This is a genomic window from Providencia sp. PROV202 (genome assembly GCF_028479565.1).
GTDB classification, from domain to species: domain Bacteria; phylum Pseudomonadota; class Gammaproteobacteria; order Enterobacterales; family Enterobacteriaceae; genus Providencia; species Providencia zhijiangensis.
Genome location: NZ_JAMPNV010000005.1, coordinates 115,344 through 173,014 on the forward strand (window position 1 = coordinate 115,344; position 57,671 = coordinate 173,014).

The following is a 57,671-nucleotide window of genomic DNA, read 5'->3' on the forward strand; positions in this document are numbered from 1 at the left end:
TTGGCTCCAACTATTTGTATTATAGCCAATACTGTTGAATTCATAAAAAAGGCTGAGCTCAGTCTAAAACCAAGCTCAGCCTTCAACGTCAAATATATCAATTAACCGATATATTCTAAGCCATTCATATACGGACGTAATACTGCTGGCACTTCAATACGGCCATCCGCTTGCTGGTAGTTTTCTAACACAGCAACCAGAGTACGGCCAACAGCTAAACCAGAACCATTCAATGTATGAACCAGTTGGGTTTTCTTGTCGCTCTTACCACGGAAACGCGCTTGCATACGGCGAGCTTGGAAGTCCCACATGTTTGAGCAAGAAGAAATCTCACGGTATGTATTTTGCGCCGGCAGCCAAACTTCTAAATCGTAAGTCTTACGTGAACCGAAGCCGATATCCCCAGTGCACAGCAGAACTTTACGGTATGGCAGTTCCAGTAATTGCAGAACTTTTTCCGCGTGACCCGTTAACTCTTCCAGTGCCGCCATTGATTTTTCTGGATGCACGATTTGCACTAATTCAACTTTATCAAATTGGTGCATACGGATAAGACCACGAGTATCACGACCATAAGAACCCGCTTCTGAACGGAAACATGGTGTATGAGCCGTCATTTTCAGAGGAAGTGAATCTTCATCTAAAATTTCATCACGCACTAAGTTAGTTACTGGCACTTCTGCAGTTGGGATCAATGCATACGTGCTACTATCTGCTTCTTCTTCCAACGGTTTAGTGTGAAATAAATCTTCACCAAATTTTGGCAGCTGACCAGTACCATACAGCGTGTCATGGTTAACTAAATAAGGAACATACAGCTCTTGATAGCCATGCTGTTCAGTGTGTAAATCCAGCATAAATTGCGCTAATGCACGGTGCATACGCGCAATTTGACCTTTCATCACAACAAAACGAGCACCTGTCAATTTCACTGCCGCTGGAAAATCTAAACCACCAGCCAGTTCACCTAAGCTCACATGATCTTTAACTTCAAAATCATATTGGCGAGGTGTTCCCCAACGAGAGACTTCTAAGTTTTCAGAGTCATCTTTACCGTCAGGCACTTCATCATCAGGTATATTCGGGATACTTAATGCAATATCACGGATTTCTTGTTGCAGTTTGTCTAACTCTGCTTTAGCAGCATCCAATTTTTCGCCTAATTGGTTCACTTCCAGACGTAATGGCTCAATGTCTTCACCACGCGCTTTTGCTGCACCAATTGTTTTCGATCGCGAGTTACGGTCTGCTTGCAGGGTTTCAGTTTCAACTTGTAAAACTTTGCGGCGTTCTTCTAATTCACGCAGCTTTTCCACATCAAGGGTAAAACCCCTGCGAGCCAGTTTTGTAGCAACCGCGTCTAGCTCCGTACGCAGTAAATTTGGATCGAGCATGCTAGTCCTGTGATTTTGTTAGTCAATTGTGAAAGCGAATATAACGCGCTCCGGCGTTATATTTAGATTATTTTATTGCATTATAACCTTACCGCATTGACCCGATTAGCGATAGCGTTTTGTTGTGCTAATTTGATCTTGTTGGGCTAACCAGTCGAGTTTTTCAGCAATTTTGCCTTCTAACCCGCGCGCGGTGGGATAATAATATTGTGTCGCTTTCATCGGCTCAGGGAAATAGTTTTCACCTGCCGCGTAAGCATTAGGTTCGTCGTGAGCATAACGATACTCTTTACCGACGCCTAACTCTTTCATTAATTTGGTAGGGGCATTTCTTAAGTGTTCAGGCACATCATAATCTGGCTGCATTTGAGCATCTTTGATAGCCGCTTTATAGGCGGTATACACGGCATTACTTTTCGGTGCACACGCAAGGTAAACAATGGCTTGAGCAATCGCTCGCTCCCCTTCAGCTGGCCCTACACGAGTAAAGCAATCCCACGCTGAAATCGCCACTTGCATGGCTCGAGGATCGGCATTTCCGACATCTTCAGAGGCAATCGCTAGTAAACGACGAGCTACATACAAAGGATCTCCACCCGCAGTAATAATTCGCGCATACCAATAAAGCGCAGCATCAGGGGCTGAACCACGAACTGATTTATGCAGCGCAGAAATCAAATCATAGTAACGGTCGCCTTTATTGTCGAAACGCGCCGCACGCTCGCCACTCACTTCTTTGAGTAACTCTGCGGTTAGCACTCGCTGACCTTGGCTATTCGCCTCAGCCATATCCGACATCATTTCCAGCAGATTCAGTGAGCGCCTTGCATCCCCATTAACCAAGTCGGCAATCATTTTTCGGGTACTATCTGGAAGAACAATATTTTGTCCACCTAAACCCCGAGTGTTATCGCCCAATGCCTGTAATAGCACCTCTTCAATTTCACTACTTTCTAAAGATTTTAATAGATAGACTCTTGCACGAGAAAGCAGTGCCGAGTTGAGTTCGAATGAAGGATTTTCAGTAGTCGCACCAATAAAAGTGATGGTACCGTCTTCAATATGAGGTAAAAAAGCGTCTTGCTGGCTTTTATTAAAGCGGTGAACTTCATCCACAAACAAAATGGTTCTTCGCCCCGCACTGCGATTTTGGCGCGCTTTTTCGATGGATTCGCGGATCTCTTTGATCCCCGAAGTTACCGCCGAAATACGCTCGATATCCGCTTGTGCGTAGTGACCAATAATTTCAGCCAAGGTCGTTTTCCCCGTTCCCGGAGGTCCCCACAAGATCATTGAATGTAAATGACCCGCCTTAATCGCACGTGGTAATGGTTTACCTTCGGCAAGTAAATGCGTTTGACCGATATATTGTTCAAGGGTTTCCGGCCGCATACGCGCAGCCAGAGGTTGGAATTCATTTTGTGAAAAATCGAGAGATAAGTTACCCACGAGACCCTCTTTACCCCCTAGATATTAGTGAGCGCGAGAACGCTGGTCATCCAATGTGACCCCTTTTGGTACCGTAAATTTGAATTTACTTGGGTCAACTGGGCCATTTTTTTGCTGCTTTAATTGATACGCACTGGTTTGTCCGTCTTGTTCAACCGCAGCAAATTTCTCAATCGTCCCTTGTGGGTTAACCGTAATAGAGAAACTTTTTAATGTACCGTTAGATTGTTTTGGTTTCAGATCAAACGTATTGCCTTGTTGGACAATAGAATACTGCTTCCAATCCTTCGGATTATTGCGCGTTAATAACAGGAATGGCGTATCTTGGGTAGCATCGGCTAAATTTGTCACCGTCACTTGCTCAACAAAAGGGTTATAAAACCACAGATTTTTACCGTCTGATACCAGAACACTTTCATCCGGCGAAGTCATATTCCAGTTAAATAAGTTAGGGCGTTCAATCCACAAGTCACCAACACCCTCTTGGATGAGATCACCTTCTGGGCTAGTCACTTTCTGAGAGAAGCTCGCTTGGAAGCTATTCACTTTACTCAGACGATCTTGAAGGTCTTGACTCGCATCTGCCAATACTTGACCTACGTTTAAACTCAGGGCTAATGCACCTAACAACATCATTTTTTTCATCGAGAAAAGACCTTAAAATTAATACCACAAGGGGCGTATGTCTTTATACACCCCTTGAATTAAACCAGCAATTAGCACATGAAATATTAATATCCCATTGATGGTGGCGCTAATACTTCTCGGTTACCGTTATGCCCAGGTTCACTGACAATTCCTTGGTCTTCCATTTGCTCAACAATCCGAGCTGCACGGTTGTAACCGATACGGAATTGACGTTGTACACCGGAGATAGATACCCTTTGTTTTTCAACAACAAATTCGACAGCTTGGTCAAATAACGGGTCAAGATCTTCATCACCATTATCTGAACTTCCGCCACCTTCACTATCATCACTACACGTTGTGATGCTATCAATATATTGCGGTTTTCCACGCGCTTTCCAATCATTCACAACTGCGTGAACTTCTTGGTCACGGACAAATGCACCATGAACACGAACAGGAATAGATGAGTTTGGTGGCAGATACAGCATATCCCCCATACCCAATAGTGATTCCGCACCACCTTGGTCAAGAATAGTACGTGAGTCAATTTTACTCGATACCGTAAAGGCGATACGCGTTGGAATATTGGCTTTAATTAACCCGGTAATGATATCAACAGATGGACGCTGGGTCGCTAAAACGAGGTGAATACCCGCTGCACGCGCTTTTTGTGCTAAACGAGCAATCAACTCTTCCACTTTCTTCCCTGCGGTCATCATTAAGTCCGCAAATTCGTCCACCATCACCACGATATAAGGTTCTTTTTTCAGCATTGGATGTTCCATATCCATACTGTCACCCGGCTTCCAGAATGGGTCTGGGATTGGGCGATTCATATCCGCTGCCGCTTTAATTTTGTCGTTGTAACCCGCGAGATTACGTACACCTAAAGCTGACATCAGTTTATAACGGCGTTCCATTTCATTGACACACCAACGCAGCGCATTCGCCGCGTCTTTCATGTCGGTAACAACTTCAGTTAACAGATGCGGGATCCCTTCATAGATAGAAAGTTCCAGCATTTTCGGGTCAATCATAATAAAGCGAACATCTTCAGGTTTCGCTTTATATAAGATACTGAGGATCATCGCGTTAACCCCAACCGATTTACCGGATCCCGTTGTACCCGCCACTAGTAAGTGCGGCATTTTTGCCAAGTCGGCAACAACCGGGTCACCTTCAATATCTTTCCCTAACACTATCGTCAATGGCGATGGATTTTTTCTAAAATCATCACAATCTAAAACTTCACTCAAGTAAACGGTTTGACGTTTTTCGTTAGGTAATTCTAGACCAACATACGGTTTACCTGGGATCACCTCAACAACACGAACCGCCGTAGTCGACAATGAACGCGCAAGATCTCGGGACAACGTAGAAATTCGAGCCGCTTTCACTCCCGGCGCAAGATCCAACTCAAAACGCGTTATAACAGGACCAGGAGAGAAGCCAACGACTTCAGCTTTAACACGATAATCATTCAAACGCGCTTCAATTAGCCTTGCGGTTTGCTCTAATTTGAACATATCCACTGGCTCTTCTTGTTCCGGTGGGCTCGCCAGCAGGTCAAGAGATGGCATTGGCGTCGTTGGTTTCGGTAACGGTTGGTCGTTACGCACTAAGAATGGGTGGAATAAGCTATCCTGCTGTGGCTGCTGTGGCTGCTGTGGCTGCTGTGGCTGCTGTGGCTGCTGTGGCTGCTGTGCTGCAGTTTGAGGCTGCCCCGCCGGATGAGCAACAAATTCATTTCCATTATGCACAGGCGCTATCGGCTGTTCTTGGGTTATCGAATGAGCTTGCACTGGTGGTTCGGTAAATGACGGCATAAACAGCGGCGCTGCTGGCTCATCATCAACTAAATCATCCACCGGCGAGAAACGCTCAAATGCCGATAATGGCGTACTTAAATCAATTTTAGGTTCAAAATCATCCGCATCATTATCCAGCTCATGCTCATCATCGGCATGGGCAGTAAAGCGATGGATATCAGAAGGTGAAGTTGACTCTGTTGGCACTATTTGTTTTGTAGGTTCAAAAGCTGGCGTAAATGCCGGAGCAGAAGCCCAACGATGTTCAATTTCTGGCTGAGTAAACGTACTCGCAGGCATATAATCCTGCGGAGTTTCTGGCTCTGGTGCAGGAACAGAATCAACCGCAGGCTGGTTAACCTGAAATGCAGTATCAAACTCCTGCATATCGACTTCAGGCTCACCGTAGCGTTGACGTTGCTGCTCTAAGAATTGAACGCGCAGTAATCTTTCTTGCTCTAGTTCATCGTCAGTTTTTACTTCATTTTCAGGCTCTTCGGCCGCAGACCATTGCTGATAAACCTGCTCACGCTGAGAGGCTTCCTCTTGACGACGTTGAAGCTCCGCATCGCGCTGAGACGGAATACGAATGCCATACAGTTCACGGCGAGTCGGCAAGCGAACCGGATTTGGACGAGGTAATTCTGGCTCCAGATTCTTTTTCACTTGCGCGTGGCGTTCCATCGCTGCAATCGAAATACCCGCAGCGGCTAGCGCGGCAGGGTTGGCGACACGGCTAGTTACCGATGATTCACTCACGTCAGGGCTTCCCATATCAATGGTGGGCTCTACAGGCGCAAAATGTGATGATGTAAATGTTGGAGCTGCCGGTTTGGACTCAAAAACAGGTTCTGGAACAAAAGCGGGCTCAGGTGTAAATGTCGGTTCTTGAGGTATAACAGGTGCAGGAGAAAATGCCTGCGTTGGTGCCACTTGAGGCTGATAATCATCAGGCACTTCAAAATGGTAAGTTTGCTGCTCTTTAGTCGCTGAAGGCTCTTCTGTCGCGGAAAATGTCGGTAAAACTGTATTTTCCGTTGGTTGAGCAGTAAAAGTAGGCTGCTCTGCCAAAGAAGCGCTTGGCTGGACTGGCTCAATAACAGGTTGCGCTTCAGAAGCTAACAGAGGATCAGCCATAACCTGTGGTTCAACCGCAGGCTGTACATCCTCAGAAATGAGCTCAGAGACTGTTGGCGCGGAAAACAGTACATCATCCGCATCAAATTGTTGGTTTTCATCATTTGCTTGATGCTCAGCAATTTGAGCACGCTGTAGCGCCTCTTCGGTCTCTTCAACATCATAATCGTAGTCATCAAGTTCATCACCACGGGCGCGGTTTGTTAGCAAGGTGATAGGAAGCAATATCCCTGCCCCTATTTTTTCTGCAATAGTCAGCCAAGACCAACCCGTGAAGAGGGTAAAACTGATTGCCCAGAGGAATAACAGCGCCAAGGTTGCACCCAATGAATTAAACCACGGCATAATTGCAGTACTGAATACACTGCCAATGACCCCGCCAGAAGCGAAGTTAGGTAAATCATCAAAGTTGAGTGCGGCCAAACCACAAGATGAAAGGATCAGTGCTAACCCGCCAATGAGGCGTAAAGAGAGTGAGAAAAAGTCAATATAGCGGCGCTGGCTTTCATAGTGATAAATTGCCCAACACCCGAGTAACAACAATGGCGGGATCGCAAACGCGAGAATACCAAATGCAGAAAACAGGATATCCGCACTCCATGAGCCAATACTTCCCCCTAAGTTTTTAACGGGAGCGTCCCAGTTAGTTTGTGACCAACTTGGATCGGAAGGATTAAAGCTCCATAGCGCGACCATAAGAAAAATCGCACAGAGGCAGATTGCCAACAAAATCACCTCTAATAGCCGTCTGCCGCTACTGAGCTTTTTAAATTTGATGTACTTATCTTCGGTATATTCTTGGCTCATTATTGTTTCTTTACTGACTGATGTTCTTGCTTAATACGTGATTATCCTATGATTATTCTAACACTAATCCTCTAAACGCGCCTGCTTTAAGGGGATTAAGACAAATTATCACACCATAGAGACCATAAGACTCAGTATTTCATCTTACGAATAGGGTTTCAAACTCTATTTAAGGTCAAAATTCTTAATTGTTTATAGCTTTAAAATCAATAAATTGAAATGAAAATTTCTGACTAATTTTGAGTCTATCGCAGACAGCGACGAGAGAATGTTCGAAAAAGAACCATTGGGAAAACTGAAGAGAAAAATTATAGCGCTTAAAAACGGAACAACGCTGAGTAAACCCAGCGTTGAAACAGCAGTGCGACAACAATGCAGATTGCTGTGCAGGAATGATGAACACAAAGTGCAATTAGCGAGTTTTAATCACTAAACGGTTGCTTTGTTTCACTTCTTCCATAACTACGTAGGTACGAGTGTCGTTTACACCAGGAAGGCGTAATAACGTTTCACCTAGCAGTTTACGATATGCGGACATATCTGGCACACGCGTTTTCAACAGATAGTCAAAGTCACCGGAAACGAGATGACATTCTTGAATTTCTTCAAGTTTTTGAACTGCCGTGTTGAATTGTTCGAATACATCTGGTGCTCCACGGTTTAAGGTAATCTCAACGAAAACCAGTAGCGATGCATCTAAATAGTGTGGATTTAACAGTGCGGTATAGCCAGAAATGAAACCCTGTCTTTCAAGACGACGAACACGCTCTAAACATGGCGTTGGAGATAAACCAACACGCTTAGATAGCTCAACGTTAGAGATACGCCCGTCTTTTTGCAATTCGTTCAGTATATTCCTGTCAATACGGTCAAGGTCTTTGCCAGGACGCTTTTTATTGTCAATCATCTCTTATCTCTCTTTCTTTAATTGTTATTTTCTACATCTTATAAAACGGTACCATCTATTCGTCAGTCTTCCTAAGCGGACTAGCGGGCGTGGAACCTATTCTATTCGTAATAACTGAAGTTCTCGTAAACCGAAACATATTTACCTTTGGAGCGGCTTACAATCGTCGCGACATTGCCAGAATGTGTGACGTAAAGTTAATTTTCCAGTAAGAACAAAAATGCGCCATTTCCATTGACCTGCTAGATAATTAACTCTTAGATAGATGTTTTCGCAAATGCGCAGCCGATTGTCAAAGTAAATGAATAAAAATCAGTACAAGATTTCGGTTTTTTTTTCAGTAAAACGTTTCGCAGACGCAATTCAAGATAATTCCTAAAATTACCGTTTCGTGATTAAAGCACTTTCCCTCTCATTTTTTAACTCTTAATTGGTATTGCCTATCAGAAAAATTTGTCCCCTCCACATCAATGAATGGTTAAATCACTTTTGTTACCCCCCTATTTCTCCTACAATCGTTCTTATGCTTTTTTGAGACTAAAAAGAGGAATTCATGAGCACAACCACACATCGCAAGTTAATCATTTTAGGTTCAGGCCCTGCAGGTTATACCGCAGCCGTTTACGCAGCTCGCGCAAATTTACACCCTGCACTGATTACTGGGGTGGAAAAAGGCGGTCAATTAACCACAACCACGGAAGTTGAAAACTGGCCGGGTGATCCTGAAGGCTTAACAGGCCCGGGACTCATGGAGCGCATGCATGCCCATGCAGAAAAATTCGAAACCGAAATCATCAACGACCACATTACAAAAGTGGATTTCCAACAGCGCCCTTTCCGTCTCTTTGGTGATGATACAGAATACACTTGTGACGCATTGATCATTGCGACAGGCGCGTCTGCTCGTTACATCGGTCTACCATCAGAAGAAGCCTTTAAAGGTCGCGGAGTTTCTGCTTGTGCAACGTGTGATGGTTTCTTCTATCGTAACCAAAAAGTTGCGGTTGTCGGTGGCGGTAATACTGCCGTTGAAGAAGCGCTGTATCTTTCTAATATCGCGTCTGAAGTACATTTAATTCACCGTCGCGATAGCTTCAGAGCGGAAAAAATTCTGGTTAATCGCCTGATGGATAAAGTTGAAAATGGGAACATTGTTCTGCATACCGACAACACATTAGACGAAGTTCTGGGCGATGATATGGGCGTTACAGGCGTTCGTTTACGTTGCACCAAAACCGATAAAACGGAAGATGTTGCTGTCATGGGCGCCTTTATCGCTATCGGTCATAGCCCTAACACCGCAATTTTTGACGGTCAGTTAGCTTTAAATAATGGCTATATTAAAGTGCAATCCGGCACCAACGGTAACGCCACTCAAACATCTGTTGAAGGGATCTTTGCGGCTGGCGATGTAATGGATCACATCTACCGCCAAGCAATTACCTCAGCCGGCACTGGCTGCATGGCGGCATTAGATGCCGAGCGTTACCTTGACGGGTTAGCAGACAAGAAATAGTTTTTTAATCTAACAATCGCTAATCTGAAATTCCTTGAAGCCTCATTTTTACGTTGTCGTTCATTAAGTTCGCAGCGAAATAGAAGGGGGCTTTTTATTTATTCCTGTTTCAAAAATAAAGCGCTATTCCCTCCTGAATTAGGAGCAAGTTTATTTTGCTCTTTTTATCCCATGCCTATACTCAATTTAATTATCTTGTTCATTCAAATAAGGAAGTGACATGGAGCCTCAAACGCAAAAAGAGCCCATTAATAAGCTGGCATATTTTATTGTTATCTTGCTATCGGTAATTCAAGGAATTGTCATCACCGCCACTCTTGATTATTCCATAGAAATTCCATTAAGCCCTACATGGGCTTATTTACCCATGATGTTGGCTATTTTTGTTCCCTCGGTTATCAGCTTTCTTATTACCAATGCCAAGCAAGCCGTGTTTTATCTCAATATTATCCTAACGATTGTGCTTGTTTTTTGGATCAATACTTGGCAAAGCCTTGATATTGGTACTTCTGATAACAATGACGCATTCCTCTCGATTACAACGCTTACTGTCCTGATTTTTTTTATATTACCTTGGATGCAAAACCGTCAGGCTACAGGAACTTGGAAAGCGAATTACAGCTGCTTAGTTGGGCACTATTTCCGCAACACCTTATTTGGTCTTTTCGCCTGTGCCATTGGGGGCTTATTAGCCCTGATAGTCAAACAAGCCAGCTTTTTATTCGGTATTGTCAATCTTTCAACACTCAGCCAATTTCTTGGTCACTACATTGTCCTTTGGGTGACCTTTTTAGTTGGTTTTAATACCAGCTTGCTCTTTTTGCGTTCTAAATTGGTGATGCAACTGAACAACATCGCCAAATATTTCTCGCAATTTTTCCTACCTTTACTCAGTTTAATCGCCGTAATTTTCTTAGCCGGATTGACGGTTTCCATATTAACTGGTGTGCATTACACAGCTTCAGAGCTAGGTTCTGGCACCATGCTCTGCTTTGTGATTTTAAATATTATCTTTATTAATGCCCTTTATGGTGATGGCACAACCCAATTCCAATTTAAATCGATTATCAATGGCTTTGTACTGATCAGCATCGTCTTATTAAATGCATTTTCTGCACTTTCTCTGTACGGTATTTTCGTTCGTGTTAGCCAATATAGCTGGAGTGTAAGTAGGCTATATGCATTTACTATTGCACTATTCTTAGCCCTGATTATTTTAGCTTACAGTATCGCAATCATTATAAAACGACACCGCTGGGCATTCGCCCTCGGTGGGATAAATAAGATCGCCATTCTTGGCTTAATCGCCACTATCTTAATCATTAATAGTCCTATTGGTGACTTCCAGCGTATCGCGGTCAACAGCATTATGGCGGCCGTTGAGAAAGGCAAAATTAAAATTAACTACGATTTGTCTTATGACTTAGAGAAGTTAGGTGTGCGGGGAAAAGAGGCGTTAGCAAAATTGGAGCAAGATCCTGATACGAAAGCACAGCTCAAAGTTGGCGCTTACTCTGATGTCCCTAAACCGCTTAAAGAGGTTCTTATCATCGTCAAAGGCAGTCAACCATTGCCACAAAACTGGTTTGATCTGGAAGACGGTATCCGCGACGCATGGAATTGCACCAATTATTACAGCAATTATGAATGCCTTGGATTTATGACTGATGCAAATAACGATGGAACTGACGACGTGGTGATGTGCTACTCCATACCCGAGTCCCTTGATTATGAATGTACTATTTGGCAGTCCGTGGATAACACATGGAAATTAGTCGATACGCAAAGAGAGGTATTCGACGATATGCCATCCAAAAAAACAGCATGGGATAAGCTACTTAACAACCAGTTTATATTGAAACCAAAAACCTGGTTGCAAATTGTTCCTGAATAACACACGAAATTCCCCAAAAATTATTTAAACCTAAAATGCAGGTGGCTTAACAATTATAAATTAAGCCACCTTATTTTTTCTTTGTAATAACGGTAACATCCTCTCTTCGCTCAAATTTAATTATATTACGCTTAATATAATTTACCTTTGCAAAACATATTGATAACAAAAATTGTTCTATTCAAATAACTGGCTTTTATTATGTAACATATCGAATGGAAGCTGTTATGATAGGCAAAAATTCGGTTAGATTTGATGACAAAGTCAACAATCTTAACCGCACTCAATAACATGAAAACTACACCTGCTAACTAAATCATTATGGATAAATCAAGACAGACTGAATTGGTGCGTTGGTTAAAGCAACACAGCGCTCCTGCTAAGCGTTGGCTCCGAATTTCTATGCTATTAGGCATAGTCAGCGGTTTATTAATTATTGCGCAGGCTTGGTTCCTCGCCGTGATCCTACAAGCGCTCATGATGGAGAGTATTCCACGCGAGCAACTCCTCACCGACTTTGCATTATTAATTAGTGTCTTTATTTTACGCGGTGTTGTTCATTATCTTCGTGAACGCGCTGGCTACCGTTGTGGACAAGTTGTCAGACAGCAAGTCCGCGGCATGGTGTTAGATAAACTGCAAGAATTAGGCCCTGTTTGGGTCAAAGGTAAGCCAGCAGGAAGCTGGGCGACGATTATTCTTGAGCAGATTGAAGATATGCAAGATTACTATTCTCGCTATCTTCCGCAAATGTATTTAGCCACCATCATCCCAATCATGATCTTGATTGCCATCTTCCCTTTTAACTGGGCAGCTGCGCTGATCTTATTTGCAACCGCACCGTTAATTCCGATTTTCATGGCACTGGTTGGGCTGGGTGCTGCCGATGCTAACCGCCGTAACTTCCTTGCTTTAAGCCGTTTGAGTGGCAGTTTCCTCGACCGTTTACGTGGATTAGACACCCTACGCCTGTTCTTCCGTGGCAAAGCAGAAGTCACCCAAATTCGTGAATCCACTGAAGACTTCCGTTCGCGCACCATGGAAGTGCTGCGTATGGCATTTCTATCTTCCGGTGTCTTAGAATTTTTCGCGTCAATTTCCATTGCAGTGGTCGCTGTTTATTTCGGATTCTCTTATCTTGGAGAGTTAAGTTTCGGTAGCTATGGTCTGCCTGTCACACTATTTGCAGGTTTCCTTGCACTGATTTTATCCCCTGAATTTTTCCAACCTCTGCGCGACCTAGGCACTTACTATCACGCAAAAGCCCAAGCTGTGGGCGCTGCTGAATCGCTGGTAACCTTACTCGAAAGCCAAGGTGATGAACAATTACCACAAGGCGACAAGGTGATTGATGAGCAACCTATTCGCATTGAAGCCAAACAGCTGGAAGTTCTCTCCCATGATGGCACTATCCTCGCGGGTCCTCTCGATTTCACCATTGAGCCGCAGCAACGCATTGCCTTAGTTGGCCAAAGTGGGGCGGGTAAAAGCTCCCTATTAAACTTATTACTTGGCTTCCTGCCTTACCAAGGTTCCATCACGATTAATGGCAATGAGCTCAATCAATTATGCCCAGAACAATGGCGTGCTTTAGTGGGCTGGGTTGGGCAAAACCCACATTTGCCTGAGCAAACATTGCAAGAAAATATTTGCCTAGGTAAACCTGATGCTACCGAAGCAGAAATTCAATCAGCAATTGAAAAAGCCTATGTGGCGGAATTTCTGCCAAACTTACCGGATGGGTTAAATACTCGCTTAGGCGATTTCGCTGCACGTCTTTCTGTTGGGCAAGCCCAACGTGTCGCTGTCGCTCGCGTACTCTTAAAACCTTCTCGCTTATTGCTATTAGATGAGCCAGCTGCCAGCTTAGATGCACACAGCGAACAGCGGGTAATGGAAACACTGAATCAACTATCTGAGCAACAAACCACGTTGTTAGTCACCCATTTACTTGAAGAAACCATGGATTACGACCAAATTTGGGTGATGTCTAACGGGAAAATTATCCAGCGTGGTGACTACCAACAACTGAGCCAGTCTGAAGGTGCCTTTGCCCAATTACTCGCTCATCGCCAAGAGGAGCTTTGAAAATGAAAGTGTTACTCCCCTTCTTAGCCCTCTATCGCCGTCATTGGTTTTTGATTTCCTTAGGGATCATTCTGGCGATTGTCACGCTGCTTTCCAGTATTGGCCTTCTCACGTTATCGGGATGGTTCTTAGCCGGTGCTGCTATCGTTGGTGCGCCGGGGATCTTTTTCTTTAACTATATGCTCCCAGCGGCTGGAGTTCGTGGTGCGGCTATTTTCCGTACTGCGGGACGTTATGCCGAGCGTTTAGTCAGCCATGATGCAACATTTAAAGTCTTAGCCCATCTGCGAGTTTTCGCCTTCAGTAAGGTTTTACCGCTATCTCCCGGTGGGATCAGCCGTTTCCGCCAAGGGGATCTATTAAACCGATTGGTGGCGGATGTCGAAACCCTAGACCACCTTTACTTGCGCGTTCTCTCCCCGATTGTCAGTGCTTTCTTTGTCACGTTTGTCCTGATTATTGGTTTAAGCTTCCTTGACCCTCGCCTAGCATGGACATTAGGCGGCGTTATGCTGTTCCTACTGTTTACGATGCCATTTGTATTTTATCGTGCTGGTAAACCGATTGGACGCGAACTGACTGAACTGCGCGGAAATTACCGCATCGTATTAACTTCAGCATTACAAGGCCAAGCCGAATTAGCCTTATTTGGTGCGACTCAACGTTTTCGTCAACACTTATCAAGCATCGAAAATTCATGGCAAGGTCGCCAGCAGCAGCAAGCTGCACTGACAGGTTTATCTCAAGCCATTATTTTGTGTGCATCAGGGCTTACCGCAACCTTGCTTTTATGGATGGCCGCTGAACATGTTGGCGGAAATACACAACCCGGTGCGCTGATTGCCTTATTTGTTTTCTGTGCATTAGCCTCATTTGAAGCGTTAGGGCCTGTTGCCGTCGCATTCCAACACATGGGGCAAGTGATTGCATCGGCTACCCGCGTCTCTCAGTTAATGCATGCGAAACCGGAAGTGAACTTTGTCAATCAAGGTAATGAACTAAAATCGCTAGAAAATTTAATCATTGATAACGTGACGTTCACTTATCCAGAACAGCCTTTCGCCGTACTAAAAAATGTCACTTTGTCGATCAAACGAGGCGAGCACATCGCGTTATTAGGAAAAACAGGCTGCGGTAAATCAACGCTGCTGCAATTGCTCACCCGCGCTTGGGATGTGGACAGTGGCGTGATATCGATTAATGGCCAGCCAATTCAAGCTTACAGCGAAGAAGCGCTACGTGGCGTGATGTCCGTGGTTCCTCAGCGTGTTCATGTCTTCAGTGATACCCTACGCAATAACTTATTATTAGCCAACGAGCAAGCCACTGACGAGCAACTGTGCGATGTACTGACTCAAGTTGGCTTAGATAATTTGTTGGATAATCAGCTAAAATTAAACGCATGGATGGGTGAAGGCGGTCGTCAATTATCAGGAGGAGAGCAGCGCCGCTTAGGTATCGCTCGCGCCCTTCTGCACAATACGCCGCTGGTATTAATGGATGAGCCAACAGAAGGGTTAGATGCCCACACTGAACAGCAAATTCTCAGCCTGCTCAAGCAAAAATGTGCCGATAAGACCCTGCTGGTAATCACCCATCGTATGCAAGGTTTAGAGCAAATGGATACCATTTGTGTGATGGATAATGGCGAAATTATCGAACAAGGCTCACACTCGCAATTATTAGCTGAGCAAGGTCGTTATTATCAGTTCCGTCAACGTCATTTGGTTCAGCAAACTCGCTGAGGTGCACCATGTACCAATTAGACGATGATTCATACCTGTTCCCGCCCGTGTCTGAAGCGATGCGGGAACCTAATGGGTTACTGGCGATCGGCGGTGATTTATCATCTCGCCGCTTACAAGCCGCATACTATGATGGCATTTTTCCTTGGTTTAACCCTGGTGAAGTGCCTTTATGGTGGTCACCCGATCCGCGAGCCGTCTTGAGAGTGGGCGACTTGCATATCAGCCGTTCCATGATCAAAACATTAAAAAAATCTCCTTATCGCATTACCATAAATCATGCGTTCAAAGAGGTGATAGCGGCTTGTGCAGTTCGTGCAGAAGGAACGTGGATCCTTCCTTCCGTACAGGCTGGTTACCTAGCGCTTCATCAAGAAGGGCTCGCCCACTCGATTGAGGCGTGGCATGGTGATCAGCTGGTGGGCGGTTTGTATGGCGTGAACATGGGACACCTGTTTTGTGGGGAGTCTATGTTCAGTAGAATGAATGATGCGTCCAAATGTGCTTTTATTACATTCTATTTTCATTTTTTGCGCTATAATGGGCAACTTTTTGATTGTCAGGTACTTAACCACCACACCGCTTCACTTGGCGCGACGGAGATCTCCCGCAGGGATTTTCTACATATTCTTTATCGGTGGCGTGACCTGCGGATTGACCCAGCATGCTGGTTACCACAGTCAATTGATTTACCTCAATCATTTGAAAAATCACCACTTTTTAAGCGATAGAAAGTGGCAATACAGTAATTTTATCCCCAACTATTTTAAAGAAAGATCGCTTTAAAATGCGACACTTCTTTACTTAGTGTGGGTTTTTGGGCATTATCTTGCCCGTAAAAAATCACGGTTATTAGACTTAGAGGATTAGATGGCCAAAGAAGATAATATTGAAATGCAGGGAACGGTTTTGGATACCCTGCCAAATACAATGTTCCGCGTTGAACTGGAAAACGGTCACGTTGTGACTGCGCACATCTCTGGTAAAATGCGTAAAAACTACATCCGCATTCTGACAGGCGACAAGGTAACTGTAGAGTTAACTCCTTACGACCTGAGCAAAGGCCGCATCATTTTCCGTAGCCGCTGATTTTCGATTTTCAGGCAAGGCCTGACAAGACCACAGGTGCCTAAGACACCTGTGGTACTAGCTATTGTCAGATTACAGCATCCTCTGGAGAGGCCTTGTGTACGCTACTGAAGCTGTATGTCAGTGTGTGACTCTTTTCATCAAGCCCGATACTCACCGAGCCGCCATTCGTTAACGAACCAAATAACAGTTCATTTGCCAATGGTTTCTTCAGGTTATCCTGAATGACACGCGCCATAGGTCGGGCCCCCATTGCTTTGTCATACCCTTTCTCACACAACCAACGACGAGCCGCTTGGCTTACCTCAATCGAAACACCCTTCTCATCCAACTGTGCTTGCAACTCAACAATGAATTTATCCACCACTTGCGTGATGATATCCATCGACAGCGCATTAAACCAAATAATGCCATCAAGACGGTTACGGAATTCCGGTGAAAATGTCTTTTTAATTTCAGACATCGCATCCGTACTATTATCTTGCTCTGCAAAACCAATCGAGCGGCGCTGAGTTTCTTGCACCCCTGCGTTGGTGGTCATTACCACAATCACATTACGGAAATCCGCTTTACGACCGTTATTGTCCGTCAGCGTACCGTGATCCATCACTTGCAGAAGAATGTTAAACACATCCGGGTGCGCTTTTTCGATTTCGTCCAATAACACGACGGAATGCGGATGCTTAATGACGGCATCGGTCAGCAATCCACCTTGGTCAAAACCCACATACCCCGGAGGCGCACCAATCAGTCGGCTAACCGTATGGCGTTCCATATATTCAGACATATCAAAGCGCAGCAGTTTCACATCCAACGCTTTTGCCAGCTGCACGGTGACTTCCGTTTTACCCACGCCAGTTGGCCCTGCAAACAAGAAGGAGCCGACAGGCTTGTGATCTAACCCTAAGCCTGCGCGATTCATTTTAATCGCCTCAGACAGCGCCTCAATCGCTTTATCTTGTCCAAAGACTAACATCTTCAGGCGTGAGTCTAAGGTTCTCAAACGATCTTTATCGCTCGAGGAAACGGTTTTTTCTGGAATGCGCGCAATACGCGCCACCACGGTTTCGATTTCAGGTACACCGATGGTTTTCTTACGTTTGCTTGGCGCCACTAAACGCGTTCTTGCTCCCGCTTCATCGATAACATCAATGGCTTTATCTGGCAGATGGCGATCGGTAATGTATTTCACCGATAAATCCACCGCAGCCTGAATGGCTTTCGCGGTGTAGCGAACATCATGGTGAGACTCATATTTCGGTTTCAACCCATTAATGATACGCACAGTTTCTTCAGGAGTAGGTTCCACAATATCAATTTTTTGGAAACGTCGAGCCAGCGCTCTATCCTTCTCAAAGATATTGCTAAATTCTTGATAGGTCGTAGAGCCAATCACACGGATACGCCCACTTGATAACAGCGGCTTAATCAAGTTTGCAGCGTCTACCTGTCCACCCGATGCCGCACCAGCACCAATAATTGTGTGAATCTCATCGATAAACAGAATGCTTTTCGGATCTTTTTCCAACATTTTCAGCAGCGCTTTAAAACGTTTTTCAAAATCACCGCGATATTTAGTGCCTGCCAACAATGAGCCGATATCCAGTGAGTAGATTGTGCAATCTTTCATCACTTCAGGCACATCATTTTGCTCAATACGCCACGCTAAGCCCTCAGCGATCGCCGTTTTACCTACGCCGGATTCCCCAACCAATAATGGATTATTCTTGCGGCGACGGCACAACACTTGAATGGTACGCTCTAATTCAGCCTGACGTCCCACCAGCGGGTCGATATTCCCTTTCTTAGCCTGTTGGTTCAGATTGGTAGTGAAGTTGTCCATATGGTCTTCTGAGACCGGCTGCTCTTCACTTGGTGGTGTATTGTTTGCGGCATCATCCTCCGATGAAGAAGAATCTTCACCTTTAATGGTACCGTGGGAAATATAATTAACCACATCGAGGCGGCTAACATCATGCTTACGTAATAAATAAGCCGCTTGGGATTCTTGTTCGCTAAAAATCGCCACTAGCACATTCGCGCCAGTCACTTCGCTGCGTCCTGATGATTGAACATGAAAAACAGCACGTTGCAGTACGCGCTGGAAACTCAAAGTCGGTTGAGTGTCTCGCGTATCATTCTCAGGCAATAGAGGCGTGGTTTGGGCAATAAAATGTTCGAGTTCTTGTCTCAAGGCAACTAAGTCGACCTTACAAGCCTCTAAAGCTTCACGCGCAGAGATATTGCTCAATAATGCCAGCAATAGGTGCTCCACAGTCATAAATTCATGGCGATTGTCTTTCGCTCTGGTAAAAGCAACATTTAGACTAAGCTCCAATTCTTGATTGAGCATAAGCACCTCCCAAAATTGATATTAAGACTCTTCAGACTTTCTCTATAGTACACAATAAAGGATATTCATGTTCCCTTGCAAAAGCATTGACTTGGGCGGCTTTCGTTTCTGCAACTTCAGCAGTATAAACACCGCAAATACCTTTACCTTGAAAATGCACATCTAACATTATCTGTGTAGCGCGTTCTTCATCAAAAGAAAAGTATTTTTGTAACACCTCAACAACAAAATCCATCGGCGTATAATCATCATTATTTAACAGTACTTTATACATCGATGGTGGTTGCAGCGTCTTTTCAACTTCATCTTTAAAAATTGTGTCAGTTTTAAATGTGCCCAGAAAATCACTCATTACTTTCGTGCTCAGTCGTATTACTCAGTGTGGAAATTCAATTTAAGCATAGCCTTTATTATCAATGATATCTATTCACTAAATAGCAATTCAATAAAGCTAAGCCATTAAAAATATTTTGTCTTCATTTTGGTACTGAATTCTCAATTTATCCCAGTGTACCATGGGCTGATGACTAACTTATAGCACCTAAATTTTGTGACGCACATCAAATAATTTAAAAATTCACGAAAAACGCTCATCGGATTATTTTCAGTTTATTCAAAAAGCCAAAATCCGACTCTTGACCAAATATCCCTCTTCAATACAGTATAAAATGCGCGCGATTAACTTCGTATTTATACCTAGTTTGCATGTGTATTTTATGCATGTATATAAACAGTCAGTAGCAAACTTGAAGGACGGAAATATGAATACAGGTACGGTTAAGTGGTTCAATAATGCCAAAGGTTTTGGTTTTATTTGCCCAGAAGATGGCGGAGATGATGTATTTGCACATTATTCCACAATCCAAATGGATGGTTACCGGACTCTCAAAGCGGGTCAAAAGGTCAACTACACGCTTATGATTGATGGACCTAAAGGCGCTCATGCTACCGCCATTATTCCAATTATCGAAAGTAGTGAAGCAAAAGCAGAATAAGTTAGGGTAATAGAGCACAGTTAATTATTTTTAAGGGGTAAATAATTAACTGTGGCTATTTCAAATTAGCGATATTTTAGGTTAATAACGCTCTAAATTAAGACAGTCTGCAACAAATATTATTACTCATCCGTTGCCTGCAAATGATGCATATCACCATACAATTCAGTTAATAGCTGATATTGCTCTTCATCATAGAACGCGCATTGGCCTTCACCGAAAGCTTTTGCGACTTCAATCATGAATTTCACAGTCGCAGCAATGTCCACTTCATGACTAGCTCCCGTTGAGCAACCTGGCACAACAGTTTCAGTGCAAATTGCGACACCAACAACTGGAACCGTTGTTGAAACCGCTGGCTGCATAATGCTATTGAGGTGATGAAGCCCATTGCCATAAGGCGTGATATCTTGGATAGATAGCGGGAACGTCACCGCATTTTGTCCGCTACTCCACTCCATTAAACGCAATAGATCCTCAGAAACAGGTAGGATATATCCCGATTTTACCGTTGGTGATAGCGCATAACCTTTATGGTTAATTAAGCGATTTCCTTTGGTGGTATCTACCGATAAAATGGCATCCGCTTCTGGGATCCCTTCATGAAGATTCATCGTAGCGTCTTCAAGGGGTGAATCCATAAAATCGACTGGCGTATGCGGACGAGTTGGCGCATTTGGGCAGATATGCGTTGTAATGATCACATCCCCTTGTAATGCGTCCCCTCTTTGCTGCATTTGAGCCAACTTTAATCCCGTTGTGATGGCTGCAATTGCGCCATCCGCATCAGAAACAACCCCAATGCGCGAAGGTCTTGCACCCAAACCACCTAAACGCCCGATGATCCCTAGCGTTGGTGCATTCTTACCTTGGGACTTGCCTTGTAAGCCTGGAATGGTGATTCTGACGAAATCACTTTGGCCTTTTTGATCGACTACAGTTGTTGAAATGGCTTGGACTGCGGGGAAATCCTGGAACAACTGAACAACATCATGCCCACTAACATTCGCACAATCGAGCAGCTCATAAACGCACAAAGTTTGCTTTAGAGTCATTGTACTTCCTTTAATTCTAATTATTTTTTTTAGAGTTTTAGAGTAAACGGGCACCAAAGGAGCACCCGCTTACTCTGAATACCCCTTAACTAAAGACAAAGGGTATATTTCCTGATGAAGGCGTATTCACGCACTTTGAATGGTATTTAATTATTATTTACTACAACTACTCATTACTGAACTTTTACTGCTGATACTGCTTTATATCACAAGGTTTTTTGACTACTTGGTACTACGCTCTAACCAGTAAGGATCCCCAACCATACATCCTAGGTAAGAAGCCTTACGGTAAAGATCTTGGGACAGCTGCACGATAATCTCATCGGTCATTTGCGACTCTGGGAGACTCAAACACAACGCATATAATGTATTTTGTGAAGGGTCATATACTGTACTGGATACAGAAGCGACACCGGCAACTGACTCGTTGACTGAAAACTCCCAACCTCGTTCATTGATCACACTAATACGCTCATTTAAACTGGCTCGAGACTCTTCAGGCTCTAAATTAATTAAGTTTATGCGCTCACTTATTGGTAATCGTGCTAATAATGCGCGCCCCGTTGATGTACCGCCAATAGGTAAACGCGTTCCAGGCTGCGTAATCACTTGCAGCATACTGTTACCAATTCGGGCATGAACAACACGAACTTTGTCTTCATCTAACGCAGAGACATAACTGGTAAACCCAGTATCTTTCGTCAAACTGTCTAACGCTTCTAACGCCATATCAATTAAATGGTTCATGCCACGAGCTCGGTGGGCAATCTCCATAATCAACAAACCTGGACGATAAATCGGCGCGTTATTTTTCTTTTCGAGCAACCCAAGTTCTGCCATCTGCTTTAATAGACGTGAAGCAGAGCTTTTCGGCATCGATAATTCATTGACCAACGTGGTTACCGTTAACTCATTACCTGAGCGTAAAAATAAGCGATACACGTCGACAACACTTGTTAAAATACTCATACCTGAGTTTCCTGCACCAGCAAGCCATAATCCAGAGGCTTTCTATCCCTTAAATAAGGCACATTTAAACGCGTATGCGCCTGAAGACGAAAATCAATCTCACCAACTAACAACTGTTCTTGTTCGCAAGATGCCTCACTCAAAACTTGCCCACGCGGGCCCATAATTTTACTGCCACCAAATAGGTGTAAATCTTCTTCATGCCCCCAGCGATTCACCGCTAGAAGATGCGTGCCATTCTCTAAAGCACGACACGCTGTATTGATATTCCACATATCTCGGTCTTGAATACACCAAGCAGAAGGTGCAATTAGCAATTCTGCACCTTGTAGAGTGAGGATCCGCGCCACTTCAGGGAAGCCCATGTCGTAGCAAATCATCACACCAATTTTGCCGATTGGCGTATCAAACACGGGGAAAGTATCCCCGCTTTTGAACCACTGCTTTTCAATACCAAACGCATGTACTTTACGAAATACGCCGCTGATATTCTCACAACCCGGATTCCAAACGCCTACAGAGTTATATACTTCACCAAGACGTTCACCGCGCTCAGCAAATCCCGCCACAATTGTGATATCTAGACGGGAAGCTAATTGGCTAAATAGGCAGTATGTTTCACTGCCATCAAAATCACTAAGATCCCATAACTGAGTGGAGAGTAGATCACCCCGATAACCCGTTGTCGACAGCTCTGGGAAACAGATTAACTTAGCGCCTTGAGATGCCGCCTGCTCGCACAGTTGCGCCATACGCTGCAAGTTACCTATTTTATTCCCTAGTTCAGAATCAAACTGAGCCAGAGCGACTTTCACTTGGTTATCGGTCATCTATCTGTCCTCAATCTAAATGAGAAACTTGGCGGAAGTGAGTGCCTTTCTCGCCTCGGAATGCCGCTAATAAGCGCATACCTACCCAATAAGCCACTGCACCAACCAGTAAAGAGTTCAACGCTGGAACGCCAATATCTGCACCAAAAGGCCCCAGAGCAGAGGTGCCCCAACCGACGACAACCGCACAACACCATGCAACTAAAGTCACAGGGTTATACGCTTCACAGCGAGTTGGTAAAATGCCTTGTTCTCGGCTGATATCCAGCTCTTTTCTGTCACGTTTTAACAAGTAATAATCGACAACCATAATACCCGCGACAGGCGGAATCGAAATACCAAGATAAATTAAGAAACTAATAAAGTTATCTAAGATGCCTAACATGGAAGCCACGGTACCAAAAATACCAATAATCCAGGTTAAATAGCGGCGGTCAAAACGCTTATTAAAAATAGCGTTCAACAGTGTGGAGAAGCCGAGTGATGAAGAGTAGAGATTGATATCATTCATTTTAATTGTTGAGAAGATAACAATCGATGCACCTAGCAACCCAGTTAACGCCATCATCAAATCAAAAACTTGGCTTGTGCGTAATGCTAAAGCCATTAATACCGCAATCATATTGACGAAAAGTTCGCCACAGAATGTACCAATCAATGTCATCCAGAATACATCTTTCGGTTTATGCATAAAGCGACTGATGTCTGGAGTTGTTACAGCAGAGATGATAAAACCACCCGCAACCATCGTAATTGCAGCTGGCATTGTCATTAAAGGCCCGGCAGGTTCAGTGGCATTAATTAATAAACTAATGTCCTGTCCCGATAATAAATTATAAGTTGCCCAACCTAGTGCGAATAAAAATAGCGGTGTTGAAATATTCGCGGTAATAGATAAAAAGCGATATCCATATACCGTAATAATTGTCACCGCAATACCTGTAATAAGCGACCAGGTCCCTGGTGTTAGCACGTTAGTCGCTTTATACATACCATCCGCGAAGAAACCATTTTGGACACCGAACCAACCCATTAAGGAGATAGCAATGGCTCCTCCAATTAATGCGGATCCTAGTTTTCCAAAACCAGACCACCGAGACAGTAGACTGATTGACATTCCTTCACGGCAAGCTGCCGCTCCGAGACCCCAACTGACGACCTGTAAAATTACAGAACCGAGCATTGTGGCCCAAAACGCCTGCCAAAACGTTAATCCATAACCAAGCGCTGCACCTAGCATCACTTGCGAAACGCAAGCGAGTGAACCGATACGGAGGATCAACACTTCATAAAACGGTCGACGAGCACTTTGCGGTACCCGCGCCAGAGAATAATCTTCACCTGCTTTATTTGCCATTTTTTATGCCTGCTGTGTATGAGTCTTTACTTGTGATTTTTGGCTTTTCGCTAAAGTTCCATTTAATGGAACCAGGTTTCATTTATTCTACGAGACGAATAATATCCACGATCGGTACCAAATCGCAAGTAGAATTTACCTTTTTGATAGCTTTTTTATTATCGGTTATTTAAATAGGAGGAGAAATAGGAGGGAGTAAAAACAAAATAAGCTGTAAATTAATAGGTTAAAAATTCCGCATTTGATTAGAGAAACTTCATAAAATGAGTTATCAGCTATAGATAATTCTGATTTCGACACGCCAATATGGAGTAAATTATCTTTTCATTGCAGTTAATCGCACAAAATATTCGACCTAAACAGCCATTCACCGATTATTTTATTTAATAAATTGCGTATTTGGTGAGAAAAAAGTTGTAGAGATCCCCTCTACAACTTTTCAAATAATCACGAATTGATAAATTACTCTCTTGCTAATGCATCAATTGGGTTTAATCTCGCCGCATTTCTTGCTGGTAGGAAACCAAAAATAATCCCAATCGCCGTTGAACACGCAAATGCGCTGACGAGTGCAATAGGATCAAAGGCAAATGTCCAACCCGGCAGCGCCATTTGAGCAATCAAACTGACGCCATAAGATAAGCCAATTCCCATTAAGCCACCAATAAGGCACACTAACACCGCTTCAATAAGAAATTGCTGCATCACATCCATCGTTCGGGCGCCAACCGCCATACGAATACCAATTTCACGCGTTCTTTCCGTGACAGACACCAACATAATATTCATCACACCAATCCCCCCAACCACAAGCGAAATGACAGCAACTAAAGTCAAAAAGAGCTGCATAGTTTGGGTGGTTTTTTCCGCTGTTTTGACCAACGTATCAATGTTATAGGTAAAAATATCCTTCTTACCGTGACGCAATGTCAGCAAGCGGGTCAGTTGCTGCTCAGCGACTTTCGCATCAATACCATCCTTCACTCTCACCACAATACTGTCATAGTAAGAACGGTTAATCAGCTTACTGTTAATGGTTGTATCGGGTAAAAACACTTCTAGGCTTTTGCTGGAACCAAAAATGAACTTTTGCTCCCCTAAGACACCAATTACTGTCGCGGGCATATTTCCGATAAGCAATATCTCACCCACGACATTCTGTTTGTTCGGAAAAAAGCGTCGTTTCGTATTACCGTCAATCACCACCACAGGCGCACGCCGATCAAGCATATCCTGAGTAAATCCCATCCCTTCAGCGAATTTATTACCATAAACTTGGAAATAACCTACCCCCACTCCTGCGACTCGAGCCACCGCATCTAAATTACCTTTACGTAATCGAGCAGAGGTATCAATGGACCCCGTCACAGACTGAACATAAGGCTGCTGAGCAATGGCAGAAATATCAGAGGCTTTCAACGCTTGTCGATTTTCTGGGTCATCACTGCCAAAATCTTTTCCGGGATACACAGAAATTGTATTGGTACCAATCGATTTAATATCATTCAATACCATCCCTTTGGCCGCATCACCAATCACCATGATGGATACCACTGAGGCAATCCCAATCACAATTCCCAGCATGGTCAGCAAGGTGCGCATTTTATTCACCACCATCGCGCGCCACGCCATTAATAAGGCTTCACTGAATCGACTAATCCATTGCCCTAATGGATTTTTCTTCATCGCAACTTTTGCCGGAAACTCCACTTTCTTCGTTGCTAACACACCAGAATCATTGATGATTTCGCCATCTTTGATTTCAACGATCCGCTCTGCTTGTTGCGCGACTTTCGGGTCATGGGTAACGATGATAACCGTATGCCCTTGGACACAAAGATCTTTTAAAATCTTCATGACCTCTTCCCCCGAATGGCTATCCAGCGCCCCCGTCGGCTCATCCGCCAAAATAACCTGTCCACCATTCATCAGAGCGCGAGCAATACTGACTCTTTGTTGCTGTCCACCCGACAATTGGCTTGGACGATAATTGACTCGCTCACCTAAGCCTAAACGCTGAAGTAATTGTTCCGCTCGTTCTTTGCGCTGAGACTTGCCTGCTCCCGCATAAATAGCGGGGATTTCGACATTTTGCTCAGCACTCAAATGGCTCAGTAAATGGTAACGCTGGAAGATAAAACCAAAATGTTCACGTCGTAATTGTGCCAACTGGTCATTATCTAAGGTCGCAATATTTTGCCCTGCAACGAAATATTCTCCTGATGAGGGTTTATCCAAGCATCCCAAAATATTCATCAGCGTCGATTTTCCCGACCCCGACGCCCCAATAATCGCCACCATTTCACCGGCATTTATTTTCAGCGAAACATCTTTGAGTACCGTGATCTCCTGTTCACCCGCAGGATAGCGCCGCGTAATGTTATGCAGCTCAAGTAAAGTCGTCATCATTACGATTCCGTCTCGCTGCTGCGACCGATGATGACCTTATCCCCTTCCTTTAACCCGCTAATCACTTCCACAGAGACATCATTGCGGCTGCCAATTTCAACGTTTCTCTTTTGCGGGATTCCGTCATTCAAGACTTCCACTTCATAAACTTGTGGAGTGACTTCGTTTCCTAACGCCAATAATGGAAGGAGCAGCACATTTTTATGGGACTCAAGCTCAATCACCACTTGCGCGGTCATTTGGAGTTTTAAAAGATGTTGAGGGTTTGGTACTTCAAAACGTGCATAATAGAAAATTGCATCGTTAATTTTTTCAGGGGTCGGGAGGATATCTTTCAGTTTTCCCGCGAATTTTTTATCTGGGGCACCTAACACGGTAAAAGACGCACTTTGTCCCGGTTCAAGGTAGATAACATCTGCTTCGGAAACTTCCGCTTTAACCAACATCGTATCCAAATCAGCCAGCGTCAAAATCGTTGGTGCTTCTTGAGCGGCAATCACCGTTTGCCCTTGTAACGTCTTAATAAACGTCACAATACCATCCATCGGTGCAGTAATTTGGGTGTATTTCAGATTCGTTTTTGCGGTATCTAAAGAGGCGCGATTACGTTTAATCTGAGACTGATACGTAGCCACTTTCGCTTTATTCACTTCTACATCGGTTCTGGCTTTATCCAGCTCTTGCTGAGCCACTGCTTGCACTTTTGATAGGCTTAAATGACGTTGATAAGTCACTTGCGCAAGCTTTAATTCAGCCTGAGCCAATGCCAAGTTGGATTCTAATTCATGGATAGTTTCTTGAGATTCAGTGACTTCGTTTTGCGCTTTTTGCGGATCAATAACGGCGAGCAGATCGCCTTTTTTAACGGTATCACCTTCTTTGACATACAGTGTTTGCAGTTGCCCGCTAACCTGCGCCCCCACATCCACTTTACGTACAGCATCTAATTTACCCGTCGCCATAACCCGCTTATCGAGGTCACCACGAGTCACATCAACTGTTTGGTAGCTCTCTGGCTGCTGGTTACCAAGAAAAAACCATGCGGTCACCAGCGCCGCGAGTAGGACAAATATGCCATAAATCCATTTTTTTCTTGATACTGCCTTCATTAACTCTATTCCTATTTTCAATCAGAGGGCCGCCCCTCTCTTGAAAATAAGATAGCTGAATAATTATCACTCTTCACTAAACAGATTCAAGATTAACTGCAATTTATATCAATACGCCTTACCGCGCGCCAACCATGCGACTCTTGAGAACATATTTCTCAGAGCCAATGGTACTGCTTCAGGGCCTAATTCAGCGGCACGGTTTACGGTCGCCAGTGCTAAGTCTGGTTTTGACGTCCGTGCAATCGCTTTTAAAATCACACGGCGAGTGGATACTCGGGCATTTTCAGGAATTTCTGCAATTTCATGGTACAAACCTTGAAACCCTTCACGATACAGAAAATGTTCCATATCCGGTGCTGGTAACATGGTTAACCGGTCTCTATCTGGCGAATTAATTTTATTGGCATAATGCGTCGCCGTTGCGGCATATTTTCGCCCTGCTTCATCCCCATCAGTTAATACATGCCATTCAATGCCCATTTTATTGGCAAATTTTAATAACGGTTTTAAGCCACTTTGTGCAAAGGCAATTACCTTAATTCCTTCTGTTTCGAAGAAATAATTACACTGCCTCGCAAATTCACTCATTAGCCAAATTTCCGTTTCTCCCTCAACCAGTAGCCAACAACGGGCAAATAATGCGGAAGGTCGATTAAAACGAATATGGAAAGAGATTTTACGTAACTCTTCAGCACTTAAATCCTGCGGGTTCAAACGATACGCAGATACTTTATTCGTATCACGAACAAGGCGGCATAAGCTATCAATTGGCGCTTGGGAAAGTAAATCGCCAGAATTGGTTGTGGTGATCCGCTGCAAGGAGAACAAGCTAAACAGCCCCCACGCAATAGACAACATAATAGGATGTAGCCGTGTTTCAGGGTCTTCCACAATAATAATTGGGCGAGCATGTTTATCCAGCTCAATATTCCCTTTAGATTGCAGTAATGACGAAAACATCCCTAGGATAATCAGGCGAATATTTCGTTGATTCGGCTTTGCAATTAATCGGTTAATATTATCCAATGCCTGCCAACCTCGCTTACGAGGTTCTATGCTAATCATTGAATTATCCGTTTTCACCATATGACCACTTTTCCCTGAAAAATAGTGGCTCAGCAATTGCTGCATCGCGTCCACCCCATCTTCAAGGTCATTATCACTTAAGCGTTCAGGATTATTCACCAGCGCCATCGTCAATTCTTTAATCTGATGATTAAAGTTTTCACGGAAATTGTTGCTTCCGCTGACTATCGTCTCGGGGTTTATATTATTTAAGAAACGCGCATCTCGTAAGCGGATTACGGGATATAAACGGACAATTTCTTTAATATACTTACCCACATTATCGAGGGATAACTTATTTCCCCCTGAATTTAAGAAGCATTTATCTACCGCAACACTGTTATCGTCTTTTAGCTCCGCACTCACTCGGAATAAAATATGTTTTAAGTCATCTCCATTATCGACCCAAACAGAAGCAAGATTTTGGAAACGATAAGAATGATGGCGACCCGGGCGACTCTCACAGAACTTTAAGACTATCTGCAAAGTACGAAAACGTGTTTCATCATCCCCTGTTGGATGGTGAAAATCATTAGCAGTGAATTGGTATTCCCGATGTTCGGGAGAGAGCAAAATATCTAAGGCATCGAGTAAACTGGATTTACCCCATGAGTTTTCCCCGATCAGAACGGTATTATTATTGAGTTCTAAAGAAAGTCGGTTGATCCCTCTAAATCCGTATATTTCCACACGTTCCAGATACATATCTCTCTCCTTGCTATCAAAAACTGAGTTTGATTGTAACATCCTGACCGCTCAAGGATCCGTGAAACAACCTGAACTATCGCAAATAAAAGCTTACTCATTAAGCCGATTAATTACTATATGAGTCAACATAGTACAAAAAAAACACGTTACGATACATGTTCCTGCATTGAGCTTATTTATTTGGTGATATAGGATGTTTATGCTTTATTTTCCAGCATTTTTCTCCTATTTTTAGTTAATCAGCCATTGAAAAATATTTATCACCTGCGTGATAATTAGCATCACAGGCTAAATTTATTCATGTTTCGATAGCAATGTTCATGAATGTTTAAATATAATCTGTTGTTTATATTGAAATAAGTTTATATTGGCATAAGTTTATATTGGCATAAATTAGTGTAGTTAATGCAGTAAAACAAAATGAAATAAAAGGGCACTAACATGTATTCAGGCTTGCTGATTATTCTTTTACCTCTGTTTTTGGGTTACTTGATACCTATAAAAAATAAAAATGTTCTTCATCGAGTTCATCAGTCTTTAAATTCGATGGTGTACGTTATTTTATTTTTAATGGGTATTACCCTTGCTTTGCTTGAAAACCTCAGCGCACATTTAGTCTCCATCTTAATTTATGCCCTGACCTTCTTCGCCTGCATTTTTGGCCTCAATGCGCTTTCTTTAATTCTTCTGGATAAGCTTGATCCGTGGAAAGTACCACAGCACAAGCAAGAAAAGCCCCCTTCACGTATCAAAATGGTATTTGAATCCTTGCAGCTGTGTGGTGTGTTACTCATTGGCTTTTTAGTGGGATTAACCGGATTCAAATTCTTACATTATGCAGATAAAGGCAGCCAAGTGGCGCTAATGTTGCTGCTGTTACTGGTTGGGGTACAACTGCGTAATAGTGGAATGCATATTCGACAGATTTTAATTAACCGCCGAGGAACCACTATTGCCTTAGTCATGGGGGTTAGCGCCCTTATCGGTGGTGCCGCCGCTGCCTTTTTCCTTGGCCTTCCTATCAAAATGGGGTTAGCTATCGCCTCTGGATTCGGTTGGTATTCACTTACTGGTATCTTAATTACCGATGCCTATGGCCCCGTGATGGGCAGCGCTGCATTTTTTAATGACCTATTGCGCGAATTGACTGCCATCATGTTGATACCGTTGATTATTAATCGCTATCGTTCTACTGCATTGGGCATTTGTGGCTCTACGTCTATGGACTTTACTTTGCCGGTATTGCAGCGCAGTGGTGGCGTGTCGATTGTCCCCGCCGCTATCGTTCATGGCTTCGTTTTAAGTCTAATTACGCCAATCCTTATGGCCTTCTTTACATAAGTAGAATTTCAGTCACAATAGCCGTTAATTTAGGTATCACAGGAAATTAACATGACGGGTAAACAACGAGTTTTAGTACTAGGTGCCAGTGGCTATATTGGGCAAAATTTAATTCCTAAATTATTGGAAGAAGGTCATGAAGTCACTGCTGCCGCCCGACGTGTAGACTGGATGCTATCCCAAGGTTGGTCAGATACTCGCTGTATCTATGTGGATTTACACCAGCCTGAAACCCTGAAAAATATCATGGATGAGGTGGATATTGTTTACTTCCTTGTTCATAGCATGGCGGATCAAGCCAATCTTATTGAACGTGAACGTGAAGCGGCGCGCAATGTACAAAATGCGCTGCAAGGCTCCAACGTCAAGCAAGTGATTTACCTCAGCGCACTGCAACATGGGCATACTTATTCCCCGCATTTAATTGCCAGACGCTTAACAGGAGAAATTCTGCGCGAAAGTGGTATTCCTGTGACTGAGATCCGCGCATCCATTATCGTTGGTTCAGGCTCTGCGGCCTTCGAAATCATGCGGGATATGGTGTATAACCTCGCCATTTTGACTCCGCCTCGTTGGGTTCGCTCAAAGTCATCCCCAATTGCCCTTGAAAATATCCTGTATTACCTCACGCAATTAGCCCAACTCCCCGTTACGAAGAGCCAAGTATTAGATGCGGGCGGCCCTGAATATATAAGCTACCAAGAGCTCTTCAAGCGCTTTATTAAAGTCTCTGGAAAGCGCCGTTTGTTAATTCCAATTCCGATCCCTGTCAGTATGATCTCCGTGCACTTTATTAGTTTGATAACTTCTGTGCCGCCCACGATTGCCAAAGAGTTGATCCAAGGCTTACAACACGACCTGCCTGCGGACGATAAACTCATTCGCGAACTTATCCCGCAAACACTGATTTCATTTGATGACGCGGTCAGAACCACATTATCGGAAGAAGCCAGCGCCATTGATAACTCAGATTGGGGTTACGATCCGGAGGTAAGAAAACGCTGGAGACCGGGTTACGGCTATTACCCTAAACAAGCAGGCTTTACTTATAGTACCACTGCAACCACAGAATCGCTCTGGCATACCGTCCAGCAAATTGGTGGAAAAGAAGGTTATTTTTACGCCAATATTCTTTGGAAAACACGCGCCATTATGGACGATATGATGTTGAATAAAGTCAAATATGGCAGACCTGATCGTGACACCTTACAGGTTGGTGATGAAGTTGATGGCTGGCGAGTCATTAATATGGAGCCAAATAAGCAACTTAGCTTGCTTTTTGGTATGAAAGCACCCGGTTTAGGTCGATTGACTTTCACTATTCATGATAGTGGAAATCTACGCTCAATTGATGTTCGTGCATGGTGGCACCCAGCGGGTTTCAGCGGATTACTCTATTGGTTTGCGATGATGCCAGCTCATCTGTTCATCTTTAAAGGCATGGCTAAGCGTATTAGTGAATTGGCGATTCAACGGGACAAAAAGCTTGTGACTGCGCCGATAGCGGAAGATAGCTCCAATAAGCCAGAATAAATTTAGCGTAAAAAACCAAATTTTTATGCATAAAACATTGCATAAATATGCTTACAGGATTAATATCGCAGGTAGTTAATTTAGATATTATTGGTAAGCATGAGCATTCAATTAAAAAACATAAACTGTTTCTACGGTAACCATCAGGCACTCTTTGATATCAACTTAGAGTGCTCTGCTGGTGAAACCATGGTATTACTCGGGCCAAGCGGCGCAGGTAAAAGTTCCTTACTGCGCGTACTAAACCTGCTAGAAATGCCACGTTCAGGTCAACTCAACGTTGCCAACCATACTTTTGATTTTGCCAAAGCACCAGATGCGAAAGCTATTCGCGATCTGCGCCAAAACGTAGGCATGGTTTTTCAGCAATATAATCTTTGGCCTCACTTAAGTGTGATGGATAACCTGATTGAAGCGCCATGCCGCGTTTTGAAGCTATCCAAGCAGCAAGCTCAAGAAAAAGCCGCTAAACTGTTAGAGCGTTTACGTTTATCTCAGTTTGCTGACCGCTATCCCTTGCATTTATCCGGCGGCCAACAACAGCGTGTCGCGATTGCTCGCGCCTTAATGATGGAACCACAAGTTCTGTTATTTGATGAGCCAACAGCCGCACTTGACCCTGAAATCACAGCGCAAGTGGTGGACATTATTCGTGAACTTTCAGCAACAGGGATCACCCAAGTTATCGTGACCCATGAAGTTGAAATTGCCCGTAAAACCGCAAGCCGTGTGGTCTATATGGAAAACGGTCATATTGTAGAGCAAGGAGATGCTAGCCACTTCGCTGCACCTCAAACCGAAGCATTTGCAAATTATCTATCCCATTAATAGATTCTGTCCCACTAATAGATATAGGATTAAGCAATGAAAAAATTATTATTAGCTACATTATTAGGCGCTGTAACCCTATCTGCGGCGGCGGCGGAAAAAGAGACTATCCGTTTTGCAACTGAAGCCACTTATGCTCCATTTGAAATGTTTGATAAAAACAACCAGATCGTGGGTTTTGACGTAGATCTGGCAAATGCAATGTGTGAAAAAATGAATGCAACCTGCACATTCACACACCAATCTTTTGATAGCTTAATCCCAAGCCTGAAATTCCGTCGCTTTGAAGCATTAATGGCGGGTATCGATATTACCCCTGAGCGTCAACAACAAGTGGATTTCACCGAAACTTACTACCCGAACTCCGCTGAATTTATTGCGGTAAAAGATAAGATTACTGCCGTTGACCAGTTAAAAGGTAAAAAAATCGGGGTACAAAACGGTACTACACACCAGAAATACATTCTGGAACAACATAAAGATATGACTGTTGTCCCTTATGATAACTACCAATCTGCCATTTTAGATCTGCAAAACGGTCGTATTAATGCGGTCTTCGGTGACACTGCCGTTGCTGATGAGTGGTTAAAAGCGAAAGGTAATGAAAACTTAGCGGCTGTGGGCGACAAAGTGACCGATCCACAATACTTTGGTATTGGTTTAGGTATCGCGGTTCGTAAAGGCAACAAAGAGTTGCTTGATAAGATGAACAAAGCCTTATCTGAAGTTAAAGCCGATGGCACCTACGATGCTATCCATAAAAAATGGTTTCAACAGTAGTCGATATAATTAATGAATGATTTATTCTTTTTAGCAAGTGCCGCCGGTATTACCGTCGGCCTTGCCGTTTTAGCGCTAGTCCTTGGATTGGTTCTCGCAATGCTATTTACCGCATGGGAATCTGTTCGGTTCAAACCTCTCGCCTTTTTAGGAACCTGCTGGGTCACGCTGATCCGTGGTTTACCTGAACTACTGGTGGTGCTGTTTGTCTATTTTGGAACGCTCCAGCTCATTAACCTGTTAGGTGATGGTATCGCCATTAACTTAGGTTTCTGGCAAGGTACATTCCAAATTGATCCGAGCATTTTCTTTGCTGACAGCGGCGAATTTGACTACACGCCATTCTTCTGTGGTGTGGTTGCGCTTGCACTGTTATATGCTTCTTACGCCTCACAGACCTTGCGTGGTGCCTTGAAAGCCGTGCCTTATGGTCAATGGGAAGCGGGATTAGCCCTTGGATTAAGCAAACGAACCATTTTCTTTCGCTATATCATGCCGCAAATGTGGCGCCATGCCCTGCCGGGTTTAGGTAACCAGTGGCTAGTGTTACTCAAAGATACCGCGTTAGTCTCCTTAATTAGCGTCAACGACTTAATGCTACAGACCAAAACCATTGTGAACCGTACCCATGAACCGTTTACTTGGTACGCCATTGTGGGACTGATTTACCTCGCTATCACCCTATTAAGCCAATTGGTGCTAAAACGTATTGAACTGCGCACCACACGTTTTGAACGGAGTGATGCGAAATGATCGATTTAATTCTACAAATATTACCGGGATTACCGACCAGCTTGTCACTGACCTTCAGTGCATTATTGGTGGCTTTTATCTTAGCCATCTTCTTTACGTTGATCTTATCCCTCAAAACTCCCGTCATTTCACAAGCGGTTAAGGTGTATATCACCCTATTCACTGGCACGCCGTTATTGGTGCAGTTTTTCTTGATTTATAATGGCCCGAGCCAATTTAAGTCACTGCAAAATTACCCGATGCTGTGGGAGTTTATTTCGACGCCATGGGTTTGTGCGATGGTAGCACTGGCATTAAACAGTGCGGCATATTCCACGCTATTATTCCATGGTGCGGTAAAAGCCATTCCGGCGGGTCAGTGGCAATCTTGCCAAGCGCTGGGTATGAATAAGCTGCAAACCATGCGGATTATTCTCCCTTATGCGTTTAAACGTTCGCTTTCATCCTATTCCAACGAAGTGGTACTGATTTTCAAAAGTACCTCTCTCGCCAGTACCATTACAATGCTGGATATTATGGGCTACAGTAGCCAAGTATTTGGGCAAACATGGGATGTCATGGCGTTCGTCGCAGCAGGGATTATCTATCTTGTGGTGAATGCGATTCTGACGTTAATTATGCGTCTGATTGAGCGTAAAGCACTGGCATTTGAACATCGTGGCTAAATTTAGCTTACCATTTCGTCCATAAGCTCATTGTTTTTACACATAAAAAAGCTTGGTTCAACACCAAGCTTTTTTTATATGAAAAATATACATAGCTAATTATTTTTGTATATATTGATTTTTGAAAGATGGAACCTTTTTGTATTGGTAGTATGAATTATTGAAAAATAATACCGATTACATAAGATTATCTAGATGAATACACAAGTTAAATTTTCCATTCCTTTTCAGCAAGGGCCTATTGTTAATTACATAGCCACTGATATCCCCAACCTATTTGTGAATAAACTTGTCAAAGTCTCAAATATTAGCCCCATTCAAGCAGGTATTTGCGCCGGTCTTTCCAACCATTTTATAATATATGAAAGTCATAATCTTGGTCCCCAGTATGTCAAAAAACTTAGTGACACATTTAATGTCATATCGAATCAAGAGTATTCCCAAAACACGCTGGATACATATATTTTAAATTCTACTAAGAAATTTAGAATGGCTGAATTTAGCACTTTAATTTATCAAGCTATCAATGAACAAGTAGACTACGCAAATTCAATTCAATTAAATAACCTCGCATTTTACATGAACACTATCTCTATTAGAGATATTTACTCGCAGGAAGATAATGTTAGATATTTAAATAAGCTACTAAAATCTGGTGAAATTAATGAAGGAATAAATATACCTAATGCATTCCTCATTAACTATGATTTCCCTGCTAATTTAGTTTTTTTTATAGAAAAAATACTGGATAGAACCTGTTTCAGCTGCTTGTATTTATCCCAGGAAGAAATAGAGCTAATAAGAGAAAAATTATCCCATAAAATACCGTTAACAACGAATGATGCCCGTTTAATTTTGACTGCCTTTTTAAAATTTGAAGCAGACAAAATGAGTCTAATTTCTGTTGATAGACGAACTCTCACAGGATTAATCAACGATAATGCACAACCACTGGAAAATAGAAAAAATACCAATCATTATGGTGAGTTAAAAACGCTAGCTGATATAGAAATGGATATCGATGAATCAATAAAAAGCAAAGGTTATTATTACTGTCTTGTAGAAACAATCGACCACTGCATGGCTATTTCCGCCAAAAACAGTGATGAAAAAGTGATATACACATTTTTTGAACCAAACAAAGGCATTCTATTTGATGAAGACAGCCACAGCTTTTTCAGTCAGTTATCCCAAATTTTTGATGAATTTAATATCAATGGTCAAACTGAACGCTCTTATGCTGGCCATGCATTACTTAATGTCCGCATGATTGATAAAAGAACCAACAGCCAAAACAAACTTAGCTTGCCTAATTTTTCTGATGAAGAGCTTCAAACTAATATCAAAAATGCACTGATAAAAAATAAAGTAAATATAGCATTACCCGATAATTTCAAAATAAAGCTGAAAAGCCATGACCCAATAAGTAATATAACCAAACTCACCGTTTATAAGGGACTAAAAAAATGGAATATCGATTCAAATGAAACTGACGTTAAAAAAATGATTTCAACTATTACTGAAAAGCTCCCATTAATAAAGAGCAAAAAAGGTAATTTATCTATTGATGAATATGGAGATATTCATAATAGAAATTAACTCTTCATTTGAGCCTTATCTTGTAAAACGAGACATGAAAATAGATAGGCGTAAACCTACCTATTTTAATCACTATTTTCGTTTCAATAAGCTCAACACTTCATAGTGTGCTGTATGCGGGAACATATCAAATAGTTGAACTTTGCAAACATCGTATCCTGATAATAATTCAAAGTCTTGCGCCATGGTTTGGGCATTACAGCTAGAATAAAGAATATACTCAGGATGCATATCAGATAAATAATTGCATAAATTCTTACCGATACCGCGGCGAGGTGGATTCACCAGCACTAAATCGGGAATATCTTGGCGACTGGTTGCAAAATTGGTTGAATCTAATGCTTGGAACTCTACATGCTGCAAACCCAGCTCTTGGGCAGACTGGCGAGCACACTCTATAGCGGGCGCACTAATTTCAATACCCGTTAGCCTGGTCGTCTTATCCGCGCAATGTAAACCGAAGCCACCCACACCGCAAAACAGATCCCATAAACTAGTGATATTCAAGTCTTTCACCCACTCTCGAGCAGTTTGATATAACTGAGATGCCACGATAGGGTTCGTTTGGAAAAAACTTTGCGGGCGAATAAACAGAGGAACTTGGTTAAATTCATCCCGTAGCACATGTTGCTCAGTGAACATAATTTCTTGTTCACCTTCTAAAATAGCCATATGTACGGGTTGAATATTGGCGGTGATCACGGCTAATTGCGGCAATTTTTCTTGTAACCAAGGTAATGCTTTCTGCAATTGCGCGATTTTTTTATCGGAACGCAAAACAAAGCGCAACATAAATTGTTTGGTATGCCAGCTTTGAGTCAGCAAAATATATTTTAGCTCACCGCGCTTACGTTCAATGTTATAGGGAGTTAACCCAGCTCTTGCGATAAAAGGAATAAGCTGCGCGAAGATTTGCGAAAATTCAGTGGGATATAACGGGCACTCCGTTAAACTGACAGCGTCACCATCACGGTTAACAATACCCAAAATCGGTTTTTCAACGCTACCACTGACAACCATTTTGGCTTTATTGCGAAATCCTTCAAATGGCCCCGTCACAGGTGTCAAAAATAAAGACGATGCCAAAGAAGGCAATAAAGATTGCAGATTATCTTGTTTACAGGCAATTTGCTGTTCTGGCGATAATTCTAGCCACTGACAGGAGCGACATTCTCCTGCCAAATATTTTTCACAATGCATAAGGTATTTAGTGAATAATCACGGAAGGTTTATCATCAAGGTCGGATTCAGTATCGTCATCATTATCATCCGACTCTAACTCTTCATACTCATCTTGGTTAGCATAAAGCAGATTATTACTGAAAATTTCAAACACAATACCGGAAATTTGCTCTTCGGCTTGCTGTAAGAAATGGCTAAATTGGCGATAGGTTATCCCAGCTTCTAACGAAAATGATTGGCTAACCACCAATTTAGGTAGATTTTCATTATTAATTTCGAGAAAAACTTTTGCCGTTAATGAGCTGGCGTTAATTTGGCTAATATTTGCCACCAGCGTAATAATCGCGGTAGGTTTAAGTTCTGCCAATGCTGAGAGTACTAACACATTATTAATAATGTCTAATTTAGCATCAAAGATCCCATCAATATTTTGCATATGAGGGAGATGCAAAGCAGCACAAGAATCACACTCGAAATAAGAGGTTTTGAGTTGGTCGAGCCACTCACGCAGTTGTGAGATATCTGGGTAACAAATAGAATCCATGATCAATAACCTTCTTCAACTCAAAATAGCGATATACCAAAAATAACCATATTCGTGCCAACCAAGCACTCATACTAACAATTCATTCTAACAAATAGAAAGCGGACAATTTTCACACATAGCCAGTCTAAACACCAGTAAAACCATGCCCTGCTCTACTTTTCGTCTGGTTTATCATCATCTCGCGTTGTCTCTTTTGTCTGATTACGGCGGTCACGACTCGCGCCCCCCGATTTATTATCAATGCCTAAAAAAGTAAGGCCATGCACGGCTCGCCAGATAATATTGATCATCGCTGGGATTAAACACCCCATTCCAACCAGCACCATAGAGACAATCGCGCCAGAGCTGGCGAGCCATTCCGGCAGCGTAATATAGTCATTAGTGGCAAGTAATACGGTGATTAGTAATAATATTCCGATACCCTCAAGAAATAGAACGGGTTTTGGCATATCCGCTAGTGAGCGCATCGTCCCTTTAGTCTCTTTTATGGGTTTTTGCTGTTGTTCCATGATGTTTTCCTTCGTTTTATTACCTTATATTGACAGTATCGTCACCACCACTAGCAAATTATATAGACTGCCTATAGCTATGAAAGGAAAATTCAACTTTTATTTAGAAGCTGATGTTGGCATAGTATTGGGCATTATTATTTTGTATCTGATTAGTCATTAGAATCTGAGTTCTAAATTTAAGGAGATATTATGTACACTGTTATTTTTGGTCGCCCTGGTTGCCCATACTGTGTTCGTGCTAAAGAACTTGCAGAAAAACTGAAGAATGAACGTGACGACTTCGATTATCGCTATGTTGATATCCAAGCGGAAGGTATCTCTAAAGAAGACTTATCCAAAACCGTTGGTAAAACTGTAGAAACCGTTCCTCAAATCTTTATCGATGAAAAACACATTGGTGGTTGCACTGATTTTGAAGCATACGCTAAAGAAAATCTGAGTCTGTATAAGTAATCAATCTTACAAGACATTTTCTTTTATAAAGCCCTTGATGAGCCTCTCATTTGGGGCTTTATTTTTTCTTTTTGTGCTATGCAAAAATATTTTCATCAAAAATTGCACTTTTTCTGATCACCGAGAGAACTTTCCTCCATTGCTGTAGTCTTAATTAGTGCCACTGCTTTTCTTTGATGTCCCCATATTGAGGAGCCCGATAGCCATTTGATTTTTTCATGCTATCGGGTTTTTTGTGTCTAGAACTTTTGCATTGCCCTGATAAATCACTGTTATTGAGCAAATATTGATTGAGTTAATGTTTAACAAAAAGTAAATTTGTCAGCTTGAGTAGCAAGGTCTAGAGCGTGTCTTGATTCACCCCTTCCCATTGCTATGTCCCGTCTTCTTGAGAACTAATGTCCGAGGTACTCTGATCGTGCTGGAACAACTAAATCTGGATCTTTTTAATCTGATCAACGCAACGCCTGAGTCCGCAAGTGGTACTATTGCGTTAGCCACGGTGATCGCCAAACGCTTGATCCTTATTTTCCCGCTATTTACTGTTGCGTGTTGGTTTTGGGGCGCGCAGTCAAGTATGACTCGCCAACGTGCCTTTGCCTGTAAAACGGCTTACGCCATTGTCATTGGCTTAGTAATTTCTTGGTTGATTGGTTATTTTGCACCACATGAGCGTCCTTTCGTGATGGGCATTGGCTCTAATTTCTTAGATCACGACGCAACTCCGTCTTTCCCGAGTAACCATGGAACTATTGTCTTCACGTTTGTTTTTGCTTTCTTATTCTGGCTAAGAACATGGGTTGGCTTCGTGTTTATGGTTCCTGCCATCGTTATTGCATGGTCTCGAATTTATCTTGGTGTTCACTGGCCGTTAGACATGATTGGTGCATTTATCTTAGGTGCTATTTCTTGCGGTTTATCTCAGCTGATTTGGGCTGGAGGCGGCAGTGTTATTCAGCAACCACTCACTCGTCTTTACCACCTCGTATTTGGTTCTCTCATTCGTAAAGGATGGATGCAACCTTAATTGGTGATTTAAAGTACTGACCTATTATCAGTGTCAGTACTTTCCCCTTCATTTTCTCCATCATTAAATATTGAGCTAAATCAAAGTTTGTTTTCATTTATTTTTAGCGATAATAACTTTATTTGAATTTATCAAATAAATATTAAAACAATTAATTAACAAATATTTTGTAACTATTTCTTATTATTTTTTGCGACAAAAAATAAGTATTCTATTTCCCATCTTAAATCCCCTAAAATAATTAACATATTTCGCAAGAACATTAATTAACCAAAAAAATTAATCACGTTATTAATTAATTAACATAAAGGAATAAATTCCTTTTATATCAATATGTTAAAATAAATCCCAGCTAGGTATTTCTCTAAAGAATAAAGCGGTTTTTTCATCCGTATTTTCAAGTCATTGATCATCTGATTGACGTTAAATTTTTTATTAACATGATAACGGTTTTAATGTTTTGTATTTTTATATAAATAAATTTGTCGAATAATCATTTTATGAACATTGCCGAAAATCTATGAAAACTAGCACTAAGTTAAATTTCATTAACAATTTTACAAAATTCACTGTGCCCTGATAAACATGGGGGATATTTCTCTTTTGAGATAATGATCACGGCATTTTGTTCTGCTAAAATGTAGATTCTCACACTCAAAATCCACTTTTAAAAATTACTTATAAAATTACAAAACTGATTGAAAATGAATTTCATATTCATCTTAGTTTTATTTCCAATCAGATTGTTACGTATAAAACCATTATTAATGGCTAGACAGTGTATTAACCGATTGTTTATTTACTAATCACTGATTAAACCGTCGATTAATCGTACAAAAAGATTAAGAGCCTAGTGAAATAGGCACCCAATTTTTATTTTTGACTTTTATTTTTGGAGACTATTATGGATACAACAAAAGTTGGTTCCATCAACAAAACAGCCTCGCAAACAGGGAATGCTACCGCTTGGCGCAAAACAGACACCGTGTGGATGCTCGGCCTTTATGGTACCGCCATCGGCGCGGGTGTTTTATTCTTACCTATCAATGCAGGTATGAGTGGATTACTGCCAGTATTACTGATGTTAGTACTTGCTTTCCCAATGACATTTTTCGCTCACCGTGGTTTAACACGCTTTGTACTTTCCGGTTCAAAGAAAGACGGTGACATCACTGAAGTTGTAGAAGAACACTTTGGTCGTACAGCAGGTAACTGGATCACCCTGCTCTATTTCTTTGCTATTTATCCTATTCTGTTAGTTTATGGTGTTTCTATCACTAACAACGTCAACAAATTCCTGACTGAACTTTTAGGCGTTGGCGCTCCACCACGTTGGTTGCTGGCACTGATTTTAGTCGGTGGCGTTATGGCAATCGTGGCATTCGGTGAAAAATACATTGTTAAAGTCATGAGTATGCTGGTGTTCCCATTCATCGCCGTACTGGTCGCTTTCTCTCTGTACATGGTTCCACATTGGAGCACCGATGTTCTGAGCACATTATCTTTAGATAGCGTAACTGAAGCAGCTAAAGCATCCGGTGGACAAAGCATCTGGATCACTATCTGGCTAACAATCCCAGTTATGGTGTTCGCGTTTAACCACTCACCAATCATCTCTGCATTCTCTGTGGCAAAACGTGAAGAGTATGATGAAGCGGCTGAGAAAAAATGTTCACGCATTCTGGCTTCTGCGCACATCCTGATGGTTCTGACTGTAATGTTCTTCGTCATCAGCTGTGTATTCACGCTGTCTTCAGCGGACCTTGCTGCTGCTAAAGCGCAAAACATCAGTATCCTTGACTACCTGTCTGGTTACTTTGATCAGCCGTTCATCAAGTATGCTGCCGCTATCATCGCCTTTATCGCTATCATCAAATCATTCTTAGGCCACTACTTAGGTGCTCGTGAAGGTTTCAATGGTTTAGTTGAGCGTGCGTATCGTGCAAAAGGTAAAACTGTTGATATCAAAAAATTAAACCGTGGTACTGCGCTGTTCATGCTGGTAACAACGTGGTTAGTCGCAACACTGAACCCAGGTGTACTGGATATTATTGAAAGTCTGGGTGGTCCAGTTATCGCAATCCTGCTGTTCTTAATGCCAATGTATGCAATCAGTAAAGTCCCAGCAATGCGTAAATACTCAGGTAAACTCAGCAATATCTTCGTGGTTATCATGGGTCTGGTCGCTATCTCCGCAGCAACTTACAAGTTATTCTTCTAATTAAAAAATTAGCAAATAATTAAGTAAATCTAAGCCCTCAATTAACCTATATCAATCTGGTTAATTGAGGGATCTTCTATAATCATCTTACTGACAACAAATACCCTGTGATTGGCAGTTTGATGGGGATCCTTCAATATAGGAAGACAGAATATGATTAGCGTATTCGACATTTTTAAAATCGGTATCGGACCATCCAGCTCACACACTGTCGGCCCTATGAAAGCCGGTAAGCAGTTTGTCGATGACCTCATCCAGCAAAATCTTCTCACTAAAACCACACGTATTTCCGTCGATGTTTATGGTTCTTTATCGTTGACAGGTAAAGGTCACGCCACTGATATGGCGATTATTATGGGTTTAGCGGGTAATCTGCCCGATACGATTGATATTGATGCTATCCCAGCATTTATGCGTAATGTTGAGCAAACAGGCAAACTGTTGCTGGCAAATGGCCAACATGAAGTTGATTTCCCAACTGAAGGTGGGATGAATTTCCATTCAACCAACCTACCATTACATGAAAACGGAATGACTATCACTGCATTTGCGGGTGATCATATTCTGTATACCAAGAATTATTACTCCATTGGCGGTGGCTTTATCGTTGATGAAGAACATTTCGGTCAAGAGACTGAGAATGCTGTTCAAGTCCCATACCCATATAAATATGCGGCTGATTTACAGAAACACTGTAAAGAAACGGGACTATCTTTATCTGCATTAGTGATGCAAAACGAGTTAGCCCTGCACAGCAAAGAAGAAATTTCTGAATATCTTGCGGCGGTGTGGGATGTCATGAAAGCGGGTATTGAACGCGGTGTGAGTACCGAAGGTTTATTACCAGGTCCACTGCGTGTTCCTCGCCGTGCGGCTGCATTACGCCGTCAATTAGTGACCTCTGACAATAACAACATTGACCCAATGGCGGTGATTGACTGGATCAACATGTACGCCCTTGCCGTCAATGAAGAGAACGCCGCCGGTGGTCGTGTTGTCACTGCACCCACTAACGGTGCTTGTGGAATTATTCCTGCAGTATTGGCTTACTACGATAAGTTTATTCGCCCAGTCAACGAAAACTCTTATACCCGCTATTTCTTAGTCTCAGGCGTGATTGGTACGCTGTACAAAATGAATGCATCCATCTCTGGTGCAGAAGTCGGTTGCCAAGGTGAAGTCGGTGTAGCCTGTTCCATGGCTGCTGCTGGTTTGGCAGAATTAATGGGGGGTAGCCCAGAGCAAGTGTGCGTCGCGGCTGAAATCGCCATGGAACATAACTTAGGCTTAACCTGTGACCCTGTTGGTGGGCAAGTCCAAGTACCTTGTATCGAGCGTAACGCCATTGCGTCCGTTAAGGCAGTCAATGCCGCTCGTATGGCATTGCGCCGCGTGAGTGCACCAAGCGTGTGTCTCGATAAAGTAATCGAAACCATGTATGAAACAGGTAAAGATATCAACGCAAAATACCGTGAAACTTCCCAAGGTGGTTTAGCCATTAAACTAGGTCACTGCGAATAGTTTAATCTCTATTTTATGAAAGGCCTGCAAATGCAGGCCTTTTGTTATTTTTGAAGTCCTGATTACCAAACTTGATAAGGTGTTTGCGTTTGAACAAACGCGCCCACTGTGCCAATTGAGCCTTTCGCTGAATTGCCAGCATCGTTAACGATACTCTCTACAGTCTGCGCCAAGCTATTCATACCTTCCGCCAATTTATTGGCCGCTTGTTCATCATCAATCACCATACCATTCACAACGATAGAATTACTGATGCTATCACCACCACGAATAGTGCCCGAATTATCCCCTGAGTTTTGAGCGAATCCAGCAGACACACTGCCTAATGGCGTTTCTGTTTCACTCGAGTGCGTTGCGGTTGTTAGGGTCACTGTCGTCGTTTGAGATGGCTCGTTTAAAATCTCTTCGCCTTGATTTGCTAAATCACCAATTTTAGAGAACGTTGACTTGAGCTGTTTAAATGTTGCCATGTCTGTTTTAACGGACAGCTTATAGAGACTATATTCTTCAAGCAGTTTGGCATAAGAATGAAGCTCTCTCTGTAACATAGAATCTAACTCTTTTTTCTCCATTTCTAGAGTGGCAATTTTTTCTTCCAATTGAGTGACTTTAGAGCTGCTCTCAGATTCTTTTTCAACTTTATTACTTAAAATACCCTTTAAATTTTTGACATCATTTTCTAGACGCTGAATTTTGGTATTTAAACCCGATGTATTTTTTCCTTCATCTGCAAGCTTGTCGTTCAAGGCAGCAATTTCTTTTTGCTTACCGTCAATTTTGCCTTGAATTTCAATGATTTTTTCTTCCTGCTTTTTATTACGCTTTTGCTGGGCTATTAAGCGCTCTTCGAGCTTTTCTTTATCACCATTCGCCTGCACTAATTTAACTTCAAGCTCTTGAACCTCTTGCTTGCCAGCATCTACCAGAGCTTTGAGCTTTTCAATTTCACTACGTTGAGCTTTCATATCTGAGCGAAGTTGGCTGACATCCCCTTTTGCCTTCAACAATTCATTATGTAATGACTGTTTCTCTTTTTCATTTTGCGCAAGAAGTTGCTGAGCTGCATCCAGCTTATCTTGCGTCTCTTTCGATTGGTGTGCTTGCTCTGCTAACGCCTGTTGCTGCTTCTGTAACTCAGCGCTTTGAGATTCAATATCTTTTTGTAATTTCAGTAATTCATTATTTTTACGGATAATTTCCTTATTCGCATCCGCTAGCTGTTTTTGCATACCTTGATATTTTTCGATCCCACTTTGTAATTCACGAATTGCATTACCCCCTTTAATAAAGGAGTTTTCATGATTTACTGAACCCAGCTCATTTGTCGCGGAACCCCCATTGAGCTCATTATTATTTAAACCCAAGTTGGTGCTATGACCCCCTTCAATTTCGCCATTATTATCGCCATCGTTACGCGCAGCACCGCCTCCCATAATATGGTTATTGGTATGCAGGTTTAACGTATTACCACCAGTTACAGAGCCTCCACCTTTGCCAGAATCCGTCGCATCGCCAGACTTCATCACGCCACTATTTTCACCACGGTTATCTGCACGACCGCCATTAACGCTGTTTTCCCCAATCCCTTGCGTATTTTTTTGTAAGGACAGCTGTTGCATTCTTTCTTCCATGGAAATGCCCATTGATAATTCTCCATTTCAATTAATTAAATTAATAAATATATTATGAAATTGAATGAGATAATTTCAGTCATTAATATTTAAATAACATTAAAATAGTTAGCTCTCAAACAATTAAAATGATTATTAAATTGATTTAAAAATATTTCAATTGAAGTTTATCTGTAAGTTTATTTAATGTTATTTATTACAAAAAAAAGAGACCTCATAAAGAGGTCTCCATATATATTAATTTTATAATTAGGCTTTAATCATCCAAAAATGGCATTCCACCAGCCAGTAATGGTTTTCATTATGTAATCCCAAATACGCCCTACAAATCCAGCTTCCTCTACGGCTTGCTTTGCAACCAATGGGTGCTGCTCAATCACTTCACCATTAAGAATAAAATTAATCGTGCCCACTTTTTGGTTCAATGCTAAAGGCGCTTCAAGGGAGTCATTATCCAATTTGATATCCACTTTCAGATTCTGTAACTGACCTTTTGGAATGGTCACTGCCACATCTTTTTCGACCCCTAAAGGCACTTCTGAAATGTCACCAAACCAAACACGTTGTTTCTGTAAAACTGCATCCCCTTTAATCGGAGTCACTGTTTCGAAGAAACGGAAGCCCCAAGTGAGTAACTTTTCGCTTTCAGAAAAACGAACGCGGTCACTCGGCGCTCCTAAAACGACTGAAATCAGACGCATAGGACCATCAGTTGCTGATGCCACTAGGTTATGACCAGCCCCACTGGTATGCCCTGTTTTCACGCCATCGACATGGAGGTTTTGGCTCCACAACAAACGATTTCGGTTAGGTTGACGGATATTATTGAAGGTAAACTCTTTCTCTTTGTGCAATACATATTCATCAGGCACATCGCGGATCAGCGCTTGCGCTAACACCGCCATATCCCGAGCGGTACTGTATTGCCCTTCAGAATCTAAACCATGTACGGTTTTAAAATGAGTGTTGGTTAAGCCAATTTTTTGGACGTAGCCATTCATCAGGTCAACAAAAGATTCTTGGCTGCCTGCAACGTGTTCAGCCAAGGCGATACTGGCATCATTCCCAGATTGAATTACCACGCCTTTATTTAAATCCAATACCGAAACACGGTCTTTCGGCTTCAAGAACATCAAGGAAGAACCCTTTAAAATTGGATTGCCTGTCGCCCAAGCGGCTTCACTGACTGTCACCATATCTTGCGGCGTAATTTTTCCCGCTTTGACCGCTTGCCCGACCACATAGCTAGTCATGATCTTGGTTAGACTTGCAGGATCCAAACGCTCATCAGGGTTACCTGAAGCCAAAATTTTACCGCTGTTATAATCCATTAATACAAACGCTTTTGCGTCAACTTGTGGAGCAACTGGTGTCTGAGCGGCATAACTACTGGTGCTCATCACAACGAATAGACTAAACCCGATACCTGTTCCTCGAATTGCTGAGGACAATGTTGTTTTATTCATTGGTTACTCCTTTACTATTAGTATTGCTATTCAAAGCGTTCATCACAATCAAACCATTTTTAATAAAATATTCACTAGAAACCAAAAATGCAGTCAAATTCATCGAGATACTGCAAAATATTACGTTTATCAAAATCCCCCCATACCCTAAACAAAATAAGTGATGATGACCACCGCAATTAATAAATAATAAAGTTTCTCAATTCATTAATTTCATCTATCTTGTTTAGGTCAAAAATACCGTCTTTAAGTTAAAACATAGTCATGGGAGATTCCAATGTTAACTGTCTGGGGACGTACTAACTCTTCAAACGTGAAAAAAGTACTGTGGTGCTTGAAAGAGCTGAATATTCCTTATAATCAAAAAGATGTTGGTGGCCCATTCGGTGGTGTTGATACACCTGAATATAAGAAAATGAATCCAAACAGCACAATTCCAACTTTACAGGATGAAGGCTTTACCCTGTGGGAATCCAATGCAATTTTACGTTACCTTACGGAAAAGTATGATCACTCTCACCTATTGTTAGCCCGTGATCTACAGGAAAAAGCGGCGGCAGATAAATGGATGGATTGGAGTAGCGCTAATTTATTTGACCATATCAAGCAGATGATGAACAAAATCGTTCGCGTTCCTGAAGCGGATAGAGATCCAGCTCAAGCCAAAATCATTTATCAAAATATCGAAAAACTGCTGAAAATTGCGGATGATGCTCTGGCGACTCAGGCCTATTTTAGCGGAGATAAATTTGGTATTGCGGATATCGCCATCGCGCCACTGTTCTACCCATGGCATGAAATTGTGACAGAGCGCCCTGAATTTCCTCATTTAGAGCGCTGGTATCAAACACTGACCAAACGCCCTGCATTCCAAGAAATTGTGATGTTACCTATCAAATAAGCATTTACGTGGCGTTCATATTGAGCGCCACAATTTTTATTTAACTCATCGGCATATAAAGTGGGTGGGTAAACTCATACTCAAACCCCATTTCTTGGCAAATACGATCCCCGTCGATAGTTTTACCTGCCATTTCATGCTCTTCAAGCGCAAATTCTGGCGGCGTTAAGCCTAATGACTTTGCCGCTTCAGTGTAAAATTGCCGACGCGTCGGATGCTCAGGCGCACATAAATTATAGGTATGCCCGCCATTGGATTGCTGGATCAACAACAAAATTGCGGCGATCACATCATCTTGGTGCACCATATTAACTGGCTGATTAGCCCCTTTGACTTGCTGTTTCCCTGCTAAGAAGCGTCCTGCATGGCGCTTTTCACCCACAAGTCCAGCTAATCGCAACACATCCACTCGAATGTTCGGTAAATCATGCAACCACTGCTCAACCGCGATTAGCGCTTGTGCTGAGGCGGTTTCGCCAAGTAATGGCGCATCTTCATCAATAACACCATCCACATCACCATAGACAGAAGTAGATGATGTAAAGATAACCCGAGGAATTTGATAACTCATTGCGCTATCAACTAACTGCTCAATAGCGACAATATACTCTGAGAGACTGACTTTCGATGGTGGTAATAAAATTACCATCACATCCGACCCCTCCATTAATTCGCGCAAATCATCTGTATCGCATTGTAATTCTGGCGTCAGTTGCAATTGATAACAGTCAATACCAACCCTTTTGGCTGCGTCAACACCGTCCAAACTCGTTTTCGTTCCCGCGACCGTCATTCCCTGCGCCATCAAACGACTCGCTAAAGGAACGCCTAACCAACCTAAACCAATAATGGCAATTTTTTTCATATTACTGTCCCGCATACTGAGAAAGTGATGACTTCATTGCCTCATAGATTAGCTGAAAATCATTCAACTTCCGAAGCTATTTTCCAAGGGATTAATCACTATAAAAAACCGGGAACTAATTATTATGAGTTATTTTGAAAAAAAGGGTTGCATTCATAGTATGAAATCGGATAGCTTGATTAGTATTGAATGTTTAAGCAATTATCCAAATAACTAAACGGAAGCTATTATGACTCGTATTTCACGCAACCATCATCATCACCATCATCCTGATTAGTCTTTCGGGCGATGTGTGCTGGAAGACGATCAACGACTCTTCCGGTGGCTGAAATGCGAATTGAGAAAACCCTCGGAAGATTATCTTCCGAGGGTTTTTTTATTATTAATCAAAAAGATATTTTAGGGATGTGGAGCAAAATTATGTTGGACAAATCACGTTTACGTATCGCAATACAAAAATCAGGACGTCTAAGCGAAGAATCACGAGAGCTACTAGCTCGCTGCGGCATAAAAATCAATTTACAACAGCAACGACTGATTGCTTATGCAGAAAATATGCCTATTGATTTACTTCGTGTACGTGATGACGATATCCCAGGGCTGGTAATGGACGGTGTTGTTGACCTCGGTATTATTGGTGAAAACGTACTGGAAGAAGAAGTATTAAGCCGCCAAGCTCGCGGTGAAAACCCACAATTTACAACATTACGTCGCCTTGATTTTGGTGGCTGCCGCCTCTCTCTAGCTGCGCCATTAGACTTCAATTATACCGGGGCAGAATGCTTGAATGGTTCCCGTGTCGCCACCTCTTACCCGTACCTACTAAAACGCTATTTTGATGAAAAAGGCGTGACATTTAAATCTTGCTTACTGAACGGTTCTGTAGAAGTCGCGCCACGCGCTGGTTTAGCCGATGCCATTTGTGATCTCGTTTCTACAGGCGCAACCCTTGAAGCAAACGGCTTAAAAGAAGTGGAAGTCATCTACCGCTCAAAAGCCTGTTTAATTCAGCGTGATGGCGAAATGTCAGCCGATAAGCAACAGTTAATTGACCGCATGATGACACGTATTCAAGGCGTTATCCAAGCGCGCGAATCAAAATACATTATGCTGCATGCTCCGGGTGAAAAACTCGAAGAAATCATCGCACTGTTACCGGGTGCTGAGCGCCCAACCATTCTGCCATTAGCTGGCGACCAAAGCCGCGTTGCCATGCACATGGTCAGTTCAGAAACCCTATTCTGGGAAACCATGGAAAAACTGAAATCCTTGGGCGCAAGTTCAATTCTTGTTTTACCAATTGAAAAAATGATGGAGTAATTCGCCATGGAACTGGGATTCAATCAACCAATTCGCTGGTCAGACTGCCTTGAAGAGCAGCAAGAAGCTTTACTGATGCGCCCTGCTATTGCCGCCTCTGGCAACATTAGCGCCGCAGTCAGTCAAATTATTGACCAAGTGCGTACAGAGGGAGATGCGGCCCTCATCGCCCTGAGCCAACGTTTTGATAAAACAGACATTACCTCTGTTCGTGTTTCACAAGAAGCCGTTGATGAAGCCCAAGCTCGCCTTGGCGATGACATTAAAGCGGCAATGAACACGGCGATTGGCAATATTCGCCGCTTCCATGAAGCCCAAAAACCTGCGCCGATCACCGTTGAAACTCAAGCAGGCGTGGTGTGCCAACAAGTGACCCGCCCGATTGATTCCGTCGGGCTGTATATTCCGGGTGGCTCCGCACCATTGCTTTCTACTGTCATGATGCTGGGAACGCCTGCGAATATCGCCGGATGCCGCAACATTATTCTCTGCTCGCCTCCACCAATTGCAGACGAAATTTTATATGCAGCCAAACTGTGCGGCATTACTGACATTTTCCAAGTCGGTGGCGCCCAAGCCATTGCAGCGATGGCATTTGGTACCCAAAGCATTCCGAGTGTTGATAAAATTTTTGGACCTGGCAATGCCTATGTCACGGAAGCCAAACGCCAAGTTAGCCAAAGCTACCAAGGCGCAGCCATTGATATGCCGGCGGGTCCATCTGAAGTGTTGGTGATTGCCGATAGCCAAGCTAACCCTGCATTTACGGCATCGGATTTGCTCTCCCAAGCAGAACACGGGCCGGATTCTCAGGTAATTTTACTCACCGACGACGCGGATTTTGCGGTACGCGTTATTGAAGAGACCGAAAAGCAACTTGCTGTATTATCTCGGGCATCTATTGCGCGTGAAGCCCTCAATGCAAGCCGTGTGATCATCGCGGACTCTATCAACCAATGTGTTGAAATCAGTAACCGCTACGGGCCTGAACACTTAATTCTGCAAACTCGAAATGCCGATGATTTGGTGGAATCTATCACCAGTGCAGGATCGGTGTTTGTTGGGGATTGGTCACCAGAATCCGCGGGGGATTACGCTTCCGGCACTAACCATGTATTACCGACATATGGTTACACATCAACCTACTCAAGCCTTGGCTTAGCCGACTTTATGAAAAGAATGACGGTACAAAAACTGTCGGCTCAAGGGTTATTAGGATTAGCCAACACCATAGAAACCTTGGCGCAAGCAGAACAGCTAACTGCCCACAAAAACGCCGTTACCTTACGAGTCACCGAACTAAAAAAACAAAATCAGGAGTGAACCATGAGCCAGACGTTTAACGCAGCCAGCCTCGCACGCGAAAATGTAAAAGTGATGACCCCGTATATGTCTGCTCGTCGTCTTGGGGGGAATGGGGATGTATGGCTCAATGCCAACGAATACCCAACAGCACCGGATTATCAGTTTATTGAGCGTAATCTTAATCGTTACCCAGAGGCGCAACCTGCTGGCGTAATTAACAACTATGCGGCCTATGCAGGGTTATCACCTGAACAAGTCTTAGTGTGCCGTGGCGCTGATGAATCTATCGAATTATTAATTCGTGCATTTTGCGAGCCCGGTAAAGACGCAGTGATGTTCTGCCCGCCAACCTATGGCATGTACAGCGTCAGCGCAGAAACCTTTGGTGTAGAACAGAAAAAAATTCTGTCGTTACCCGATTGGTCACTGAATGTCACCGCTATCCGCGAAAACTTATCGAATACCAAACTGATTTACATCTGTAGCCCAAATAACCCAACGGGCAACATCATCGATAACCAAGCACTGCTGGAAGTATTAGAAATGGCTGCAGGCCGCGCGCTGGTAGTGGTCGATGAAGCTTATATTGAATTTTGCCCAGAATTCAGCGTCGCGAGCTGGCTTGCCAAATACCCAAACCTAGTGATTTTAAGAACCTTATCAAAGGCATTTGCGCTAGCAGGGTTACGCTGTGGATTTACCTTGGCATCCCCTGAAGTGATTGAAGTTTTACTAAAAGTCATCGCCCCTTATCCACTCTCTACCCCTGTGGCGCTGATAGCGGAAAAAGCCCTGAATGCTTATGGCATCGCCACCATGAAAAAACGCGTGTTAGAAATTCGCGAAAATCGTATTGCGCTTTCAGAAGCTTTGCGTGACTTATCGATTGTCGAAACCGTCTACCCAAGTGAAACCAACTATATTTTGGTGCGTTTTACCGACGGCGCTAAAGTGTTTAAAGCGCTGTGGGATCAAGGCATTATTTTACGCGATCAAAGCAAGCAGCCGGGGCTGATCAACTGCCTGCGTATCACCATTGGTACCGAAATTGAAAACGTCCGTGTTATTGAAGCGATTAAAGCACTTTGCTAATTAGGAAATAGTCATGAGCCAGAAAATTCTTTTTATCGACCGTGATGGAACATTAATTACCGAACCACCGACAGATTATCAAGTGGATAGCCTCAGTAAGCTCGCCTTTGAAAAGGATGTCATTCCAAGCCTATTAGCACTGCAAAAAGCCAATTATCGCTTAGTGATGATCACCAACCAAGATGGTTTAGGCACCAAGAGCTTCCCGACAGAAGATTTCGATCCGCCTCACAATTTAATGATGCAGGTATTTGAATCTCAAGGCATCCGTTTTGATGACGTGTTGATTTGTCCACACATGCCTGCAGACAATTGCGACTGTCGTAAGCCAAAAATCAAGCTGGTGGAAAGCTACCTCAACGACGGTGTTCTCGATATCGAAAACAGCTATGTCATCGGCGACCGCGAGACAGATATCCAGCTCGCTCAAAATATGGGCATCAAAGGGCTACGCTACAGCACCAAAGAGCTGGATTGGAATACCATCACCAACCAACTCACTAAACGTAACCGCTATGCCTTAGTCGAACGCGTCACCAAAGAGACCAACATCCAAGTAGAAGTGTGGCTTGACCAAGAAGGCGGCAGCAAAATCAACACAGGCGTTGGCTTCTTTGACCACATGCTAGACCAAATCGCGACTCACGGCGGCTTCCGCTTACGCATTGAAGTTAATGGCGACCTGTTCATTGATGATCACCATACTGTGGAAGATACAGGTCTAGCACTCGGCGAAGCGCTGCGCGTCGCACTCGGTGATAAACGCGGCATTGCCCGTTTCGGTTTCGTATTACCGATGGACGAATGCCAAGCACGCTGTGCGCTGGATATTTCGGGGCGTCCACACCTTGAATATAAAGCAGAATTTAAATATCAGCGCGTAGGTGACCTAAGCACTGAAATGATCGAGCACTTCTTCAGTTCGTTATCCTACGCGATGGGCTGCACGCTACACCTGAAAACGAAAGGGAAAAACGATCACCACAAAGCGGAAAGCCTGTTTAAAGTTTTTGGTCGTACCTTACGCCAAGCTATCCGTGTTGAAGGGGATACCTTGCCAAGTTCTAAAGGAGTTCTGTAATGAAGGTTGTGATCCTCGATACTGGCTGCGCAAACTTAGCGTCCGTCGCCTATGCCGTTAAACGCCTAGGTTATGAGCCGACTGTGAGCCGCGACACCAACACCATTTTACAAGCAGACAAAGTTTTTCTGCCCGGAGTTGGCACTGCCAGCGCCGCTATGGAAAAACTGGCTGAGCGTGAACTTATCCCTTTAATTAAAGCGCTAACTCAACCCGTTTTAGGTATCTGCTTGGGGATGCAATTACTCGGCAGTATCAGTGAAGAAGGCCAAACAGAAATTCCACTGTTAGGGTTAATCGACAGCCCCGTACGCAAAATGGATGCAAACGGCTTACCTGTCCCTCACAGCGGCTGGAATCAAGTGAAAGCACTCGCGGGCAATCCCCTGTTTAAGGGGGTAAGCGACGATGCCTATTTTTATTTCGTCCACAGCTATTCAATGCCTATTTCCGCCAACACCATCGCGCAAACACAATATGGCAACCTGTTTAGTAGTGCCGTGAATAAAGATAATTACTATGGTGTGCAGTTCCACCCAGAACGTTCGGGTGCTGCGGGTGCTCGCTTGATCCAAAATTTCTTGGAGATGTAAAAACCATGATCATACCAGCATTAGATTTAATTGATGGCACCGTTGTGCGTTTACATCAAGGGGACTACGCCAAACAAACGGACTATGGCACCGACCCACTTCCTCGCTTACAAGATTATGAAAAGCAAGGGGCAAAACTGCTGCACTTAGTGGATTTAACTGGCGCTAAAGACCCACAGAAACGTCAAATTCCTCTGCTGAAAAAACTGTTGGCAGGCGTGACTGTTCCCGTGCAAGTTGGGGGGGGAATTCGTACTGAAGACGATGTCAAAGCACTGCTAGATGCAGGTGCGACTCGCGTGGTGATTGGCTCGACGGCAGTGACCCAACCAGAGTTAGTCAAAACGTGGTTTCAACGTTATGGTGGCGACGCTATCGTACTAGCACTGGATGTGCGTATTAATGCTCAAGGCATCAAAGAAATTGCCATTAGTGGTTGGCAAGAAAATTCAAACTTATCCCTTGAGCAAGCCATTGAAATGTATCGCCCTTATGGCTTAAAGCATGTGCTGTGTACCGATATTTCCAAAGATGGCACGCTGGCGGGCTCCAATGTGGAGTTATACCGCGAAATCAGCCAAAAATTCCCTGATATAGAGGTACAAGCTTCTGGTGGAATTGGTAATTTAAACGATATCGCCGCACTGCCAGCTTCTGGCGCAGCAGGCGTAATTGTGGGTCGCGCATTATTAGAAGGCAAATTTACCGTAACGGAGGCAATCCAATGCTGGCAAAACGCATAATTCCTTGTTTGGATGTCCGTGACGGACAAGTGGTTAAAGGGGTGCAATTTCGCAATCATGAAATCATCGGTGATATTGTCCCACTAGCTCAACGCTATGCCCAAGAAGGGGCTGATGAGTTAGTTTTCTATGATATTACCGCCTCATCTGACGGACGTGTTGTCGATAAAAGCTGGGTCGCCAAAGTGGCGGAAGTGATTGATATTCCCTTCTGCGTGGCGGGTGGAATTAAAAGCGTGGAAGATGCTGTTCAGATCCTCTCTTTTGGCGCAGACAAAATTTCAATCAACTCCCCTGCATTGTCTGATCCAACCCTAATTAGCCGTTTGGCTGATCGCTTTGGTGTTCAGTGCATCGTGGTTGGAATCGATACATGGTTTGACGCAGAAACAAACGAATATTTAGTTTATCAATTCACAGGCGATGAAAAACGCACCACCCAAACTCGCTGGAAAACCCTTGATTGGGTGAAAGAAGTTCAGCAGCGCGGCGCCGGAGAAATTGTGCTCAATATGATGAACCAAGACGGTGTACGACAAGGTTACGATCTGGTACAACTGAAAAAAGTTCGTGAAGTGTGCCAAGTTCCATTGATCGCCTCCGGCGGTGCAGGGGAAAAAATCCACTTCCTAGACGCCTTTACTGACGCTGGCGTCGATGGCGCTTTAGCCGCTTCGGTGTTCCACAAGCAGATTATTAACATCGGTGACTTAAAGCAGTACTTAGCAGAAAATGGAGTTCAAATAAGAGTATGTTAACCACAGAACAATGTAATCAGCTTGCATGGCAAAAAGTCGATAACCTAATGCCCGTCATCGTTCAGCACGCTATTTCTGGTGATGTTCTCATGTTGGGTTATATGAACCAAGAAGCGCTAAAGATGACTTTAGAGAGCCGTAAAGTCACCTTTTTCTCTCGCACCAAACAACGTTTGTGGACTAAAGGGGAAACCTCCAACAATTTTCTGAATTTGGTGAATATGGTTGCTGACTGCGATAACGATACGCTGCTTGCCATGGCTCTGCCTGATGGCCCAACCTGCCATAATGGTACCACCAGCTGCTTTGCGCCGGCTCAAAGCGAATGGGGTTTTTTATATGAATTAGAAACCTTACTGAAAGAGCGTAAAAATGCCTCGCCAGAAAGTTCATATACTGCCCGTCTGTATGCTAGCGGCACCAAGCGTATTGCACAAAAAGTGGGTGAAGAAGGCGTTGAAACTGCACTCGCTGCCACGGTTAATGACCGCGAAGAATTAACCAACGAAGCTGCCGATTTGATGTACCACTTAATGGTATTACTGCAAGATCAAGACCTTGATTTAACCGCCATTATCAAGCGTTTGAAAGAACGCCATCAGTAACTGGCTTAAGGGCAACTATTTTATGATAGCTGCCCTTACTTTCTTCTCTCGTCATTGTTTCTCTCTCTGAACTTGCTATCATTCCCCTCATTTGATGTGGACTTTTGAAGGAGCTCATTGTGTCCGACAATGGCGTTTTTACGCAATTAACTCAATTACTGAATAGCCAAAATGCAAAATATCGCGTGATGGAGCATCCAACTGCGGGAAAATCTGAAGAAGTGGCAAAAATCCGCGGAACGCAGCTAGGTCAAGGTGCCAAAGGATTAGTCTGTCATGTGAAAGGAAATGGCATTCGCCAGCATGTTTTAGCCATCTTACCTGCTGATCAACAAGCGGATTTAGGTAAGATTGCCAAAGCCATTGGCGGCACTCGAGCCTCATTAGCTAGCCCAAAGGAAGTCGATGAACTCACCCATTGTGTTTTCGGCGCCATCCCACCATTCAGCTTTCATCCATCACTGAAGCTTATCGCTGACCCATACCTATTCGACCGTTTTGATGAACTCGCATTTAATGCGGGAAGCCTAGAACGCTCAATTATTCTCAATACCCAAGATTACCAGCGTATCGCTTCCCCCACTTTAGTCGAGTTTATTCGCACAAATGATGAATAACTCATCACACTGATTGATTAGGAGCCATCATCATCAGCTGGCTCCTAAATGACACTCAACGCGGTTTATCCAAATAATAGGCAGCGATGGTTTCAACAACAATCTGCTCATTGGGTATAACATCATAGTCTGGAATAGTAACAATAAAATTTACCGTTTGTTTTGGTTTAATTGAGCTAGTTACTCTATAGTTTGTTTCCCCAATAAACACGCCATCCCTCAATAGCTCAAATCTAATATAGGTCTGATATAAAACAACATTTGAAACATTCGTGATGTTGCCAATTATCTCAGGGTAATCCAATTGATCATTATATTTGATTTCAATCTGACTAATATTAATCGGTGCAGGATACGCGACCGCTTTTTCCGAGGAAGCATAAAGAAAAGAGGAAAAACAGCTACTAATAATGGG

At 43.1% G+C, this 57,671-nt stretch carries 49 protein-coding genes and 1 other annotated feature (1 of these 50 only partly in view); of the genes, 28 read left to right on the top strand and 21 right to left on the bottom strand.

Annotated features, from left to right (window positions below; all coding sequences use genetic code 11):
* Positions 1–101: 101 nt before the first annotated feature.
* The 5 genes from serS to lrp all read right to left on the bottom strand — a co-directional run bounded on the left by serS (position 102) and on the right by lrp (position 8,132).
* Positions 102–1,394 carry a serine--tRNA ligase gene (gene serS, locus PR799_RS03370; RefSeq protein ID WP_154628554.1) on the bottom strand — a complete coding sequence of 431 codons (1,293 nt, stop codon included), beginning with the start codon at positions 1,392–1,394 and terminating at the stop codon, positions 102–104.
* A 105-nt stretch (positions 1,395–1,499) separates the two neighbouring features.
* The gene (locus PR799_RS03375; RefSeq protein WP_272521258.1) at positions 1,500–2,843 is read right to left on the bottom strand and encodes a replication-associated recombination protein A; all 1,344 of its coding nucleotides are present in this window, start codon (positions 2,841–2,843) and stop codon (positions 1,500–1,502) included.
* 24 nt (positions 2,844–2,867) lie between these two features.
* On the bottom strand, positions 2,868–3,488 hold the full coding sequence (lolA, locus tag PR799_RS03380; protein WP_272521259.1) for an outer membrane lipoprotein chaperone LolA: 621 nt from the start codon (positions 3,486–3,488) through the stop codon (positions 2,868–2,870).
* 86 nt (positions 3,489–3,574) lie between these two features.
* Positions 3,575–7,225, bottom strand: coding sequence for a DNA translocase FtsK 4TM domain-containing protein (locus PR799_RS03385; protein ID WP_272521260.1), 3,651 nt, complete (start codon positions 7,223–7,225; stop codon positions 3,575–3,577).
* A 412-nt stretch (positions 7,226–7,637) separates the two neighbouring features.
* Positions 7,638–8,132, bottom strand: a complete 495-nt coding sequence (lrp, locus tag PR799_RS03390) for a leucine-responsive transcriptional regulator Lrp (RefSeq protein WP_004918089.1) — start codon at positions 8,130–8,132, stop codon at positions 7,638–7,640.
* A gap of 553 nt (positions 8,133–8,685) precedes the next feature.
* Here lrp and trxB point away from each other — a divergent pair.
* From trxB to infA, 6 genes are all read left to right on the top strand, one after another.
* A complete protein-coding gene (trxB, locus tag PR799_RS03395) occupies positions 8,686–9,648 on the top strand; it encodes a thioredoxin-disulfide reductase (RefSeq protein WP_132494451.1) in 963 nt (320 codons plus the stop codon).
* Positions 9,649–9,868: 220 nt separating this feature from the next.
* Positions 9,869–11,542, top strand: coding sequence for a DUF7057 domain-containing protein (locus PR799_RS03400; protein ID WP_272521261.1), 1,674 nt, complete (start codon positions 9,869–9,871; stop codon positions 11,540–11,542).
* Between the two features lie 321 nt (positions 11,543–11,863).
* The gene (gene cydD, locus PR799_RS03405; RefSeq protein WP_272521262.1) at positions 11,864–13,630 is read left to right on the top strand and encodes a heme ABC transporter permease/ATP-binding protein CydD; all 1,767 of its coding nucleotides are present in this window, start codon (positions 11,864–11,866) and stop codon (positions 13,628–13,630) included.
* Between the two features lie 2 nt (positions 13,631–13,632).
* Positions 13,633–15,375, top strand: a complete 1,743-nt coding sequence (gene cydC, locus PR799_RS03410) for a heme ABC transporter ATP-binding protein/permease CydC (protein WP_272521263.1) — start codon at positions 13,633–13,635, stop codon at positions 15,373–15,375.
* Between the two features lie 8 nt (positions 15,376–15,383).
* On the top strand, positions 15,384–16,106 hold the full coding sequence (gene aat / locus PR799_RS03415; protein WP_154628559.1) for a leucyl/phenylalanyl-tRNA--protein transferase: 723 nt from the start codon (positions 15,384–15,386) through the stop codon (positions 16,104–16,106).
* A gap of 139 nt (positions 16,107–16,245) precedes the next feature.
* Positions 16,246–16,464 (top strand): translation initiation factor IF-1, encoded by a 219-nt coding sequence (gene infA / locus PR799_RS03420; protein WP_004244560.1) that lies wholly within the window; start codon positions 16,246–16,248, stop codon positions 16,462–16,464.
* Between the two features lie 67 nt (positions 16,465–16,531).
* On the opposite strand, the gene clpA is transcribed toward infA, so the two are convergent.
* Together clpA and clpS are read right to left on the bottom strand one after the other, a co-directional pair.
* A complete protein-coding gene (clpA, locus tag PR799_RS03425; protein WP_154604273.1) occupies positions 16,532–18,817 on the bottom strand; it encodes an ATP-dependent Clp protease ATP-binding subunit ClpA in 2,286 nt (761 codons plus the stop codon).
* A 31-nt stretch (positions 18,818–18,848) separates the two neighbouring features.
* Positions 18,849–19,169 carry an ATP-dependent Clp protease adapter ClpS gene (gene clpS / locus PR799_RS03430; RefSeq protein ID WP_036951847.1) on the bottom strand — a complete coding sequence of 107 codons (321 nt, stop codon included), beginning with the start codon at positions 19,167–19,169 and terminating at the stop codon, positions 18,849–18,851.
* A 409-nt stretch (positions 19,170–19,578) separates the two neighbouring features.
* On the opposite strand from clpS, the gene cspD reads away from it, so the two are divergent.
* On the top strand, positions 19,579–19,812 hold the full coding sequence (gene cspD / locus PR799_RS03435) for a cold shock domain-containing protein CspD (RefSeq protein ID WP_154604319.1): 234 nt from the start codon (positions 19,579–19,581) through the stop codon (positions 19,810–19,812).
* A 122-nt stretch (positions 19,813–19,934) separates the two neighbouring features.
* Here the strand turns inward: cspD and PR799_RS03440 are convergent, their stop codons facing one another.
* From PR799_RS03440 to PR799_RS03470, 7 genes are all read right to left on the bottom strand, one after another.
* Positions 19,935–20,867: a DUF1177 domain-containing protein gene (locus PR799_RS03440; RefSeq protein WP_272521264.1), complete on the bottom strand. Its 933-nt coding sequence runs from the start codon at positions 20,865–20,867 to the stop codon at positions 19,935–19,937.
* A 222-nt stretch (positions 20,868–21,089) separates the two neighbouring features.
* Positions 21,090–21,836 carry an IclR family transcriptional regulator gene (locus PR799_RS03445; RefSeq protein WP_154604321.1) on the bottom strand — a complete coding sequence of 249 codons (747 nt, stop codon included), beginning with the start codon at positions 21,834–21,836 and terminating at the stop codon, positions 21,090–21,092.
* Entirely contained in the window at positions 21,833–22,666 is an 834-nt protein-coding gene (locus PR799_RS03450; RefSeq protein WP_272521265.1) for a nitrilase-related carbon-nitrogen hydrolase, read from the bottom strand. The genes PR799_RS03445 and PR799_RS03450 overlap by 4 nt, the downstream gene beginning before the upstream one ends.
* 10 nt (positions 22,667–22,676) lie before the next feature.
* Positions 22,677–24,023, bottom strand: coding sequence for a purine-cytosine permease family protein (locus tag PR799_RS03455; RefSeq protein WP_154628596.1), 1,347 nt, complete (start codon positions 24,021–24,023; stop codon positions 22,677–22,679).
* Between the two features lie 462 nt (positions 24,024–24,485).
* Positions 24,486–26,429 (bottom strand): macrolide ABC transporter ATP-binding protein/permease MacB, encoded by a 1,944-nt coding sequence (macB, locus tag PR799_RS03460; RefSeq protein ID WP_272521324.1) that lies wholly within the window; start codon positions 26,427–26,429, stop codon positions 24,486–24,488.
* Between the two features lie 2 nt (positions 26,430–26,431).
* The gene (gene macA, locus PR799_RS03465; protein ID WP_442959900.1) at positions 26,432–27,541 is read right to left on the bottom strand and encodes a macrolide transporter subunit MacA; all 1,110 of its coding nucleotides are present in this window, start codon (positions 27,539–27,541) and stop codon (positions 26,432–26,434) included.
* 108 nt (positions 27,542–27,649) lie between these two features.
* Positions 27,650–29,314 carry an ATP-dependent nuclease gene (locus PR799_RS03470; protein ID WP_154628599.1) on the bottom strand — a complete coding sequence of 555 codons (1,665 nt, stop codon included), beginning with the start codon at positions 29,312–29,314 and terminating at the stop codon, positions 27,650–27,652.
* Positions 29,315–29,758: 444 nt separating this feature from the next.
* On the opposite strand from PR799_RS03470, the gene PR799_RS03475 reads away from it, so the two are divergent.
* The 7 genes from PR799_RS03475 (at position 29,759) to PR799_RS03505 (ending at position 36,816) form a co-directional block, all read left to right on the top strand.
* Complete coding sequence (locus tag PR799_RS03475; RefSeq protein WP_036951864.1) at positions 29,759–30,658, top strand: lysine exporter LysO family protein; 900 nt, start codon at positions 29,759–29,761, stop codon at positions 30,656–30,658.
* Positions 30,659–30,709: 51 nt separating this feature from the next.
* Entirely contained in the window at positions 30,710–32,191 is a 1,482-nt protein-coding gene (locus PR799_RS03480) for a DUF2867 domain-containing protein (protein WP_272521266.1), read from the top strand.
* 99 nt (positions 32,192–32,290) lie between these two features.
* On the top strand, positions 32,291–33,019 hold the full coding sequence (gene artP / locus PR799_RS03485) for an arginine ABC transporter ATP-binding protein ArtP (RefSeq protein ID WP_154604327.1): 729 nt from the start codon (positions 32,291–32,293) through the stop codon (positions 33,017–33,019).
* 36 nt (positions 33,020–33,055) lie between these two features.
* Entirely contained in the window at positions 33,056–33,799 is a 744-nt protein-coding gene (artJ, locus tag PR799_RS03490; protein ID WP_036951873.1) for an arginine ABC transporter substrate-binding protein, read from the top strand.
* A gap of 12 nt (positions 33,800–33,811) precedes the next feature.
* On the top strand, positions 33,812–34,552 hold the full coding sequence (gene artQ, locus PR799_RS03495) for an arginine ABC transporter permease ArtQ (protein WP_036951876.1): 741 nt from the start codon (positions 33,812–33,814) through the stop codon (positions 34,550–34,552).
* Positions 34,549–35,217: an arginine ABC transporter permease ArtM gene (artM, locus tag PR799_RS03500; protein ID WP_272521267.1), complete on the top strand. Its 669-nt coding sequence runs from the start codon at positions 34,549–34,551 to the stop codon at positions 35,215–35,217. The genes artQ and artM overlap by 4 nt, the downstream gene beginning before the upstream one ends.
* Positions 35,218–35,412: 195 nt before the next feature.
* The gene (locus PR799_RS03505; RefSeq protein WP_272521268.1) at positions 35,413–36,816 is read left to right on the top strand and encodes a hypothetical protein; all 1,404 of its coding nucleotides are present in this window, start codon (positions 35,413–35,415) and stop codon (positions 36,814–36,816) included.
* A gap of 72 nt (positions 36,817–36,888) precedes the next feature.
* Here PR799_RS03505 and rlmC read toward each other — a convergent pair whose 3' ends face one another.
* The 3 genes from rlmC to PR799_RS03520 form a co-directional block, all read right to left on the bottom strand.
* Positions 36,889–38,016, bottom strand: a complete 1,128-nt coding sequence (gene rlmC, locus PR799_RS03510) for a 23S rRNA (uracil(747)-C(5))-methyltransferase RlmC (RefSeq protein ID WP_272521269.1) — start codon at positions 38,014–38,016, stop codon at positions 36,889–36,891.
* Between the two features lie 7 nt (positions 38,017–38,023).
* A complete protein-coding gene (locus PR799_RS03515) occupies positions 38,024–38,542 on the bottom strand; it encodes a YbjN domain-containing protein (RefSeq protein ID WP_036951887.1) in 519 nt (172 codons plus the stop codon).
* 155 nt (positions 38,543–38,697) lie between these two features.
* Positions 38,698–39,054, bottom strand: a complete 357-nt coding sequence (locus tag PR799_RS03520; protein WP_154628604.1) for a YbjC family protein — start codon at positions 39,052–39,054, stop codon at positions 38,698–38,700.
* Positions 39,055–39,246: 192 nt separating this feature from the next.
* Here PR799_RS03520 and PR799_RS03525 point away from each other — a divergent pair, with 192 nt between their 5' ends.
* From PR799_RS03525 to PR799_RS03540, 4 genes are all read left to right on the top strand, one after another.
* A complete protein-coding gene (locus PR799_RS03525; protein WP_006657693.1) occupies positions 39,247–39,510 on the top strand; it encodes a GrxA family glutaredoxin in 264 nt (87 codons plus the stop codon).
* A gap of 418 nt (positions 39,511–39,928) precedes the next feature.
* Complete coding sequence (gene ybjG / locus PR799_RS03530) at positions 39,929–40,537, top strand: undecaprenyl-diphosphate phosphatase (protein WP_006657692.1); 609 nt, start codon at positions 39,929–39,931, stop codon at positions 40,535–40,537.
* Between the two features lie 904 nt (positions 40,538–41,441).
* Complete coding sequence (locus PR799_RS03535) at positions 41,442–42,758, top strand: serine/threonine transporter (protein ID WP_272521270.1); 1,317 nt, start codon at positions 41,442–41,444, stop codon at positions 42,756–42,758.
* A gap of 153 nt (positions 42,759–42,911) precedes the next feature.
* A complete protein-coding gene (locus tag PR799_RS03540) occupies positions 42,912–44,279 on the top strand; it encodes an L-serine ammonia-lyase (protein ID WP_154628606.1) in 1,368 nt (455 codons plus the stop codon).
* Positions 44,280–44,341: 62 nt separating this feature from the next.
* Here the strand turns inward: PR799_RS03540 and PR799_RS03545 are convergent, their stop codons facing one another.
* Positions 44,342–45,898: a hypothetical protein gene (locus tag PR799_RS03545; RefSeq protein WP_272521271.1), complete on the bottom strand. Its 1,557-nt coding sequence runs from the start codon at positions 45,896–45,898 to the stop codon at positions 44,342–44,344.
* Positions 45,899–46,170: 272 nt separating this feature from the next.
* Positions 46,171–47,376, bottom strand: coding sequence for a serine hydrolase (locus PR799_RS03550; RefSeq protein WP_154599918.1), 1,206 nt, complete (start codon positions 47,374–47,376; stop codon positions 46,171–46,173).
* 277 nt (positions 47,377–47,653) lie between these two features.
* On the opposite strand from PR799_RS03550, the gene PR799_RS03555 reads away from it, so the two are divergent.
* A complete protein-coding gene (locus PR799_RS03555; RefSeq protein ID WP_154628608.1) occupies positions 47,654–48,277 on the top strand; it encodes a glutathione S-transferase family protein in 624 nt (207 codons plus the stop codon).
* Positions 48,278–48,317: 40 nt separating this feature from the next.
* On the opposite strand, the gene PR799_RS03560 is transcribed toward PR799_RS03555, so the two are convergent.
* Complete coding sequence (locus tag PR799_RS03560) at positions 48,318–49,142, bottom strand: SDR family oxidoreductase (protein ID WP_272521272.1); 825 nt, start codon at positions 49,140–49,142, stop codon at positions 48,318–48,320.
* Positions 49,143–49,394: 252 nt separating this feature from the next.
* Positions 49,395–49,522, top strand: a sequence feature (His leader region).
* A 40-nt stretch (positions 49,523–49,562) separates the two neighbouring features.
* Here PR799_RS03560 and hisG point away from each other — a divergent pair.
* From hisG to PR799_RS03605, 9 genes are all read left to right on the top strand, one after another.
* Positions 49,563–50,462 carry an ATP phosphoribosyltransferase gene (gene hisG / locus PR799_RS03565; RefSeq protein WP_036952018.1) on the top strand — a complete coding sequence of 300 codons (900 nt, stop codon included), beginning with the start codon at positions 49,563–49,565 and terminating at the stop codon, positions 50,460–50,462.
* A gap of 6 nt (positions 50,463–50,468) precedes the next feature.
* Positions 50,469–51,785: a histidinol dehydrogenase gene (gene hisD, locus PR799_RS03570; protein WP_154628610.1), complete on the top strand. Its 1,317-nt coding sequence runs from the start codon at positions 50,469–50,471 to the stop codon at positions 51,783–51,785.
* Between the two features lie 3 nt (positions 51,786–51,788).
* The gene (hisC, locus tag PR799_RS03575; protein ID WP_272521273.1) at positions 51,789–52,859 is read left to right on the top strand and encodes a histidinol-phosphate transaminase; all 1,071 of its coding nucleotides are present in this window, start codon (positions 51,789–51,791) and stop codon (positions 52,857–52,859) included.
* A gap of 13 nt (positions 52,860–52,872) precedes the next feature.
* Positions 52,873–53,940, top strand: coding sequence for a bifunctional histidinol-phosphatase/imidazoleglycerol-phosphate dehydratase HisB (gene hisB / locus PR799_RS03580; protein ID WP_154628612.1), 1,068 nt, complete (start codon positions 52,873–52,875; stop codon positions 53,938–53,940).
* Positions 53,940–54,533, top strand: a complete 594-nt coding sequence (gene hisH / locus PR799_RS03585) for an imidazole glycerol phosphate synthase subunit HisH (RefSeq protein ID WP_154628613.1) — start codon at positions 53,940–53,942, stop codon at positions 54,531–54,533. The genes hisB and hisH overlap by 1 nt, the downstream gene beginning before the upstream one ends.
* Before the next feature lie 5 nt (positions 54,534–54,538).
* A complete protein-coding gene (gene hisA / locus PR799_RS03590) occupies positions 54,539–55,276 on the top strand; it encodes a 1-(5-phosphoribosyl)-5-[(5-phosphoribosylamino)methylideneamino]imidazole-4-carboxamide isomerase (protein WP_154628614.1) in 738 nt (245 codons plus the stop codon).
* The gene (gene hisF / locus PR799_RS03595) at positions 55,258–56,034 is read left to right on the top strand and encodes an imidazole glycerol phosphate synthase subunit HisF (RefSeq protein ID WP_154628615.1); all 777 of its coding nucleotides are present in this window, start codon (positions 55,258–55,260) and stop codon (positions 56,032–56,034) included. Before hisA ends, hisF begins: the two co-directional genes overlap by 19 nt.
* The gene (gene hisIE, locus PR799_RS03600; RefSeq protein ID WP_272521274.1) at positions 56,028–56,639 is read left to right on the top strand and encodes a bifunctional phosphoribosyl-AMP cyclohydrolase/phosphoribosyl-ATP diphosphatase HisIE; all 612 of its coding nucleotides are present in this window, start codon (positions 56,028–56,030) and stop codon (positions 56,637–56,639) included. Before hisF ends, hisIE begins: the two co-directional genes overlap by 7 nt.
* A 188-nt stretch (positions 56,640–56,827) precedes the next feature.
* Positions 56,828–57,256, top strand: coding sequence for a YbaK/prolyl-tRNA synthetase associated domain-containing protein (locus tag PR799_RS03605; RefSeq protein ID WP_230088700.1), 429 nt, complete (start codon positions 56,828–56,830; stop codon positions 57,254–57,256).
* Positions 57,257–57,311: 55 nt separating this feature from the next.
* Here PR799_RS03605 and PR799_RS03610 read toward each other — a convergent pair whose 3' ends face one another.
* A protein-coding gene (locus tag PR799_RS03610) for an FxLYD domain-containing protein (RefSeq protein ID WP_272521276.1) crosses the window boundary here: on the bottom strand, positions 57,312–57,671 show its 3' portion. Its footprint extends 63 nt past the window's final position; 360 of the gene's 423 nt are visible here — the last part of the coding sequence; the start codon falls outside the window, past its right edge — the gene reads right to left on this strand; the stop codon is at positions 57,312–57,314.

Coding starts and splice junctions, on each gene's coding strand:
- serS (WP_154628554.1), bottom strand. CDS start 1,394: ATGCTCGATCCAAATTTACTGCGTACGGAGCTAGACGCGGTTGCTACA.
- lolA (WP_272521259.1), bottom strand. CDS start 3,488: ATGAAAAAAATGATGTTGTTAGGTGCATTAGCCCTGAGTTTAAACGTA.
- PR799_RS03385 (WP_272521260.1), bottom strand. CDS start 7,225: ATGAGCCAAGAATATACCGAAGATAAGTACATCAAATTTAAAAAGCTC.
- lrp (WP_004918089.1), bottom strand. CDS start 8,132: ATGATTGACAATAAAAAGCGTCCTGGCAAAGACCTTGACCGTATTGAC.
- trxB (WP_132494451.1), top strand. CDS start 8,686: ATGAGCACAACCACACATCGCAAGTTAATCATTTTAGGTTCAGGCCCT.
- PR799_RS03400 (WP_272521261.1), top strand. CDS start 9,869: ATGGAGCCTCAAACGCAAAAAGAGCCCATTAATAAGCTGGCATATTTT.
- cydD (WP_272521262.1), top strand. CDS start 11,864: ATGGATAAATCAAGACAGACTGAATTGGTGCGTTGGTTAAAGCAACAC.
- cydC (WP_272521263.1), top strand. CDS start 13,633: ATGAAAGTGTTACTCCCCTTCTTAGCCCTCTATCGCCGTCATTGGTTT.
- aat (WP_154628559.1), top strand. CDS start 15,384: ATGTACCAATTAGACGATGATTCATACCTGTTCCCGCCCGTGTCTGAA.
- infA (WP_004244560.1), top strand. CDS start 16,246: ATGGCCAAAGAAGATAATATTGAAATGCAGGGAACGGTTTTGGATACC.
- clpA (WP_154604273.1), bottom strand. CDS start 18,817: ATGCTCAATCAAGAATTGGAGCTTAGTCTAAATGTTGCTTTTACCAGA.
- clpS (WP_036951847.1), bottom strand. CDS start 19,169: ATGAGTGATTTTCTGGGCACATTTAAAACTGACACAATTTTTAAAGAT.
- cspD (WP_154604319.1), top strand. CDS start 19,579: ATGAATACAGGTACGGTTAAGTGGTTCAATAATGCCAAAGGTTTTGGT.
- PR799_RS03440 (WP_272521264.1), bottom strand. CDS start 20,867: ATGACTCTAAAGCAAACTTTGTGCGTTTATGAGCTGCTCGATTGTGCG.
- PR799_RS03445 (WP_154604321.1), bottom strand. CDS start 21,836: ATGAGTATTTTAACAAGTGTTGTCGACGTGTATCGCTTATTTTTACGC.
- PR799_RS03450 (WP_272521265.1), bottom strand. CDS start 22,666: ATGACCGATAACCAAGTGAAAGTCGCTCTGGCTCAGTTTGATTCTGAA.
- PR799_RS03455 (WP_154628596.1), bottom strand. CDS start 24,023: ATGGCAAATAAAGCAGGTGAAGATTATTCTCTGGCGCGGGTACCGCAA.
- macB (WP_272521324.1), bottom strand. CDS start 26,429: ATGACGACTTTACTTGAGCTGCATAACATTACGCGGCGCTATCCTGCG.
- macA (WP_442959900.1), bottom strand. CDS start 27,541: ATGAAGGCAGTATCAAGAAAAAAATGGATTTATGGCATATTTGTCCTA.
- PR799_RS03470 (WP_154628599.1), bottom strand. CDS start 29,314: ATGTATCTGGAACGTGTGGAAATATACGGATTTAGAGGGATCAACCGA.
- PR799_RS03475 (WP_036951864.1), top strand. CDS start 29,759: ATGTATTCAGGCTTGCTGATTATTCTTTTACCTCTGTTTTTGGGTTAC.
- PR799_RS03480 (WP_272521266.1), top strand. CDS start 30,710: ATGACGGGTAAACAACGAGTTTTAGTACTAGGTGCCAGTGGCTATATT.
- artP (WP_154604327.1), top strand. CDS start 32,291: ATGAGCATTCAATTAAAAAACATAAACTGTTTCTACGGTAACCATCAG.
- artJ (WP_036951873.1), top strand. CDS start 33,056: ATGAAAAAATTATTATTAGCTACATTATTAGGCGCTGTAACCCTATCT.
- artQ (WP_036951876.1), top strand. CDS start 33,812: ATGAATGATTTATTCTTTTTAGCAAGTGCCGCCGGTATTACCGTCGGC.
- artM (WP_272521267.1), top strand. CDS start 34,549: ATGATCGATTTAATTCTACAAATATTACCGGGATTACCGACCAGCTTG.
- PR799_RS03505 (WP_272521268.1), top strand. CDS start 35,413: ATGAATACACAAGTTAAATTTTCCATTCCTTTTCAGCAAGGGCCTATT.
- rlmC (WP_272521269.1), bottom strand. CDS start 38,016: ATGCATTGTGAAAAATATTTGGCAGGAGAATGTCGCTCCTGTCAGTGG.
- PR799_RS03515 (WP_036951887.1), bottom strand. CDS start 38,542: ATGGATTCTATTTGTTACCCAGATATCTCACAACTGCGTGAGTGGCTC.
- PR799_RS03520 (WP_154628604.1), bottom strand. CDS start 39,054: ATGGAACAACAGCAAAAACCCATAAAAGAGACTAAAGGGACGATGCGC.
- PR799_RS03525 (WP_006657693.1), top strand. CDS start 39,247: ATGTACACTGTTATTTTTGGTCGCCCTGGTTGCCCATACTGTGTTCGT.
- PR799_RS03535 (WP_272521270.1), top strand. CDS start 41,442: ATGGATACAACAAAAGTTGGTTCCATCAACAAAACAGCCTCGCAAACA.
- PR799_RS03540 (WP_154628606.1), top strand. CDS start 42,912: ATGATTAGCGTATTCGACATTTTTAAAATCGGTATCGGACCATCCAGC.
- PR799_RS03545 (WP_272521271.1), bottom strand. CDS start 45,898: ATGCAACAGCTGTCCTTACAAAAAAATACGCAAGGGATTGGGGAAAAC.
- PR799_RS03550 (WP_154599918.1), bottom strand. CDS start 47,376: ATGAATAAAACAACATTGTCCTCAGCAATTCGAGGAACAGGTATCGGG.
- PR799_RS03555 (WP_154628608.1), top strand. CDS start 47,654: ATGTTAACTGTCTGGGGACGTACTAACTCTTCAAACGTGAAAAAAGTA.
- PR799_RS03560 (WP_272521272.1), bottom strand. CDS start 49,142: ATGAAAAAAATTGCCATTATTGGTTTAGGTTGGTTAGGCGTTCCTTTA.
- hisG (WP_036952018.1), top strand. CDS start 49,563: ATGTTGGACAAATCACGTTTACGTATCGCAATACAAAAATCAGGACGT.
- hisD (WP_154628610.1), top strand. CDS start 50,469: ATGGAACTGGGATTCAATCAACCAATTCGCTGGTCAGACTGCCTTGAA.
- hisC (WP_272521273.1), top strand. CDS start 51,789: ATGAGCCAGACGTTTAACGCAGCCAGCCTCGCACGCGAAAATGTAAAA.
- hisB (WP_154628612.1), top strand. CDS start 52,873: ATGAGCCAGAAAATTCTTTTTATCGACCGTGATGGAACATTAATTACC.
- hisH (WP_154628613.1), top strand. CDS start 53,940: ATGAAGGTTGTGATCCTCGATACTGGCTGCGCAAACTTAGCGTCCGTC.
- hisA (WP_154628614.1), top strand. CDS start 54,539: ATGATCATACCAGCATTAGATTTAATTGATGGCACCGTTGTGCGTTTA.
- hisF (WP_154628615.1), top strand. CDS start 55,258: ATGCTGGCAAAACGCATAATTCCTTGTTTGGATGTCCGTGACGGACAA.
- hisIE (WP_272521274.1), top strand. CDS start 56,028: ATGTTAACCACAGAACAATGTAATCAGCTTGCATGGCAAAAAGTCGAT.
- PR799_RS03605 (WP_230088700.1), top strand. CDS start 56,828: ATGGAGCATCCAACTGCGGGAAAATCTGAAGAAGTGGCAAAAATCCGC.